The organism is Bacillus sp. TH19 (assembly GCF_016651075.1).
In the GTDB taxonomy this organism is placed as follows: domain Bacteria; phylum Bacillota; class Bacilli; order Bacillales; family Bacillaceae_G; genus Bacillus_A; species Bacillus_A mycoides.
In genome coordinates, this window is the sequence record NZ_JAEKEO010000007.1 from 353,187 (window position 1) to 410,857 (window position 57,671).

The following is a 57,671-nucleotide window of genomic DNA, read 5'->3' on the forward strand; positions in this document are numbered from 1 at the left end:
GGATGCGTGCGGCAGCGCAAATGATTTCTTATGAGATTCCACTTGTAATGAGTGTAATTGGCGTCGTTTTGTTAGCTGGTAGTCTTAACTTGAATGAAATTGTAGCGGCGCAGGAAAAGGTATGGTACATTTTCGCACAGCCAATCGGTTTCGTCATTTTCTTAATCGCGGCAGTTGCAGAGTTAAATAGGACACCGTTTGATTTACCCGAAGCGGAGTCAGAACTTGTTTCAGGATACCATACGGAATACTCAGGTTTTCGCTGGGCGTTTTTCATGCTTTCAGAGTATGTGTATTTCTTCGGGATGTCATCTTTAATTACAGTACTCTTTTTAGGAGGCTGGAATCCAGTTATGTTCCTTGGGTTTATTCCAGGAGCCGTATGGTTTGCTTTGAAATTCAGCGGTGTGGTCTTTCTATTGATTTGGTTCCGCGTTACGTTCCCGCGCATAAGAGGTGACCAGTTAATGGAGTTTGGCTGGAAAGTATTATTACCAATCGCACTTGCAAATATTTTCTTAACGGCATTGATTAAGGAGCTATTCTTCTAATCTATAAAGGGGGTGCCAGTAAGAGATGAAAGGACTATTTAAAGGGTTAAAATATACGCTTAGTAATTTGAGTAAGAAAAAGGTGACGTATGATTATCCAAATCAACCGTTGCCATTACCAGACCGATTTCGAGGTATTCAAAAGTTTTATCCAGAGAAATGTATTGTTTGTAATCAGTGTTCCAACATTTGTCCGACAGATTGCATTCAATTAACAGGAAAAAAACATCCTGATCCTACGAAAAAAGGGAAAATTATCGACACGTATGATATTAATTTTGAAATTTGTATTCTTTGCGATTTATGTACAGAAGTTTGCCCGACAGAGGCGATTGTAATGACAAATAACTTTGAACTTGCAGAGTATTCACGTGATGATTTATTTAAAAATTTGCAGTGGCTTGACGAGAACGACGAGAACATCAGGAAGGAGAATAAAGCATGAACGGCGAGTTTATAGCTTTCTTTATATTATCCTTGTCTGCGATTATCGGCGGCGTTCTTATGCTGAATTTAACGAAAGTAATGCATATGATGCTGGCCCTTGTGCTTACGTTCCTTAGCATTGCGGGTTTGTACTTTCTCTTATCAGCCGAATTTATCGGAGTGGCACAAATTTTACTTTACTCTGGTGCAATCACTATTATTATGATTTTTGGCATTATGTTAACGAAACATAACGCGGAAAATGAATCGCGCCTTACTCTTCGAAAATGGATTATCTTCTTTGCGGTTGTAGCATTTGGAGCAGTTATGTATTTCGCTGTTAATAGTATCGATTTTTCAAATCAAAGCACACAAGGAAGTTTACCTCTCCATGAAAATAACACACTTCAAATCGGTACACTTCTCTATTCAAAATATATTATTCCATTCGAATTAACCTCAGTTATTTTACTTGTAGCACTTGTAGGAGCGATTATCCTTGCGAAGAAGGATGAGGGAGAGGAGGATTCCCATGAGTAGCGTTCCGGCTTCTGCGTATTTAACACTTGCGATTATTTTGTTTTGCATCGGCTTATTTGGAGCTTTAACAAAGCGAAATACAGTAATTGTACTAGTTTGTATCGAATTGATGTTAAACGCCGCCAATTTAAATTTAGTAGCGTTTAGTAAATTAGGTTTGTTTCCGAATTTAACAGGACAAATTTTTTCGCTGTTTACGATGTCTGTAGCGGCAGCGGAGGCAGCGGTAGGTCTTGCAATTTTGATTGCTTTGTACCGTAATCGCCCGACAGTTCATGTAGATGAGATGGATACGCTCAAAGGATAGCATTGTGACCGAAAAGGGGGAAGGAAACAATGATCGATTATGCATGGCTCATACCGCTTTTCCCGCTTGTTTCGTTTTTGTTACTTATTGCGTTCGGGAAGAAAATTAGAGAGGGAAGTAGTGTACTAGGTATTTTCTTTACCTTTCTCTCCTTTATATCCGCGGTAGTGGTACTAATAGAACGATTTTCATCCGAGGCAGTGAAGCATAAGTGGGTATGGCTTAGGGTAGGAGATATAGATATATCATTTGGTTTTGAAGTTACCGCATTAGGGGCTTTAATGTTGTTTATCGTTACACTTGTAAGTTTTCTTGTACATGTGTACTCAAAAGGTTATATGAAAGGTGACACCAGATTACCAACCTTTTATGCATATTTAGGGCTCTTTACCTTTGCGATGCTTGGGCTAGTTATATCGACGAATTTATTACAGCTTTATATATTTTGGGAGTTAGTCGGCCTTGGTTCGTTTTTACTTATCGGTTTTTATTTCTTTAAAGAAGAAGCGAAGGCTGCTGCGAAAAAGGCTTTTATTATGACACGCATTGGGGATGTTGGGCTATTTGTTGGGATGATTTTAATTTTTTGGCACGCAGGTAGTTTTGAATATGACGCGATTTTTAAAGCGATTCATACGGGTGACCTCTCTCCTTCTATGATTACAATAACGGCGATATTAATTTTTATCGGTGCGATGGGGAAATCGGGTCAGTTCCCGCTTCATACATGGTTGCCAGATGCAATGGAAGGACCGACGCCTGTTTCGGCGCTTATTCACGCGGCAACGATGGTTGCAGCCGGCGTATATTTAGTAGCGACGATGTTCCCGCTATTTTCAGCAAGTGCGGTAGCGATGCAAACTGTGGCAATCGTTGGGGCTTTCACTGCAATCTTTGCGGCCTCTATCGGTCTAGTGCAAACTGATATTAAGAGGGTTCTTGCTTACTCTACAGTTAGTCAGCTCGGGTATATGATGCTTGCGCTAGGCTCGGCTGGTTATGTAGCTGGTATCTTTCACTTAACGACACACGCCTTTTTTAAAGCATTATTGTTCCTGGCAGCAGGAAGTGTAATTCATGCAGTCCATACGCAAAACATTAATAAAATGGGCGGTTTACAGAAAAAGATGAAAGTAACCGGTGCACTATTTTTAATAGGCACACTTGCAATTAGTGGTGTTCCTCTTCTTTCCGGATTTTTTAGTAAAGATGAAATTTTAGCGGCGGCTTGGATGAATGGCAATTACTTTCTATTCGTTTTAGCAGTAATTGCGGCATTTCTAACAGCATTTTATATGTTCCGTTTATATTTTCTTGTCTTTACGGGGGAAACGAAGACGAAGGAAGAGGTGCATGAATCACCTCGCACCATGACGTATCCGATGATTGTCCTTGGTGTTCTTGCGGTAGTGGCCGGTTATATAAATACACCGTGGTTCGGAACGTTTCTTGGGGATTGGCTTACGAAAGATATAGGATTCCAGGTGAAGGAAGTGCATGGACCTGTTTGGATTATGGTTGTTGCGACGCTCGTTTCATTTGCGGGAATTGCCCTCGCATATTTCATATATGGCAAGAAATCTATCTCTAGAGATTGGGCCGGCGGAGAAGGGACGTCTTTTTATAACCTTTTGAAAGAAAAATATTATGTGGATGAACTATACAATGCGACAGTGCTTCCTATTACGAAAGGAATCGCTCATGTGCTTCGCTTATTTGAAGTATACGTTGTAGAAGGAATCGCAGTTTTAATTGCTGGACTCGTTAAAGGTATGAGTGGACTAGGATCGCGGCTTCAAAACGGGAATGTACAAGTGTATGGAACTGTAACAGCAGTTTCGCTCGCAGTGCTCCTAATTATTTTGTTATATACGGGAGGGGATTTACGGTGAATGGATTGCTATTAACGTTCTTCATTTTTTCCCCGCTTTTAGGAATTCTCTTGCTTTTATTAACGCCGAAACGAGAATCGCGTACAGTGCAGGCGCTTGGTTTATTCGGAACGGCGCTTCCATTTGGAATTGCTATCGTCCTTGCTTGTACATACGCTTCAGGAAAGAGCTTATCGATATTTGATGAAAAAGTGAAATGGATTAAATTTGGGGATTTCACAGCAGTGGACAAAAGGTGGTTTTCAATTTATTACGAGCTCGGCATTGATGGTTTATCGCTTGTAATGATGGTGCTCACAGCCCTTCTAGCGATGCTTGCAGCTATTGCGGCATTTTCTGTCAAAAGAAATTTGAAAGCATTCTACATGCTGTTACTCATGTTAGAAATAGGTATGCTCGGTGTCTTCGCTGCTCAAAATTTAATGTTGTTCTTCATGTTCTTTGAGATTACGTTGCCACCAATGTTTTTATTAATTGGCAAGTGGGGGAAATTGTCGAGTGAAAAGGCTGCATATAGTTATTTAATATATAACGGTATTGGATCAGCTATTTTACTTATCGTTTTCTCGGTTTTATTTGCGAAAACAGGTACAACAAATATTGCGGAGCTTAAAGAAATATTAACGAGTGTAGGTGCTGGGGGAGGAATGGCCGTCTCAAGTAGCGTACAGTTCGGCTTGTTTCTTGCCATAATGATTGCTTTTGCGATTAAACTCCCTGTTTTCCCTTTGCATCGCTGGATGGTCAATGTACACATAGAAGCGCATCCTGCTGTAGTTATGCTTCACGCGGGGGTTTTGCTGAAGATTGGCGCGTACGGTATTGTTCGCTTCGGGAAAGGATTATTCCCAGAATATTTTCGTGATTTTGCAACGCTAATTGCGGTTTTAGGGGTAATTAATTTATTGTATGGGGCCTTTCTAGCCCTCATCCAAACGGACTTTAGAAAGGTACTTGCTTACTCTAGTATTTCGCATATGGGCATTGTATTAATGGGGCTTGCGGCGTTAAATGCACCAGGTACACAAGGGGCATTGTTCCAAGTTGTGTCTCACGGTTTAATTGCGGCCTTACTCTTCTTCTTGCTTGGCATTATTGAAGAGCGTTTCGGGACTTCGGATATTACAGCACTTGGTGGACTTGCAAAAAGTGTTCCGGTGCTTAGCGGTTTCTTCCTAGCGGGCGGTATGGCATCGCTTGGAATGCCAGGGATGTCCGGATTTATTAGCGAATTCCTTGCCTTTCTCGGTTTATTCCAAGGGAAACCTGTTATCGCCGCCGTCGGTGTAATTGGAATTATTTTAACCGCTGTATACGTATTAAGAGCGACACTTCAAGTGATATTTGGTAAGAAAGAATGGGAAGCGAAATTTGATATACACGGATGGGAGTACGTTCCTGTTATAGTGCTTATCGTTTGTATTATTGCAATTGGGGTAATGCCAGAACTACTAGGGGATCCACTTCAAACTACATTGAAAACATTGGGGGTGAAGTAGGATGGATATGAACACGTTACTTAGCTTATCATGGCATCTCATGGTACCAGAATTCATTATTCTCGGGGCAGCCATCCTTCTTTCCATATGTGATTTGTTTTTTAAGCTGAACCATAGGTACGTTGCGATTGGTGCAATTGCCGCTGCCTTGTTAGCGATAGTGTCATTAATGACGCTATATAGCGAACCGGCAGGAGATATTTTAAATGGATCGTTTGTACTAGATGGATTTTCAAAAGGATTTAAAACGTTGTTATTAGGCGGAGCAGCTCTCGTTTTATGTATGGCAATAAGCGATGACAAGAAGGAGCCTATTCAAGATAAAGGAGAATATTATTATTTGTTTTTAATGGCGCTTCTTGGAGCGATGTTCATGGCTTCTAGCGTTGATTTCATCACATTGTTCGTTGGTTTAGAGTTGCTTTCGCTCTCTTCCTATATTTTAGTAGGAATCCGAAAAAGAAACCGTGCATCGAATGAGGCTGCAATGAAATATGTCATTAACGGAGGAATTGGAACAGCAATTACACTCTTTGGAATGAGTTATTTATACGGTATTACAGGGTCGACCAACATAGTGGAAATGCAAAAGGTATTTACGCAAGGATTGGCTGGGGGCATTCAGTTATTGTTAGCTCTCGCATTTCTACTTTTGCTCGTTGGACTCTCATTCAAAATTGCAACAGTGCCATTTCATATGTGGGCACCAGATGTGTATGAGGGAGCGGCTACACCTGTCACTGCTTTTCTCGGAACGATTTCTAAAATTGCTGGTTTTCTACTCATTACGCGTTTGTTTCTTATGGTGTTTGCAGGTGTGGCAATCCAAGGAGACGCACAATCTTTGTACGGGCGTATGAGTATATACATTGCGGTACTAGCTAGTATTACGATGATTGTTGGGAACGTAGTAGCATTAAAGCAATACAACGTAAAACGTCTATTTGCCTATTCAGGTATCGCGCATGCTGGGTATTTGCTAGTCCCTCTTGTAGCACTATCGCAGTTTACGATGGATAGTATGTGGTTTTATATGCTTGCATATATGCTTATGAATATAGGAGCATTTGCAATCATCCACGGATTAATCTTACAAAATGATAAGGAAAATATGACGATTTTTACAGGGTTATATAAGAGATCCCCCTTTACAGCTATAGTGATGACGGTCTTTATTTTATCGTTAGCTGGAATACCGGGGACAGCAGGTTTCATCGGAAAAATTAACATTTTTTTAGGGGCACTTCATGTTGAACCTGCTCATTACGTATTAGCTTCTATTATGATGGGGACGACGGTTATTTCATTCATATATTATTTCCAAATATTACAGCAAATGTTTTTCCGCAAGGGAGAGACAGAAGAAAAGCTCCGATTACCGTTAAATATAAAGATTGTCATGAGTCTTTGCGCAATTTCAATTGTAATACTAGGGATTATGCCGATGATTGGTTACAATTTCTTCTATGAATATTTTCCATTAATGAAAGATTTCTTCTTCTTAGGGAACGTGGTACAATAGTAAAAATAAAAGGTGTAGAGTCCGTACTCTACGCTTTTTATTTTGGAGTAACAGCAAATGAAAACACCTATAGGTATATGTTTTTTAACAGAAAATTACGATGTAAAATGTAAGATGCTTATTTGCGTGTGAAAAAGTGTGGCTTCTACTTATTTATGGTATCGTTTTTTACATTTTGCGTAAGTAGTAGTCAAGCAAAAAAAGGGGTCGATTTTTTGGCACATCTTTTAGGGCAACAAGCACTGATTGCCATTGTTTCGCATTTATTGTTTATTACCATTACGTGGTGGGCCTTACAAGGTATTCACATTGAGCGCTTAATGAAGTCTGGGAAAGTGATGCAGACGAGAGTGTTACTTATCCTAATTACAATTGCAATTGGGACATCTGTAAGTAACTTTTTCCTTGATTATTTAGGCTATTCAAAGAGTTTAACGTATTTAGTAAAGTAAGTGTATAGAACCTCATATCTCCGTTAACAATGGGGATAGGGGGGATGAAATTGAAGTTTAAAGCGATTCTTATTGTTGCCTTAAGTGTTGTTTTATTTTTGGTTGGATATAAAGAGATGAAACCTATAAGCGATGAACAGAAAATGGAGAGCATGATTGCAGCTTTAGAGAAAAATGATGCAAAAGTAGAGCGGTGGTCATGGTTAGCGCGAGAAACGAAAACGATTTCTAATATACATACGTTTCAAAAATTGTTAAACGATGTGAAGGAAGAGGCAAACATTGAAAGTTGGGAATTAGAACAATCTCCAGATGGATATAAAGCTACATCCTATAAAAAATCTTCTTCACATGAAGAACGAATAGTAGTAACTTGGAGTAAGGAAACTACTAAAGAAAACACTTTTATTATTTTTGAAGTAAGCGGGGCGAAATGGGACCCAAAGTATGTTCAGAGAATGAATAAAATTTTTAGCGAAAAACCTATAATTTACACTTGTGTTCAGGGTGTACTGAATGATAAGATTGAAGGTGTTTTGCAAAATAAAACCAATCAGGTTTTGAAAGATCTTTCAGCAAGAGCGATCGAGCAGATAGAAGAAAGAGCATTTGTATCAGTCTCCGCATATAATAAAAAGTGGAATGACGCTCTTTCAACAAATAGAGAGAAAATAAATGTGCAAATAGCAATACGTTCTACAAACAACAAAGATACAATTGTGGTTGGCACACCGATCATAACTTCTGAGTATTGAGTGAATAGATACTGAAAAAAGGACACGGAGGGGAATAATTTGGAAAAGATCATCGTCCGTGGCGGAAAGCGGTTAAGCGGCACAGTGCGTGTTGAGGGCGCAAAAAATGCTGTATTACCTATAATCGCTGCAGCCCTATTAGCGAGTGACGGAAAGAATGTACTATCTGAAGTACCAGTATTATCTGATGTATACACAATTAACGAGGTATTACGTCATTTAAATGCTGAAGTCGTATTTGAAAATAACCAAGTAACAATCGATTCTTCTAAAGAATTAAACATTGAAGCACCATTTGAGTATGTACGTAAGATGCGTGCATCTGTTCAAGTAATGGGACCATTATTAGCACGTAACGGTCGTGCTCGTATTGCACTTCCTGGTGGATGTGCAATTGGTTCACGTCCAATTGACCAACATTTAAAAGGCTTCGAAGCAATGGGAGCGAAAGTAAAAGTTGGTAACGGATTTGTTGAGGCACACGTAGAGGGCGAACTAAAAGGAGCTAAAATTTATTTAGACTTCCCAAGCGTAGGCGCGACAGAAAACATTATGTCTGCAGCTACATTAGCAAAAGGGACAACAGTCCTTGAAAACGCAGCGAAAGAGCCAGAAATCGTTGACTTAGCTAACTTCTTAAATGCAATGGGAGCGAAAGTACGCGGAGCTGGAACTGGAACGATTCGTATTGAAGGCGTTGAAAAATTATATGGTGCAAACCACCCTATTATTCCTGACCGTATTGAAGCAGGAACATTCATGGTTGCAGCGGCAATTACAGGTGGAGACATCTTAATTGAAAATGCTGTGCCTGAACATTTACGCTCAATTACAGCGAAAATGGAAGAAATGGGTGTTAAAATTATTGAGGAAAATGAAGGTGTACGTGTTATCGGCCCAGATAAGTTAAAAGCGGTTGATATTAAAACTATGCCTCATCCAGGTTTCCCAACAGACATGCAATCACAAATGATGGCATTATTACTACATGCTGATGGAACAAGTATGATTACAGAAACGGTATTCGAAAACCGCTTTATGCACGTTGAAGAATTCCGTCGTATGAATGCTGATATTAAAATCGAAGGTCGTTCTGTAATTATGAACGGTCCAAGTAGCTTGCAAGGAGCTGAAGTTGGCGCAACTGATTTACGTGCTGCAGCAGCATTAATCTTAGCTGGTTTAGTATCAGAAGGTTATACTCGTGTAACAGAGTTAAAACATCTTGACCGTGGTTATGTAGATTTCCATAAGAAATTAGCTGCATTAGGTGCAACTATTGAACGTGTAAACGAAAAAGTAGAAGAAGTGAAAGAACAAGAAGTTTCTGATCTTCACGCTTAATTGAAGTAGTCTCTATGTCTTTTGACATAGGGGCTATTTTTTTTGGGTTATTACTGTTATAGTCAATAAATTCCATACTTATGCACGTCTCAGTGAAAATATTTAGAAAATTTTTGTTTTATTCCACTATTTGCGGTCAGTAAAACCCCACTGATTATAGTTTCACTTTATATCGATACCCCCAAGTATGTTCTAAAAGATCCCGTATTTCCATAAGAATGAAAGGAATCCAACTTTATATTGGGGGAATAGGATGAAATTTTCAAAGCCACTTTTCATTACAGTAGCGCTCTTAATAGCGCTCGTTATCATTGTACCTGCTGCTCTTGTTATTCCGTTTGCGAAAGCAAAAGTAGGGGAAGAAGCAGCTTCTAAAACTCCTCCAGCGATAGAAAGTATACCAGCTCCAGGGAAAGTGGATACAGCGGTTCAAGTTGCTGTATATCGTGATCAGCAGAAGAAGGTAGAAACATTACCTATGGAGGAGTATGTGGCCGGTGTAGTAGCTTCTGAGATGAATGCCAGCTTTGAAATAGAGGCGCTAAAGGCGCAGGCATTAGCAGCAAGAACATTTGTAGTGCAGCGTATGCTAAGCGGTGGTAAGAAAAACAATGCGGACGTGACAGATACAGTGAAAGATCAAGTGTACAAAAGCAAAGAGGAATTGAAGAAACAATGGGGTAATAACTATGAAAATAATTTAAAGAAAATTGAGGAAGCCGTTTCGAAAACCGCAGGACAAGTTTTAACGTATGATGGAAAACCAATTTCAGCATCCTTCTTCTCAACGAGTAACGGACGAACAGAAAATGCAGCTGATTATTGGGGAAATGATTATCCGTACTTGAAAAGCGTAGATAGTCCGTGGGATCAAGCCTCTCCAAAATTTACGAGTGAGCAAAAATTCACAGTAGATGATTTTCAAAAACGTCTCGGTGTGAAAGTACTAGCAAACGGAAAGGTTGGTAATATTAAAGACCTTACGGAAGGAAAGCGAGTAAAGGATGTAGAGTTCCAAGGGAAAACATTAACAGGAAAACAAGTTCGTGAAAAGTTAGATTTACGCTCCTCAGACTTTACGTGGAAACAAGAAGGGGATAACATCACCGTTACAACGAAAGGATTCGGTCACGGCGTCGGTATGAGCCAGTACGGTGCGAATGGTATGGCAGCGGAAGGTAAGAAATATACAGAGATAGTCGCTCATTACTATAAAGGCATTGAAATAAAGACGATGAATGATTATGAAGGAAAATTGATGGTGAAGAAGTAGGTGTCAGGGGTTTCCTGATACCTACTTCTTTTTTGTTTAAAATATCATAATTTTCCATTAATTGTTTGGTATAATAGGATAAAAACATTTGGGGGAGACGAAATGGCGCTACTGGAGTTGAAACAGTTAGGGAAGACGAACCAGTTACCGGCAATTGAGCTAGAGGTTGAGAAGGGACAATGTGTTGTTTTGCAGTGTAATAACCATACAGCTAAAGTGTTGCACCGCATCATTATCGGTGAAGAAGCAGCTTCGACTGGGAATGTACTATTTGAAGGCAAAGCGATTGGAAAGAAGAATTATTCCCGCATTGGTTTTTGTTTTTTGAAAGATGAAGCATACGATCGTTTGAAGGTGAGGGAGTACTTCAAGTTTATATTAGGGCTTTATGAATCTAACATGAGTATGGAAGAAGTAGTACAATATGTCGGTCTCCTAGATAAGTTGAACGTTAAAATAGAAAAACTATCATTTTCAGAGAAACGCCGTCTTCATCTTGGGCGAGTTATGATTCATAATCCGGATTTAGTTATTTTAGAAGAGCCAGAGCAAAATGTCGATACAGAGAGTACGATCATTATTCGAAAAGCGATTATGAAAATGAAAGAGCAAGGGAAGGCAATCTTTATTACGTCCTCCTTTTTATCAGATGCCCTTTCGCTGACAGAAGATGTGTACATATTAAACAACGATGGTGTGAAAAAGATAGAAATAGAGCAAGAGGAAGTTGAAGAAGTCGATGAAGAAAAAGTAGTTCAAATGATTCCGCAAATGAAACTGGAAAGAATACCAGCGAAAGTGAACGATAAAATCATTTTACTGGATCCGATGGAGATCCATTTCATTGAAACGCAAAATGGAGTGACACATATTCATGTGCGCGAAGGTGACTTCGTATGCGCATTAACATTAAGTGAACTAGAAACGAGATTAACAGGATTCGGATTCTTTAGATGTCATCGCTCGTACCTCGTTAATTTACAAAGAGTACGAGAAGTCATTACGTGGACACGTAATAGCTTTAGTTTAATTTTGGATGACGAAAGAAAAAGTTCAATCCCGCTTTCAAAAGGACGAATGGATGAGTTAAAAGGTGTAATTGGGCTATAAAAATGCTCCAATAAGCTCAAAATACGATTCATTCACCAGTAAAAATACTCCTTTTACCGGTATTTTACTGCGCCTACCCTTTGTTTTTCATATGATTGAGTCAAGAAAAGCGAAACAAACAAACGAAAAGCGCTAAAGCGACTTTCATCTATAAAAAGAAAAACAAAGGGGATGACGAAATGACATTGGCAATTGAAATGAAAGATGTAATGAAAAGTTTCGATGGAAAAACGGCCCTTCGAAATGTAAATATTGAGGTGAAGCAAGGAGAAATCTTTGGATTCCTCGGACCGAGTGGATCTGGGAAAACAACAACAGTAAAGATTTTAACTTCTCAATTGCTTCATAGCGTTGGAACTGTAAGAGTGTTAGGTAAAGACATTACAGGTCCAAGTAGTATCGATTACAAGCGAATTGGTATTTTAACAGACAACAGCGGCCTATACGAAAGACTTAGCATCTATGATAACTTACTACTATTTTGTGACTTATACGATTGTAAAAAAGAACGAATCGATGAAGTGCTAGCACAAGTGAACTTATTGGATGATAAAAAAACACAAGTGAAAAAATTATCAAAAGGAATGAAGCAGCGCGTCACATTAGCGAGAGCAATCCTTCATAAACCAGATATCCTCTTCTTAGACGAACCAACATCTGCACTCGATCCAGTTAACGTACAAAACATTCATAAAATCTTAAAAGACTTAAATAAAGAAGGAACGACGATTTTCTTAACGACTCATAATATGGACGAAGCAGAAACACTGTGTAACCGCATCGCCTTTCTATGCGGCGGAGAAATTGTAGCGCTTGATACACCAGAAAACCTTCGCTTACAATACGCGAAAGATCAAATACAAGTCGTATTAAAAGATAAGCAAAAAGAAGTCGTGCAAAAAGACGAATTAGGTGCAAAACGTATTTCAGAATGGATGAAAAAGGGCGAATTACTATCGATTCATTCACACGAACCAACGCTAGGCGATATCTTTATTGAAGTTACTGGGAGGGGATTATAATGACATTTTCAATGAGACGATTTTCAGCTATTTTTCGGAAAGAGTTACAGGATTTTAAAACGAATTCACAAACTTTAATTATGATGGCAATGCCGGTTTTCTTTGCAATACTATTTAGTCGCGCAGATAACTTTAGAGAAGTTGGGGCAGGTACATTAACTGCGATGGCGTTAGTTATGGTCGGAGGTTTTGTACAGGCAATGCTCATCGCTGAAGAAAAGGAAAAAAATACGCTTCGTGTTCTTATGCTATCACCAGCATCAGCAATTGAAGTATTAATTGGTAAAAGTTCATTAACAGGTCTGATTACAGTTGCAATTTGTTTTATTAATCTACTTATTTTAGGTAAATTAGAAGGTAATTTTGCATTATTATTACTCATCTTTGTTCTTGGAATGCTAATATTTAATCTCATTGGCACTTGTATCGGATTATTGGCTCAAAATGTGCCACAAACCTCAACAATTGGATTGCCAATATTAATGACATTTCTTTTGGGTGATTTAATTGGAATGTTTGTGAAGAATGAGGTTGTTACAAAGATAATTGATTATTTACCAACTCGTCATATCGGTCTTGCCGTTAGCAGTATTATAAAAGGTGAAGGTTTTAGTGCAATTGCTAGTAATTTATTGAATATAACTATTTGGTTAGTCGCAGTACTTGTTATTACGCTCTTCATTTATAGAAAGAAACAAATGGACTAAAAACTGAGCTGAAACGCTCAGTTTTTTCCTTTTTCTATCATTTCCTCGGAAATTTTGTAATTCCTATACATATTTTTACAGATTTTGTCGAAAAGTAATTAGTTATAGGTTGTATAGGATGAGTGAATATTGTTCAAAATGATTGCTGAGGTGATGATGGAATGCGAGGAAGAAATAGTAAAAAGTCGCAAAAAGTAGTACATTTATTTCAAAAAAGATGGGTGTTTCCGGCACTATACATTGCTTGTGCAGCGGTAATCTTAATGGTTGCGCTATGGTTCCAGGGAGCTAATCCAAAGAAAGCTCCGAACCAAGATCAAGCAACACCGTATACACAAACGGAAGATCCGGCAGTACCAGTAACAAAATCTTCAGAAGTAGTGAAAATGCCAACTGCAGCAAATGCAGAAGTAGTAGTACAGAAGAAATTCTATGAAGATGCAGCATCAGAGGCGGAACAAGAAAAAGCACTTGTCTTTTATAACAACACATATTCCCCGAATAAAGGAATTGACATTGTTGCGAAAAACGGAAAAGAATTTGATGTTACAGCTGCTTTAAGTGGTACAGTAACGAAAGCTGAAAAAGATTCACTTCTTGGTTATGTTGTAACAGTAGATAGTGGAAATGGTGTAGCAGCATCTTATCAAAGCTTAGGCAGTGTGAAAGTAGAAAAAGGTGCAAGAGTCGCGCAAGGTGAAGTGTTAGGAAAATCAGGTCTAAATGCAATGAATAAAGATGCAGGTTCTTACGTTCACTTTGAAGTACGTAAAGACAATGTGGCTGTGAACCCTGAGCGTTATTTAAATAAATCAGTAGCAGAAATTAAAGCTGATGCAGGTGCTGCAAAGGCGACAAATGCTTCTGGTAAAAAAGCTGATGACAAATCTCAAAAAGAAGAAAAGTCAACAAGCACGAAACCAGAAGATAAGTCTCAAAAAGAAGAGAAATCAACAAGCGGCTCGACTAGTGATAAAGAGACGAACGGCAAACAAGATGAGAAATCTCAAAAAGAAGAGAAATCGACAAGCGGTTCGACTAGTGATAAAGAGACGAACGGCAAACAAGATGACAAATCTCAAAAAGAAGAAAAATCAACGAATGGTTCTACAGAATCATCTAACGGTTCTTCTTCACAAGAATAATAAAGTGAAAAAATCAGTTCTCATTAGGAGAGCTGATTTTTTTATTTTCATATAAAAATAATCAATTTCGAGAAAAAAGTTGCAATAACAAGGAAAAATGACGAGATTCTCGAATATATATTACAAAAGGGAGGGGATACTGTGTCATTTTTATCTGTTCTGTCGATTGCTATCATTTTATTGTTTGTTTTATTCGCTTTATATTATTATATTGCCGGTAAGAAAGAAGTCCCCCACCATCAGTTGTTAGAAGAAGAATATGAAAGAGAAGAGTGACACCTTTTATAAAGAGGTGTCACTTTTTTTCGCCATAATTGTCATCGTTAACGTATTTCTCACAAAAAAACGTAATTTTTCTTAACTTAGTCCGCAAAAATAGTGAACATGTAGCATATATCAGTAGTGCGGGCAATACAATGGTATAAACCAATGCAAAGAGAGTGTTTGAGGTGAGAAATCGTGAATCATTTCATTATAAATCCAAGAATGTTTAACGCTTACAAACAGCACTCACATTTACTTCATAGTCGTATGCAGCGAGTCTCATTTCACACTTCTCACATCCAATTTAGGGAGGCGAGTGGTGTGCACGATTACATCAAAGAGAGAACTATCAAGATTGGCAAGTATATCGTGGAGACAAGAAAGACAGTGCGTGTAATCGCAAAGGAGTTTGGGGTATCAAAGAGTACAGTCCATAAAGATTTAACAGAACGTTTGCCAGAAATTAATCCAGAGCTGGCAAATGAAGTGAAAGAAATTCTTGATTATCATAAGTCTATTCGTCATTTAAGAGGTGGAGAAGCAACAAAGCAAAAGTACCGAAAAGAAGATACAGAAAACCCTGTGCGCCAATAAATCTAAAATAGCAAACATTCCTTGTGAATTCGGTAATATTTTTCAGAAGAATTCTTTTTGCGAATATTACGTTTCTGTTAAATTTATGATAAAATCAGAAATTAGGTGTAAAAGAATTCGGGTGTAACCTGATTTTGAATATCGAGGAGGAAATGACGGGAATGTTTGCGAGAGATATCGGAATTGACCTAGGTACGGCTAACGTATTAATTCATGTTAAAGGTAAGGGTATTGTATTAAATGAGCCATCTGTTGTGGCAATTGATCGTAATAGTGGAAAAGTATTAGCAGTAGGTGAAGAAGCAAGAAGTATGGTGGGACGTACACCTGGTAATATTGTAGCAATTCGTCCGCTTAAAGATGGTGTAATCGCAGATTTCGAAATTACAGAAGCAATGTTAAAGTATTTCATTAACAAATTGGACGTGAAGAGCTTCTTTTCAAAACCTCGCATTTTAATTTGCTGTCCAACAAATATCACATCTGTAGAACAAAAAGCAATTCGTGAGGCTGCTGAACGTTCAGGTGGTAAAACAGTATTTTTAGAAGAAGAACCAAAAGTAGCCGCAGTTGGTGCTGGTATGGAAATCTTCCAGCCAAGCGGAAACATGGTTGTTGATATTGGTGGAGGTACAACAGATATTGCCGTACTTTCTATGGGTGATATTGTTACCTCTTCCTCTATCAAAATGGCTGGCGATAAGTTTGATATGGAAATCTTAAACTACGTTAAACGTAAGTATAAGCTATTAATTGGAGAACGTACTTCAGAAAATATTAAAATTAAAGTTGGTACAGTATTCCCAGGTGCACGTAGTGAAGAGCTTGAAATTCGCGGACGTGACATGGTAACAGGTTTACCACGTACAATTACAGTATGCTCTGAAGAGATTACAGAAGCACTAAAAGAAGACGCAGCTATCATTGTACAAGCTGCAAAAGGCGTACTAGAGCGCACACCACCAGAACTATCTGCGGACATTATCGACCGCGGTGTTATTCTAACAGGCGGTGGAGCTTTATTACACGGTATCGACATGCTTCTAGCAGAAGAATTAAAGGTACCAGTATTAATCGCTGAAAACCCAATGCAATGTGTTGCTATTGGTACAGGTATTATGTTAGAGAATATCGATAAATTACCACGTCGTGCATTGAAATAAAGTGAGAAAGAGCTAAGGGAAAACCTTAGTTCTTTTTTTTTGATTTTTTTAATTCTAATTTTTTACGAAAACGGAAGAAAAATAGAGGAAAATAAAGAAATAAGGTGATATATCCATATATATGGTTAAATTTAATGTTTTCTTATTTGAAAACGTATGTAATATAATGATTCGGAATACGACATTAAGGCAAAGAATGTTTAAATACATATTGCCTTTCCCTAATTTGGGCACACACTCTTTTCTACCTCCGTGTCAGTTGCTGAGAAGTGCAACTATTTTAATGGAATAGAGTGTGTGCATTTTTTTATAATAGAGAGTAAAGTTTTACTTTATAATGACAAATAATAAACAAAATGGGATAATAACAATATGTCCAAGTGGTAAGACCAATATTACAAAAGGGGCGATTGTTACATGCTAAATATAGAACAAATTAAAGAAATCATTCCTCACCGCTATCCATTTTTACTTGTTGATAAAATATTAGAAGTAGATGAAGGAAAAAGAGCGGTTGGAATTAAAAATGTATCTGCAAACGAGGAGTTCTTTAATGGACACTTCCCAGATTATGCCGTTATGCCTGGTGTACTTATTGTAGAAGCATTAGCACAAGTTGGGGCAGTTGCTGTATTAAAGAAAGAAGAAAACCGCGGGAGACTTGCTTTCTTCGCAGGCATCGACAACTGTCGCTTCAAAAAACAAGTACGCCCAGGTGATCAACTTCGTTTAGAAGTAGAAATGACACGCGTACGTGGACCAATTGGAAAAGGAAAAGCAATCGCAACAGTAGATGGTGAAGTTGCATGCGAAGCTGAAATTACATTTGCAATTGGTGATAAGAAAGAATAGATAGTAATTAAAAAATCCTTCTGTAATATGCAGAAGGATTTTTTTAATTACTATATTTTTTGCTTGAAATATTAAAATGCAGAGTAATCAGAATTTTAATTGTAAATGAATGGAAGTTTGTATATAATGACGCTATAAATATCTTGGAATCAAGATAAATGATAGTGCGACAAAAATAGAGATGTCGTTGTCACATTATAGAGGTTATGAGATAGGACAAAGGTAATTATGATTCGTTATGATGAACTGTAGAGGAAAGTAATGGGGAAATTTAACGGTAGAAGTAAATGAAAAATAGGCGTAGCATATCGAGCATAAAAGAGAAAAAGGGAAAAGGTCGCATTTTGAAAAAGGAGACTAGAACATGTTCGGAAGACAGAAAAGAAAACCATTACGACAATTAATTACACATAAAGAGCCTAAATCACGTATTACAGAACAATACCGTAATATCCGTACAAACATTGAATTTACATCTGTAGATAACCATATTCGTTCTATTATTGTCACTTCAGCAGATCCAGGAGACGGGAAAACAACGACTATTTCTAATCTAGCAGTTGTTTTCGGTCAACAAGGGAAAAAAGTATTGTTAATTGGGGCGGACTTACGTAAGCCGACATTACAAAACTTATTTGCGGTTCACAATCCAAATGGTTTAACAAATTTATTATCAGGACAGGCTTCGTTTATGCAATGTATTCAAAAAACAGATATAGATAATGTATATGTCATGCCAGCAGGCCCAATTCCGCCAAACCCTGCAGAACTACTAGGATACCGTAAAATGGACGAAATGCTTTTAGAGGCATATAAGATGTTCGACGTCATTCTAATCGATACGCCTCCTGTGCTGGCGGTTACAGACGCGCAAATACTTGCAAACAAATGCGATGGAGTTGTATTAGTAGCTCGTAGTGAAAAAACAGAAAAAGATAAACTGATAAAGGCGAAACAAATATTAGATAAAGCATCTGGAAAACTACTTGGCGTCGTTTTAAATGATAAAAAAGAAGAACAAGAACAATATGGATATTATTAGAAAATAATGTGTAAAATAGTAATTTTTAAAGCTGGTAAGTGTTTTTACCAGTTTTTTTGAATTATTTTAAAATTATATATTGAATTATACAAAAAAAAGATATAATAGGAATTTTGTAAAATTGATGGAATGTGTTGTCATATTTAAGATTATTTTGTAAGATTATATATGTTTTTAAATAACAAAAGAACATAGATATGACTAAAATAAAAAAATGTAAGATTATATGTTATAATTTTTCTTATGTGCAAATTTTAGAAAGTTGGAGGGACTTATGGAAGAAACAATTAGTTTAAAAGAGTTATTTTATATTTTAAAAAAACGTTTAGCAATGATCCTCGTAATCGCCTTTGGTGCAGCTATTGTAAGTGCTATCATTAGCTTCTTCTTCATGACACCAATCTACCAATCTTCAACGCAAATTCTTGTTAACCAGAAAAAGCAAGAGGGTGCAATGATTCAAGCTGGTGAAATTCAAACAAATATTCAATTAACGAATACATATAAGGTCATTATTAAAAGTCCAGTAGTCTTAGACCAAGTGAATGAAAAATTACATTTAAATATGACTGCACAAGCTTTAACAGGAAAGATTAATGTTGCAAACGAAAAAGATTCACAGGTCATTTCTGTTACAGCTGAGGATAAAGATCCAAAAGTAGCTCGTGATATTGCAAATGCAACTGCGGATGTATTTAAAGGTGAAGTTGCTAAAATTATGAATGTCGATAACGTAACTGTATTGTCAAAAGCAGAAGTTGCGGAAAATCAATCTCCAATTAAACCACGCCCGATGTTAAACGTAGCAATTGCTTTCGTTGTTGGATTAATGGCCTCAGTTGGTCTTGCATTCTTACTAGAATACTTAGATAACACAGTGAAAAAAGAAGAAGATGTAGAAAGCTTACTTGGCTTACCGGTGTTAGGTATTGTAGCACGTATGGATGAAAAAACAGCAAGCGTGAAATCACATGCTCCATCATCAAGAAAAGTGAGGGGACAAACAATTGGCTCTTAATAGTTTATTTAAAAAGAAACAAAATCATCGTCAACGTCGTCAATTAATTGCTCATCAACAACCGAAATCACCAATTTCAGAACAATATCGTAATATTCGAACGAATATCGAATTTGCATCTGTTGATACGAATTTACATTCGTTAATGGTAACGTCTGCTAACCCAAGTGAAGGGAAAACGACGACAACAGCGAATATGGCAGTTGTTTTCGCTCAACAAGGAAAGAAAGTATTATTAATTGATGCAGATATGCGTAAACCAGCGATGCATCAAATGTTCCAAGTTGATAATATTTTCGGATTAACGAATGTATTAACACATAGTGAACGTTTAGAGAAGTGTGTACAAGCGACATTAGTTGATGATTTACACTTTTTAGCGTGTGGTCCAATCCCACCAAATCCGGCGGAATTGTTAGGTTCGAAATCGATGAAAGAACTTCTTGGGCAAGCGTATAGTATGTACGATTTAGTTATTTTTGATTTACCGCCAATTTTAGCTGTAACAGATGCGCAAATTATGGCGAATGTATGTGATGCATCCATTCTTGTCGTTCGTAGTGAATCGACAGAAAAGGAAACAGCGGTAAAAGCAAAAGGATTATTAGAATCTGCAAAAGGTAAATTGTTAGGTGTTGTTCTAAACGATCGTGAACGTGAACAAGGCTTATATTATTACTACGGTGCGAACTAATTAAAAAGTGAGATATGGCAAAAACATATCTCCTTTTTTCCTTTGGATATGAGATAACTCATATCCAAAGGAAAAAAGATTTTTATATGAGAGAGGGAGGATGAAACAAATGATTGATTTACATTGTCACATTTTACCTGGCATCGATGATGGTGCACAAACAGTAACAGATAGTCTGGCCATGGCACAAAAGGCTGTCCAAGAAGGAATACATACAATCGTCGCAACACCACACCATCAAAACGGGAAATATACAAATGAACGTACTTCAATTATTCATCAAGTAAAACAACTAAATGATGAACTACAACAAAATGAAATTCCATTGAAGATTTTACCAGGGCAAGAGGTCAGGTTATATGGTGATTTATTAGAAGACTATGAAGCTGGTAAAATTGTTACTTTAAACGAAACAGATAAATACATATTAATTGAATTTCCATCTAATCACGTACCTCGCTATGCAGAACAACTATTATATGAACTACGCGTTAAAGGGATGATCCCAATTATTGTTCATCCAGAACGCAATGCCGAGTTAATCGAGCGGCCAGATAAGTTATACAGCCTTGTAAGTAAGGGTGCATTAACACAAGTAACGGCAGGTAGCTTGCTAGGGAATTTCGGCAAAAAGATAAAAAAATTCTCACTACAACTCGTTGAACATAATTTAACGCACATGATCGCATCAGATGCGCACAACACAACATCAAGAGGGTTCCATTTAGCGGAAAGCTATGAATTAATTGGAAAAGAATTCGGAATGAACGTTATGAGCGATTTGAAGGAAAATCCATATTTATTAATTAGTGGAAAAGCAATTTATAAAGAATATCCAGAACAAATTCGTCGTAAGAAATTATTTGGTATTTTTTAATTGAAGAGCTTTGGTGATGTCTCCTAACCGTTATCAACGGGGGCACTCGGTTGTGCTGTGGGTAGAAATTTTTATTTCGAACCTACCTTAGACGCTTGTCGTCGGGAGTATGGCGTGAGGTTGGGTTGGATGCCCATAAATTTATTTCTATTAGAAACTCTACCTATGGAGTTATAACTATGACTCTATAGGTAGGGTTTTTGTTATTTATACATATAAATTATTGGATGCAGGGGGACTAGATTTGAAAAAAGTAAGAAAAGCGATTATTCCAGCTGCTGGTCTTGGGACAAGATTTTTACCAGCGACGAAGGCAATGCCGAAAGAAATGTTACCAATCGTCGATAAACCGACAATTCAATACATAGTAGAAGAAGCGATAGAATCAGGAATTGAAGATATTATTATTGTTACTGGAAAAGGAAAGCGTGCAATTGAAGATCATTTCGATCACTCTTTTGAATTAGAACAAAACCTTTTAGAAAAAGGGAAGCATGAAGTACTTGAAAAGGTGCAAGCTGCTTCAAAAATTAACATTCACTACATAAGACAAAAAGAACCAAAAGGTTTAGGTCATGCGGTATGGTGTGCACGTAAATTTATTGGAAACGAGCCATTTGCGGTATTACTTGGGGATGATATTGTCCAAGCAGAAACACCATGTTTACGTCAATTGATGGATCAATACGAAGGGACACAATCATCGGTTATTGGTGTGCAAACAGTGCCAGAAAATGAAACGCATCGTTACGGGATTATTGACCCAGTTGAGCAACATAATCGTCGTTATCAAGTGCGTCAATTTGTAGAAAAGCCAGCTCAAGGTACAGCACCATCAAATTTAGCTATTATGGGGCGCTACGTATTAACGCCAGAGATTTTTATGTTTCTTGAGGATCAACAAACAGGTGCTGGTGGAGAGATTCAGTTGACGGATGCAATCCAACGATTGAATGAAATTCAACGAGTGTTTGCGTATGATTTTGAAGGAACTCGTTATGATGTTGGAGAGAAGTTCGGTTTTATTAAGACGACGATTGAGATGGCGCTTCAGCATGAAGAATTGAAAGATGAATTGATACGATATATGAACGATCTTGTTAAAAAAGAAAATGTACACATATAAAGTGAGGTGAAAGGGCATTGGCCTTAACGAAAGTATCAAGTGAAAATGTAAAAAAACAACGATTACTTGCCGCGAAAGAGGTAAATCAAAGGTGGGCGTATTTATTTACAAAGAGATTAATGGATATATTTGGTGCGTTGTGTGGTCTTATTTTTCTTTCCCCTATTTTTATTATTGTATCCATACTTATTAAGCTGGAAGATCCGAAAGGTCCTATCTTTTTTAAACAGACTCGTGTTGGAAAAGCTGAAAAAGAATTCGGAATGTATAAATTCCGTTCAATGGTAACAGATGCGGAAGAAAAGTTGAAAGATTTATTGGATCATAATGAAGTATCAGGTGCTATGTTTAAAATGAAAGATGACCCACGCATTACAAAAATCGGAAAGTTCATTCGTAAAACAAGTATTGACGAATTGCCACAATTATTAAATGTTTTAAAAGGTGATATGAGTTTGGTTGGACCACGTCCACCGCTACCGAGAGAGGTCAAAGAATATACTTCTTACGATAAACAAAGGTTACTTGTTACACCAGGGTGTACAGGAATTTGGCAGGTTACAGAGAGAAATAGTGTTGGTTTTGCAGAAATGGTTGAATTAGATTTAACGTATATTAAAAAATGCAGTATTTGGCTTGATTTTAAGCTTATTCTGAAGACGATATTAGTGTTATTTGGATCAAAAGATGCTTTTTAATACGACTCAATATACACCTTAGGTGATAAACTAAATTAATTTAAAAAGTTATGGCGTGTGCTCTAACTTGTATTCAAAAACAAAATGATTGCAAGGGAGATATAATAATATGAATATAGCGGTAGTAGGAACTGGATATGTAGGTCTAGTAACAGGCGTGGGTTTATCAGAAATAGGACATAATGTTACTTGCATAGATACAGATGAGAAAAAAGTAAAGAAAATGCAAAGTGGACAATCACCAATTTATGAACCAGGACTAGATGAATTAATGCTAAAGAATATTGAAGTTGGCCGTTTAAACTTTACTACAAATCATTTAAAAGCGTTTAAAGAAGCAAAGGTTATTTACATTGCAGTAGGTACTCCGGAAAATGAGGATGGTACAGCAAATTTAACTTATGTTAATGAAGTTATAGAACAAATTGCTCAAAATATAAAACAAGATGTTACTGTGGTAACGAAAAGTACCGTACCTGTAGGGACTAACCATTATATTAAGAGAAAATTAAGAGGGCTATTAACGGGAAATATTAAAGTTGAAGTGGTATCAAATCCAGAGTTTCTTCGAGAAGGATCTGCTGTTTACGATATCTTTAATGGCGACCGTATTGTAATTGGTACGGATTGCGAAGGGGCATTAGAAGTAATGCGTGAGGTTAATAAACCTTTTGGTATTTCTATATATGAAACTGACATTTGTAGTGCAGAAATGATTAAGTATGCGTCTAATGCCTTTTTAGCTACAAAAATTAGCTTCATTAATGAAATTGCTAATGTATGTGAAAAAGTGGGTGCTGATGTAGAGCAGGTAGCGTTAGGAATGGGTCTAGATAGTCGAGTGGGTAATCAATTTTTAAAAGCAGGTATTGGTTATGGGGGCTCATGCTTCCCTAAAGATACAAAGGCGCTTAAAAAAATTGCAGAAAATGTAGATTATGATTTTAGTTTATTAAGTTCAGTTATCGAATTTAATAATAAGCAACAAAGAAAACTACTTGATCAAGCAATTAAGGAATTTGGAACGTTGCAAGGCAAAACCATAGGTGTTTTGGGACTAGCTTTTAAGCCTAATACTGATGATATTCGAGAGGCCGCTTCGCTAGTTATTATACCAGAGCTTATAGAGATGGGGGCTCATGTAAAAGCTTATGATCCAATAGCGATCAATAATGCAAAAAAAGTATTACCCGGTACAGTAGAATATGTGCATGAAGTGCTTGAAGCAATTAAAGATACAGAGATTGTATTTATCTTAACAGAATGGGATGAAATTAAATCTATACCATTAGAAAAATTTGAGAGCGAAATGAAAGACCCGAATGTGTATGATGGTAGAAATTGCTTTGGGATAGAAAATGTAAAAAATAGTAATGTGAATTACTATTCAGTAGGAAGAGCTGTTGTTAAGAGAAATAAAGTGAGTATCTAATTTAAATAATGAGAATTTTTTATTGTTTATGTTAGAGAAATGAAAGAGGGATAATATTGAAAATATGTTTTGCTGCCTCATCCGGGGGCATCTAGAACAATTAATGATGTTACATCCGATGATGAAGGAACATGATAGTTTTATTTTGACCGAAAAAACAAATTATCAATTCAATTCAAAAGGTATAAAGCATTATGATGTGGTTCAAATCAACAGAAGGGAATTTTCCTTCTTTTTTAAATTCATTATTTTATTTTTTCAAACCTTAATTATTTTATTAAAAGAAAAACCAGATGTTGTTATCTCCACTGGTGCATTGGCAACAGTACCAATATGCCTATTGGCGAAATTATTTCGGAAAAAGTTAATATTTATTGAATCTTTTTCTAAAATAACTTCACCTACTATTACTGGTAAATTAATGTATAAACATGCAGATTTATTTTTAGTTCAGTGGGAGGATATGAAAAAGTTTTATCCAAACGCAACGTATGGAGGCGGCATATATTGATTTTCGTTACAGTAGGGTCTCAAAAGTTTCAATTTGATAGATTACTAAAAGAAATTGATCGTTTAGTTGAAGAACAAAAAGTAAAACCAGATGAAGTTTTTGCTCAAATCGGCTATTCAACGTATGAACCACGCCTGTATTCATACAAGAAATTTTTAAATAAAGAAGAATTCTTAAATTTAATGAAAAAAAGTGAAATAATTATTACCCATGGAGGAACAGGATCTATTATTAATGGGGTAAAGCAAGAAAAGAAAGTGATTGGTATTCCTCGTACTGTTAAGTATGGTGAACATGTAGATAATCATCAATTCGAAATAATAGAGCAGTTCACAAATTCTAACTTAATATACGGAATCTCAGATATTGAAGAATTAGAACATTCATTAGAGACTGTAAAAAATATGCAATTTAAAAAATATCAATCTAATACTAATAATATTATTAATATATTAGATGCATTTTTAAAGAAGACCATATAACTTGTACAATTAGAAACTAAAAATATTAGAAATAGGTGAGTTAATGAATGTTATCATGATTGGATCTCATATACGTGTAACGGGTGGGATTACTAGAGTGGTAAAAAATTATATGCAAGCTGGCCTTAGTGAGAAAACTAAATTAGAATATTTTCCAACTTATTATGGTAGCAATCATTTTGTAAATATATTTTACTTTATGATTCAGTATGTAAAACTATTTTTTAAACTTAATGTATTAAAGCATCAATATGACATAGCTCATATCCATATGTCCTACAGAGGGAGTTTTATTCGCAAAAGTAAAATTATACAGATTTTGCATAAAAATAATATCCCAATTGTATTGCATATGCATGGATCTCAATTTAAAGATTTCTATAATGAAAGCTCAGATAAGCGAAAGAAAGATATTGTGGATACGCTGAACAAAGTAACTGTCATACTAGCTTTAGGAGAGCAGTGGAAAGAATATTATGAATCAATTTGTAAAGCAAAAGTTGTTTCTTTAGATAACGCAGTATTTCCAAAAGAATCTATTAATGATTTTAATGATCGAGTATATATCACAACAATGGGGGTACTTTCTCAAAGAAAAGGTACCTATGATTTGATTGAAGTTGGTGCTAAATTAAAGGGGAAAATAGATAATAAATATAAAATTGTTTTAGCTGGTGATGGTGAAATTGAAAAGGTAAAAAAGAGGATTAATGAATTAGATTTAGGTGATTTGTTCATTGTTCCGGGTTGGATATCAGATGAAGCTAAGATAGAAGAAATTTATCGTAAAAGCATTATTTATGTACTGCCTTCCTATAATGAGGGGATGCCAATGTCAATATTAGAAGCAATGAGCTATGGGTTACCTGTTATATCTACTGAAGTTGGCTCCATTGCTTCTGTTGTAGAAGCAGATAATGGATTTGTTATTAAGCCTGGAGATATAACAGAATTAGGGGATAAAATCACTTGTTTATTAAATAATCAGTTGATTATGGAATTAATGGGTAGAAATAATACGAAAAAAATATGTGAAAAATATAATGTGTATAATTCATTGGAGGATGTTTATTTATTATATGAGAAAATATTAAAAAATAGAAATAAATCACCTTTTAATTAATGATTTTTAGTGTTTATATCTTTATTGTGAATTTTAAGGACATATATAATAAAGGGATAGACATAAGGAGCATTATTATGGTTTTACGTGAAATTAAAATTACTGAAAAAAATTTAAGCGAATGTAATAGATAGGAATAGAGTGATGAATAAAATAATTGTAGGTAGCATATTCTTTTTTTCTTTTTTTCTTATTATGGGAAATAAATTCAATAATATATATGTATATCCATCTAGTTTGATATGTTTTATTTATATTATGTATACCTTATTTAATTTATTAAAGGTAAAACACATAAAGATTGATATAACTAAACAAGAATTAACAATGATAGTACTACTTATAGTATATATGTTATTTACATTAGTGACAGGGTTATATATGGGGATTGAAAACAAATCTATATATAAAGTATATCTTAATAACTTATATATTATAACATTCATATTTATCCTTATTTTTTTTAAGTGGACAGATGATTTTTCTATTAGATTTTCTAGAATCTTTAGCTATGCATTAATCCTTATGGGATTAATGGGAATTTTCTTGTATATAAAAGGAATCTATGGAATCAATATTACTTTTACTTCACCATTTTTTATTGTTTATGATGAGAATGCCATGATGCATTATTTTAATGAAGTTAGATTACAATCAATATTCTCACAAAAAACAAAGTATGCTTTTTATTGTTTGACAGGAATGTTCTTGTTAAGAATTAATCCATATTTAGATGTAAGAATATGTTGGATTGGAATAATAATACTGGCTATTAATGTTGTACTTACAAATTCAATGATGTCTCTTGTGGCAATGGCCGCACTACTAGTTACGTTTATTAATTATAAAAAAATTAACAAGTATTTTAGATACCTTATCGCTTTTTCTACAGTTTTTGGAGCGTCTATATGTAGTTTACTAGTGTTAAATTATACTTCAAATATACGAGACTTGAGTAGTTGGGGGTCAAGAAAATATATTTGGGAAGGTGCACTAGAGCTTTTAAAACAAAATCCTAATGGAGTAATAGATAATTGGTATTTATATAGAATAAATACATATTTTCAAGGGGCACATAATGTGTTTTTAAATGAATTTCTCGATTATGGAATTATAGGTGGTAGCATCTTCCTTCTTATATACTTTCTCTTTTTCTATAACTTATTTAAAATTGATAAGAGAACAATAGGATTCTTTTTAGCTACGACAATATTATTTATGGTTGATAATATTTATTATTGGGAAATAATACCTGTTTTTTGGTTCTCTTATTTAATAATCAAAATTTTCTTGAATAGTAATGAGAAATTACTTGTTATGAAATATAATAGGGAATAATTAAAAAACTAAATATGATAAGTTTTTTAGTAAAAGGTAGCAAATAATTATTTGCTACCTTTTATAGTGGAATTAAAAAGATGCAGGAAATTATAAGAGGTAAATAAATATGAAAAAACTTTTACTTGTTCCAAAAAGTCAATATGGATATAATACGGATTATTTGAAAATGGTTGCTTATTTAGCTGAACAGAATATAAAAATCGATATATATTGCTTTGATAACGGAAGTCCAAAAATAGATACTCCAAATAATGTTGATTTAATATATGTATCACGTAGTAAAAATAAATTTATTAATTATGTTAAATACAATTTCGGGGTAATTAAGCATATTATGAAAAAAAGAAAAGAATATAATTGGATTATTGTAAGTGGGACAATTGAATATTGTGGTCATATTCCAATGCTAATGAAAAAAATAACACCTGTAACTAAATGGATAATGGATATTCGAACATGCGCTGTGTTTGCTAGTGAAAAGAAAAGACATTTTTATGATAATGCCATGAAGTGGTCTACAAAATTTTTTGACCATGTTACAGTTATTTCTGATTTATTAGCAAAGAAATTACAAATACTAAAGTATACGTTATTACCTTTAGGAGCGGACCGTATTATCGATATAAGTCAAAAAGGATTTGATAAAGGGGAAATTAGATTCTTGTATGTGGGGACATTTGAGAATAGAAATTTTGAAAATGTTATTAAAGCGTATGATATTTTTTGTTCAAGAGTAGGTAGCGGTATGCAGACTCGGTTTGATATAGTTGGTTTTGCATATACGGAAACATATCAGCAAGAGGTTATAAACGCAATTAACAATGCAGAAAATAAAGAGAAGATACAATATCATGGTAGAAAAAATCATGATGAAATAATAAATCTTTTTAAAGAGGCTTCGGTAGGATTCTCTTATGTGCCGATTACGGATTATTATGATGTACAGCCTCCTACTAAAACATATGAATATATTATCAATGGAATAATATGTATAGGAACTAATACAAAAGCTAATGCAGAAATTATTAATGATAGGAATGGAATACTGATTAACGAAGACATAAATAGCATCGTTGAAGGGATAGAAAAGGTTTCTAAAGAAATTTTTAAGTATGATGCTTTACAGTTGTCAAAAACAGTGGAAAATCATGAGTGGGATAAAATAGAATTTCAATTCCATGAGTTTTTAAAAGAGATAGATTTTAAAATATAGACCTTAAAAATAGCATTCCACAGAAGGGAAAATCTCTTCAAGAATTTATTATGGCTTGTATAGGAATTTTAAAAAGATAAAATAGAGCTTAATTCTATAATGGTGGTTGGAAACAATGAAAAATATATTATTTGTAATCCCTTATCTAGGTGGAGGGGGAGCGGAGAGAGTACTAATAGATTTAATGAATGTATTAAGTCAGCAAAAAAAATTCAGGATGACACTTTTTACAATTGGTAGTGGTATATTAGATGATCAATTAGATAAAGAAATACGACATGTGAAATTATTTAATGTAGATCTAGCTAAACAAGATGTAGTATCAAAAATAAAAATAAGATTAATTCTTAAATCACTTAAGATTTTAAGTCCATCTAAAATGAGGAAATTGCTTAATATCTTCTTAAAAGAAACTTTCGATATTGAAGTAGCTTTCTTAGAAGGATTTCCTATAAAATTTGTATCACAAAGTTCTTCAATGAAGATAGGCTGGATTCATACAGATTTAAAGAAATTTAATTATTGTAAGTCTTATTTTAAAAGTAAAGTTGAGGAACTGGATACTTATTCTAGGATGGATAAAGTAATATTTGTATCTGAAACATCTAAGGCAGGCTATCTAGAGTATTTTGAGGGGATTAATAATCAAGACAACCTCTATGCTCTGAAAAACATACTAAATACGGATAGGGTTATATCTTTATCTAAAGAAAAAATTGAATTGGATTTCAAGTATATTTGTAGTGTAGGTAGATTGAGTGCTGAAAAAGGATTCGATCGTTTAATTGAAAGTTATTATAAACTAAAAGAAGAGGGTAAGATAGGGAACCTCAAACTAATGATAATAGGAAGCGGAAAAAGCGAGAACGAGTTAAAAGAACTTGTTAGGAGATTAAAATTAGAGGAATCCATTATATTTGTACCATTTAATAAAAATCCATATAAGTATATTAAGAATAGTGAGTTTGTTGTTTCGTCTTCCAGAGTGGAGGGGTATCCTACTGTTGTTCTAGAAGCATTGCTTCTGAAAAAAATGGTTATTGCTACTGATACAGGGGCTTCTATCATTTTAAATAACGGGGAGTTTGGACTAGTGGTTCCAAATAATGCAGAAGGGGTAAAAAAAGGAATCCAAGAAATAATAGATGAGAATTCTGTATATGCCAAGAAAGCATTAGCAGGGGAAAAAATGGTGTTGAATGAGAATCAGAAAAAACTAGAAGAAATTATAGAGGTAATTAGCAGTTATAAAATTTAGTAGTGGTTACTGCAAATAGATTAAAATAAAACTTCATATGAGGAGTCTAATATGATTTCAAAAATAAAGCGAAAAATTAAAAGGAAATTAGGTTTTGGAAGTAGATATGAGGAAACTTTAGAAGGTCTTAAAAAAACAGGATTAAAAATAGGGGAGAATTTTGCATTTAATGATGGATGTATAATAGACCCTAGTCATTGCTGGAAAATAAGCATAGGAGATAATGTTACACTAGCTCCAAATGTTCATATTTTAGCACATGATGCAAGTACTAAATTCTATTTAGATTATACTAAAGTTGGGCTTGTTAAAATTGGTAGTGAAGTATTTATAGGAGCAGGTTCTATTATACTTCCTAACGTTGAAATAGGGGACAATGTCATAATAGGTGCTGGAAGTGTGGTTAATAAAAGTATCCCAGCTGATACAGTGGTTGCTGGAAATCCCGCTAAGGTAATTGGCAGAACAAGTGAATATATTGCTAAGCAGCAGGAAAGAATGGACGAGAGCCATTTATTTGATGAAAGCTATACTTTAGGTGGCAATATTACAGAAGAGAAAAAAGAAGAAATGAGAAACATACTACAAAATGGTATGGGGTTTTTAAAATAAAGATTTATTTAGTATGATCGAATTATAGGGGGAAAATCCTTGAAAAAGATTTTGTTTGTTATTGGACAACTGGGCGCAGGCGGAGCAGAAAGAGTCCTTATAGATATTGCGAATAATTTGTCAGATAATAAAGGATATTCTATTACGGTTTTTACTTTTTGTAAAAATAAATTAGATAACCAACTTTCGAGAAGGGTAAAACATGTTAGTTTATTTAATATAAACGCAAAATCGAGAAAAATTAGTGATAGGATTTTAAATCGCTTTATTGTAACTAATTTGTTTAAGTTGCTTGAAAAAATTAGTGCAGATTATATAAGAAAAATTATGAGTATCCGTTTAAAGGGAACATATGATATTGAAATAGGATTTGTCGAAGGACTACCAATAAAAATTATATCTTCTTCAAAGCATATTGAATCATCAAAACATATTGGTTGGATTCATACGGATTTAAGTAGGTACAATCATGCTCAAAACTTTTTTGAGAATTATTCGGAAGAAACAGCGATATATGATAATGTACAAAGTATGGTTTTCGTATCAGAACAATCAAAAATAGGATATAAAGACTACTTTAAGAAAAGTCATAAAAATAATTTTGTTATTCCGAATTTTATAGATTGTGATCGTATTAGGAAGCTAGCTGAAAAGGAATTTGAATTGAATTTTAAATATATTTGTTCTGCGGGAAGACTAGTGAAAGAAAAAGGTTTTGATAGATTAATCAGAGCATATGCCTCTTTAAGGGGGAAGGGACAGTTAAAGGATATAAAATTATTAATTCTTGGTAGTGGTGTTGAGGAGAATGCATTAAAAAATTTAGTTATTGAGTTAAATATTGAGGACGATGTTGTATTTATTCCTTTTACAGAAAATCCATATAAATATGTTAAAAATAGTGAATTTTTCATATCATCGTCGAGAGTCGAAGGATATTCATTAGTTGTAGCAGAAGCAATTCTTCTAGAGGTCCCAGTGCTTTCAACAAGAACAGGGACTGTTAGTATTCTTGGTGAAAGTGAGTATGGCTTAATTGTGGATAATACAATAGATGGTATTGTTGAGGGGATGGAAAATTTTATCATTGACATTCAAGAGTTTAAATCTAAAGCAATTAAGGGAAGTAAAAAAGTTGCAGAGATTAACCGTGAGAATTTGGAGAAGATAATTTCTTTAATGAAAAAATAAGTGCAGAAAATATTAAATTTGAGAGATGTGTCATAGATAATGAGTAGCTTAACTAGGAATACAATGTATAGTTTTTTAAATCAAATAGTATTACTAATTATACCATTTATAACCTTTCCTTATATTTCGAGGGTTTTAGGGCCAGGACATTATGGAAGTATTAACTATGCGACTAGCATAGTTACTATTTTTGCTGTATTTGCGGGAACAGGATTAGTAGGACATGCAACACGTGAAATCGCTATAGTTAAAGATGATAATGAAAAACTAGGTACTAAATTTCAAGAGTTGTTCATTATACAATTGATATTAACAATTTGTATGGTATGCTTATATTTAATTTTTTTACTTAATAGTTCAGAAGTAAATAGTGAATTTTTCATTTTCTTTATTACTGGATTAACACTGTTAACAAATTTATTTACCTTCCAATGGTTTTTTGTAGGAGTAGAAAAATTCAAATATATTACAACTCGTGATGTTGTCGTTAAAATTATTTTTGTTATTTGTGTGTTTACATTTGTTACAGAAAAGGACGATTATCTTATATATGTTTTGTTGAACTTTGGTAGCTTTATGCTGACGGCCTTATTAAATGGTTGGTATTTGTTGAAATTTATTGAAATAAAAAAGAGAAAGTTATCATTTACTGTACATTTTAAGCCTGTCTTTTTGGCATTAATAATTTCACTTGTTAGTACGGTTACGTTACAATTAAATTCTATTCTGTTAGGGAGTATTGCGGCGAAAGAAAAGTTGGGTCTTTACAATGTAGGTATAAAGATGACTACAATGTTAGTAGCGATTGTTTCAAATGCTTTTGCTGTACTTTTACCAAGACTTAGTTATTTGAATAATAATAATGATCACAGCTCACAACAAAAAATCCTAAATAAAACGGGTCATTTTTTAGGAATTGTTTCAATACCAGCATGTATTGGCTTTATTTTATACTCTAATATCATAATAAAAATTCTTTTTGGTACAGAGTATTTGGGTGCAATTGTGGTATCGCAAATTACTTCTCTATGTTTAATAATAATGCCATTAGTAGCAATTTATGCATACTATTTGTATTCTACTGGTAGAGAACGTATATCTATATATGTGATGATAATAGCATTAGTAATTAATGTGGTAGCTAATATTATTTTAACTACAAAATATCTTATTGTAGGTGCAGCCATTACGTTTGTATTAACTGAACTATCTAAGTTAGTAGCTTATTCTTTATGGTTGAGGAAAACAGGTATGAAATTCAATCTGTTTTCAATAAATTACCTTTCATATTGTCTGATAACTATTATAACAATAGTATTGCCTTATGTGATATGTAGACCCGAAGGCATCTTTCCAACTATATTTATTATGATAGGTAGTATCATTTTTTATTTTATTTTTTTAGGTCTAGTAAAAGACAAATATTTTATGGAGATGTTTCAGATAATCAAAAGTATGTTGGTACGTAGAAGAAGTCAATAATATTTGATATTATAGGGTTGACGAATTCGATAAGTTATTGATAAGTTTGAATGGAAATAAACTATAAGAATATAAAGAAGGCATAGATTATGAAAAAGAAAATATTATTCTGGATTTTAGGTATCATTGGTGTTCTTGTTGTTGCTGGCGGAGTATATGCTTATACTATCTATTCTAATGTATCTAGCACATTAGATATGGTACATAAACCATTAGATCGTGATAAGTCTGAAAAACGTGATCAAAAAGTGGATGTTGCAGATCAAAAGCCTATTTCTATTTTATTAATGGGAACAGATCAAAGGGAAAGTGAAACATCTAGGTCGGATTCATTAATGTTATTCACATTAAATCCACAAAAAAAATCAATGAAGATTACCAGTATTCCTCGTGATACTTATACGGAAATCATTGGTAAAGGAAAAAAAGATAAAATTAATCATGCCTATGCTTTTGGTGGTATTGATATGGCTGTAAAAACAGTAGAGAATTTTCTTAATGTACCAGTCGATCATTACATTGAAGTAAATATGGCTGGATTTAAAGATATTGTAGATGCTGTTGGAGGTGTTGATGTAAATAATGATTTGGACTTTACATCAAGGGAGACTCACTTTGCTAAAGGAAATATCCATTTAGATGGTGAAGCAGCATTAAAGTATACTCGTATGCGTTACGAAGATCCACGCGGTGACTTCGGCCGTCAAATGCGTCAACGTCAAGTTATTCAAGCGGTAATTAAAAAAGGTGCAAGTGTATCGTCTCTAGCAAGCTATGGTGACGTACTAAAAGCAATTGAGAAAAACGTAAAAACAAGTTTAACTCAAGATCAAATGTTTGATATTCAAAAGAACTATAAAGATTGCATGCAAAACAGTGAAGAAATTCAAATCCCAGGTGACGGCCATAAAGCCGCTGATGGTATTTGGTACTACTATGTTCCAGATGCAGCAAAGCAAGATTTAACGAACAAGTTAAAAGCACATCTTGAATTAACGAAGTAATGTTTATCGAACCCAACCCCTTTGGAAGGAGTTGGGTTTATTTTTGCATAAATTTATATTAGTATTATATATTGTGAGATTAATAGATGAGGTGAATCGATGAATAAGAAAGCAGTAGTTGTCCTATTTATTTTTGTATTGTTTATTGCTTCGGTTGTGAGCGGTAAACTATATTGGAATAAGAAGATTGCGAATGCAACAGGACAAACGAGTGAAGTAACGAAAACAAAGGCTGAAGTGAAAGATAGCGGAGCGAAGAAGGAAGAGAAAAAAGAAGAGAAAAAACAAGATGCAAAGTCATCTTTTAATGAAGCATACGCGAAGAACTTACCTGATGCAGTGAAAGAGAAGTTAAAGAAAGCTGCTCAGGATAAGAAGGCAGTAAATCTTGTTATTGTTGGTGATGAAGCTTCTTCATCTGAAAAAGATGCTTGGGTAGCTAAGTTCACTGCTAATTTAGAGGCTTCTTACGGTAAAGGTTTATGGAATGTGACGGTAAAGGAATATAAGGGTGAAAGTACAGAGGAATTAATCGCGAATAAACGCGATAAAGAGATTGCGAAAGACAATCCAGATGTGATTTTGTTTGAGCCACCATTTATTACTGATAACGGAAAAAATGGTAATGGAAATTCTGTTGCGAATACACAGAAGTTTGTTCAGGCACTTTCTACTAGCGCAAAAGGCGCTACAATTATGATTCAACCATCAAACCCAGTGTATGGTGCGAAGAATTATCCGAAAGCGATTGAAGCATTAAAACAATTTGCGACGCAAAATGGTTATACATATGTTGATCATTGGGGAGCATGGCCTGATGCAACAACGAAAGCAATTTTACCGTACTTACAAGAGGAGTTCGGTTTCCCAAGTGCTAAAGGGCATGAAGTTTGGGCACAATATGTAACGGATTATTTTGTAGCTAAGTAATGATATATAAAAGGTATACGAGCAATCGTATACCTTTTATAATAAGAAAGTGAGTAAGTAAGAAATCCTAATATATGTAGGAGGAAGACAATGAATTCAATTCTAATCTGTGGCGGAGCGGGCTATATCGGTTCTCACGCTGTTAAAAAATTAGTAGACGAAGGTTTATCTGTAGTTGTAGTAGATAACTTACAAACTGGTCATGAAGATGCGATTACGAAAGGTGCGAAGTTTTATAATGGTGACCTTCGTGATAAGGAATTTTTAAGAGATGTTTTTAAACAAGAAAATATCGAGGCGGTTATGCATTTTGCAGCTGATTCTTTAGTTGGAGTTAGTATGGAGAAGCCTCTTCAATATTATAATAACAATGTGTATGGTGCACTTTGCCTGCTAGAAGTAATGGATGAGTTTAAAGTAGATAAGTTTATTTTCTCTTCTACTGCGGCGACTTATGGTGAGGTAGATGTAGACCTTATTACTGAGGAAACGAAGACAAATCCGACGAATACATACGGAGAGACGAAGTTAGCAATCGAAAAGATGCTTCATTGGTATAGCCAAGCCTCTAATTTACGCTATAAGATTTTCAGATACTTTAATGTGGCTGGTGCAACTCCAAGTGGTATTATTGGGGAAGATCACCGTCCAGAGACACATTTAATCCCTCTTGTTTTACAAGTGGCGTTAGGTCAGCGTGAGAAGATTATGATGTTCGGTGATGATTATAATACACCAGATGGTACTTGTATCCGTGATTATATTCATGTTGAAGATTTAGTGGCGGCTCATTTCTTAGGACTTAAAGACCTACAAAATGGTGGGGAAAGTGATTTCTACAACTTAGGAAATGGTAATGGCTTTAGTGTAAAAGAAATTGTTGATGCAGTTCGTGAAGTTACGAATCATGAGATTCCAGCTGAGATGGCACCACGCCGTGCGGGAGATCCAGCACGCTTAGTAGCGTCTTCTCAAAAGGCGAAAGAGAAGTTAGGATGGAATCCTGAGTATGTAAATGTGAAGACAATTATCGAGCACGCGTGGGATTGGCATCAGAAGAAACCTAATGGGTATGAGAAATAAGTTTAATAAATGAGAGAGGGTATCGTCGACAAAATATGTTCGACAATACCCTCTCTTTTTTTGTTTTATTTTTGCTATACTAAACTGTACTATAATACAGGATGGAAGGAGGAGAATGATGAAAATACTTGTAGTAGATGATGAATCGAGTATTCGTAATTTGATTCGGATGCAGTTAGAGATGGAAGGGTATGAAGTATTGACGGCGGCTGATGGAAGAGAAGCTTTAGAGAGATGGAATGAGCAGCCGGATGTACTTATTTTAGATGTGATGCTTCCTGATACGGATGGGTATGAGTTGTTACGTTTATTCAGGGAGAAGGAGCGTGATATTCCGGTGCTTATGCTGACAGCGAAGAGTCAGATGAATGATAAGTTACTTGGTCTTCAGCTTGGAGCTGATGATTATGTGACGAAGCCTTTTAATTATGCGGAGCTCATTCTTCGGGTGAAGAATATGGCGCGGCGCGTGAAGAAGAAGGAGGTTCCTTTAAATCATGAGGTGATTGGGGCTGGTGATTTACTTATTTGTCCAAAGGAACGAAAGCTTCATGTGAGTGGACAGGAGATTCAGTTAACGTACCGAGAATTTAATTTATGTCAGTTGTTTGTTTCGAATCCGCAGCGTGTATTCATGAGAGATGAGCTATTAGAGAAGGTATGGGGGTTTGAGTATATCGGAAATACGAGAGCGGTTGATATTATGGTGCAAAGGCTTCGAAAGAAACTCGGCGCGAGCGGGGAGTATATTAAGACAATTTATGGTGTGGGATATAAGCTTGATTGCTAAAAGGTGATGATATGTCTTTAAAACGAAATATGGTGTTTGGAATAGTTGGGTTGTTGATTCCAATTCTTGTTCTTTTGTATGCGGTTGTTTATATTGCACTGGAGAAGAATGTGTATCATAATGCGGCAGATTCCTTAGAAAAGTTAAGTGTGGAAGCGCAAATCTATACGATGAATTATTTAGAGAAGGAAGCAGAAGTTGAGACGCTAGGGCCTAATTCGCTTTTAATTGCTTCGTATTTAGCAAAGCGAATGGATGTCCGAGTGCAGATGATTGGGAAGAATGGAGATGTTGTTGCAGATACACAAAAAGGAGCGTTACTTCATCGGAATATTGACATTGAGAGTTCTTTGAAGGGAAAGAAATCTTATGTTTTCGAGGAGGGAGACCCAGCTCCAATTCTTTTGTTTTCAAGTCCGGTTTATTATGGAAACGATGTCATTGGAAGTATTCGTTTTATAAATGAGTTAACGGATGAGAAGGAAGTTTTAACAAATGTAAGTTGGACGTTTTTAATGACGTCGCTTTGTTTAGTAGCTGCTGGTATTTTCTTTGCGATTCGTTTGGCGAAGTCTCTTCATAAACCAATTGATCAGTTAAGGCAAATGGCATATCGGCTTGCGAATGGAGATTATGAAAGTAAGATTGAGCTGAATGAGTATGTGGAAATTGCGCAGCTTTCAGCGTCCTTTAATGCGATGGCTAATGGGATTGAACTGCATATTAAGCAGCTGAAGGAAGAGAAAGAGAAACAGAAAGATTTCTTGGACCGCATTACGCATGAGCTGAAAACACCGCTTACGGCAATTATCGGTTATGTGGATTTAATTCCGAAGTTACAGTCGAAGGAGGATGTGCAGGAGAGCCTCCGTTATGTGTCTGTAGAAAGTGAGCGTCTATTATCACTTGTAGAGGAATTACTTAAGTCTTCAAAGTACGGGAAGAGTACGTTTGAAGTATCACCTACAGTCGTGAATATTAAAGAATTGGCAGAAGAAGCGGTTTCGATTGTGAAACTCAGGTTGCAGCAGTTTGAAATTGAAGTTATGAATGAGTTAACAGAAGTACACGTCGTTGCGGATTTTGATAAGACGAAGCAAATTTTCTTGAATGTGCTTGATAATGCGATTAAATATAGTGATGCTACGCAAGTTCGTATGAATGTAATTATAAATGAGCAGGAAGCGAAAGTTTTTGTTCATGATGATGGTATTGGTATGGATGAAGGTGTGCTTGCAGAATGGAATGAGTCTCCGGAAGGTAAGGTGCTTCCTTCAAGTTACGGGAATGGCTATGGCTTATACATTTGTCAGGAGATTATGAAGAAGCAAGGCGGAAGTATGCGAATTGAGAGTAGTGAAGAGATGGGGACTACAATATGCATTACATTTTTACTTCCGAGACGGATGGAAGACATAAAAAACTTGAAAGCGGTTAAATGATACATTTATGAAACAATTATGCGGTATTTTCGAAACAACGTTTTTTTATCTTGGAGGTAGGCAGAAATGAAAAGGCTATCATTTCAAATTCTTATGTTTGTCTTTTGTATGATCGTTTCTCTTATTTTGTTTTATGTTATTGAGAAGCAAATATATAATCGAATCACAATTGTGGATGACAAACAAGCCGTTTTACAAAGAGTGAATGAATCCCTTCCTACTGAAGTGAAAGTAAGGCATGAGAAGTGGGGAGAAATTGTTGTAACGGATGAAGTTCGTTTGCATACGATTGTTTCATTCTTTGACCGAATTCGAATAGAACCGAGAGAAGCGAGGAATCAAGAACAAGTATTTACTGGAGAAGTAACGTACTTGAATGGACATAAACGTACTTTTGCAGTAGGTGACTTGTTCCAGTACGAGGCTAATGTATACGGAAAGAATGGCACGGATCCGATGATCTCAGCATTTCAAACGTATTTGTTAAGTCTGTATTATACACCAGAGCGCATTAGTAATTTCTTTGCGGAGGCAAAGGAAGTTGTAGTGAGGCAAGGGGATGTAATACGTACTATAGATCTTACGCAAATATTTGATTCTATTCGATACGCAAAGCAAATTACAGATTACGGAGAAATTCAGAAATTATTACAATCACAGAATGAGCCGATTGCTTATATTACTGCCTATAAAACAGGCAAACGTGTAAAGAATGAGCGGGAGGATATTCTAACTATTTCTGTGTATCCATCGTACTTTGTTGTGCAATATCTCGGTGATAATAACGGGAATGTCATGTATATGAAGGGCTCCCTAGCAGAATTCCTTGTAAAGGAGAGTGTGTCATGAGAAAGATAGCCTTTTTCTTCTTTTTGCTAGTAATCGGAGGAGCGATGTCTAGTTGCTCTCGAGATACAACCTCTATTAAATATAATAAAAGTGGTCTCCCTATTTTGGATGATCGTCATCTCGTTGCGTATGTAGCGGCCCGCGAGGAAGTTGGTGAAGCTTTGCTTTCGTCATTTTGTAAACAACGCGGGTGTACATATGAATTTATTCGTCTATCGACAGAAGAACTTCTTCGGAGAGTAGAAGAGGAAGCTGGAAATCCGAAGGCGGATATTATTATTGGCGGTACAGTAGATGCGCATCAAATGATGAAGCAAAAGAACCTTTCTATTCCTGTTACGACCCAGCATGCGAATCGTATTTCAAAGACTGTTAAAGATAAAGATGGTTATTGGTACGGTTATGAAGTGGAGAAACTGGCAATTGCGATTAATAAAGAGCGGTGGAATGAAGAAATAGCGCCGCTCGGTCTTCCCTATCCATCAAGGTGGCAAGATTTATTAGATCCGGTATATACGGGTAAGATTGCAATGCCTGATCCAAATGTTTCCGGCACAGCATATACTTTGTTTCAAGCACTTATTGATACTTTAGGTGAAGAAGAAGCGAAAGAGTATGTTAAGAATCTTGCAAGGCAAGTTGGTGAAGTAACGGTGAATGGTTATATGCCCGCAGAACTGGTTGCGAGCGGTGAATATATGATAGGCATCAATTTTGCGGGAGATCAGAGAATGCTTCAGAAACAAGGCTTTCCTATTGTAAGTAATGAACCTGAGCAAACAGGCTTATCTGTTAATGCGATTTCGAAACTGAAGCGTGCACCGAGTGGTTTTATAGCGGACTTATTTATTGATTATTGTTTATCAGAAGAAGCGGGGCACATTTTAGAAAAAGTTTCGTTTGGCGTACCAACGATGTTTGCGAAGAATCAGAAAGAGATAGAAGGTCAGCCGGTTAGAAGGACGAACAAAAATATATCAAATAGTGGAATAATCGAGATATGGAATAGACAGCGTCTCTCTCAGCAGTGAGAAAAGGAGACGAAAGAATATGTTTAAATGGCTTAAGCCAGCACCTGCAATTGAGAGATTACCAGCGGATATGATCGCTAAAGTATATACATTACTGCGTATTCGTGTACTAATTGGAATTTCAGTTGGATATGCTGCTTATTATTTAGTGCGCAGTAACTTTACGTTATCAAGTACGTATTTAGTACAAGAATATGGTTTTAGTACAGCTCAAATTGGATTACTAGGTTCAGTAATGGCAATTGTTTATGGATTTAGTAAGTTCTTTATGGGGAATTTATCAGATAAAGCTTTCGCCCAGCGCTTTATCGCAGTCGGATTATTTTTATCAGGGCTTGTAAATATTTGCTTCGGGTTTGCAAATTCATTTGGGATGATTGTTACATTACTTGTCCTGAACGGTATTGTACAAGGTATGGGAGCACCACCTTGTAGTATTGTTATGACGAAATGGTTCTCGAAGAAAGAACGTGGTACGAAAACAGGTATTTGGAATATTTCACATAACGTTGGCGGAATGCTAGTGCCGCCCCTTGTCGGAATTGGTGTAGGTATTTTCGGTGAAAACCATTGGCAAGGCGGCGTATTTATTTTCCCAGCAATTATCGCAATGGTAATTTCAGTTCTTGTTTGGATTAATGCGAAGGATACACCAGAATCTGAAGGTCTTCCTCCAATTGATGAGTATCGTAATGACTATGAAAATCTTGAAAAAGCAGATAATGCTAACAAGATGTCACCAAAAGAAATTTTAATGAAATATGTAGTGAAAAATAAGTTCGTTTGGTATTTATGTATTGCGAATGCATTTGTCTACTTAATTCGTTTCGGTGTTATTAACTGGGTTCCGCTTTATTTAACGACAGTTAAAGGTTTTTCAAAAACAGAAGCGCATGCTGCATACGCGATTTTTGAAGGTATGGCAATTCCAAGTTCATTAATCGTTGGTCTTTTAAGTGATAAGTTATTTAAAGGAAAACGTATGCCGTTATGTATTATGAGTATGGCCGGAGTTGTTATTGGTACGGTTGTATATTGGCAAGCATCTAGCGTACTTGTTGTAAGTATTGCAGTTTCTATTATCGGTTGTTTAATTTACGTACCACAGTTTTTAATCGGTTTAAGTGCGATGGAATTAGTACCGAAATTTGCAGTAGGTACAACAGTTGGTATGTGTGGTCTGTTCGGTTATGTAGGTGGAAGTCTTGTAGCAAACGCAGCAATTGGTGTTATTGTTGATCGTTCTGGCTGGGATGGCTGCTTCATCTTACTATTAGCAGGCGGTATTTTATCAACAGTATTCTTATTTATCGTTCAACGTGGACATGAGAGAAAAGGTCCTAAAGTGGCGTAATAGTTTATTCAGAAAAGCGATCCAATCATTATTTTGGATCGCTTTTTTTATATAAGGAAACCTTTCCTTAAAACTATCTTAAAAGATAGAATGTCATATTTCTAATCATTGGTATTTTTGTTACAATATAAATGATTGTGTAAAACTTTGTAAAATGAGTGTAACAATGTAAGTGGGGTTATAAATTTCAGAAAGTTTTATACAATTGAATATCTATTAAACTATTAAGATATAAAAGGAGAGAGAATATGTTACCTAATACGGTTCGTACTCCAAACAAGAAGAAGAAATGGATTATTATCGGAGTTATTGCACTAATTGTTATTGTAGCAGCAGTTAATATTTTTGTTATGCAAGGTAAGAAGAAAGGTACGGCTAATACAGATGCTGTAAGTTTTGAGAAAGTGACAGAGCGAAAGCTTAATAATACGAAGTTAATTTCTGGTCAAGTGAAGCCAGGAAATATTGAAAGTTTCTATGCGGATCCGACTAAAGGAAAAGTGAAAGATATTGCAGTGAAAGAAGGACAAGAGGTAGAAAAAGGAACGAAACTATTCTCTTATGATAATGAAGAAATTAATCTTCAAATGAAGCAAGCTGATCTTGATCAGAAGATGGCTGATATGCGTTACGATCAAGGGAAAAAGAAGATTGATTCATTGAAGAAAGAAATTAAGAAGGTAAAAGATAGTGGGGCTGGGAAAGAAGTAACAGACCCGATGGAAGAGCAAGTAAGTGAGTTAGAAATGGCACAAAAGACAACTGACCTTGAGAAAGAAAAAGGGAAGTTACAAAAAGAAGAGTTAAGTAAAAAACAGAAAGAACTTACGATTTATAGTAATTTTACTGGTGTTGTACAGAAGTTAGATAAGGATGCAGCGCAAAGTTCATCTCAGGCATTAGGTGGTCAAGGGAAAGCATTTTTACAAGTTGCTTCTAAAGACCCGTTCCAGGTTCAAGGGACTTTAACAGAGCTTCAAAAGTCACAAATTCAAAAAGATCAAACGTTCACTGTAACTGCGAAAGCAAATAATAAGAAGAAGTGGACAGGTAAGATTACGGAAGTAAGTGAATTCCCAACGAGTGCAGAGATGGCTCAAGCTGCTGGTGAGGGAACTCAAAATATGTCTCAATATACATATAAAGCAAGTCTTGATAGCCAAGATGGTTTATCTCCAGGTTATCACGTTTCTCTGCAAGTAAATTTAGAGAATAAGACGATGATTGCTGTTCCAAGTAAGAGCATTGTAGAAAAAGGCGAAGATGCATTTGTTTATATCGAAGACAAAGGAAAACTTCGTAAGCAAAATGTGAAAAAAGGCGCGAATGATGGAGATTGGACAGAGGTTGTTGAAGGCGTAACAGTGGGGCAAAAGGTGGTTAAAAATCCTTCCGACAACGTGTATGACGGAATGGAAGTGAAAGAGAAATGATTACGTTAAATAATATTGCTAAAACATATTATCAAGGAAAATTGGCAGTGCCGATTTTACATGGTATTAGTTTAACAATTCAAAGCGGTGAGTTCGTTTCTATTATGGGACCGTCTGGTTCTGGTAAATCAACGCTTATGAATATTATCGGTTGTTTAGATCGTCCAACAGAAGGTGAATATATGTTGAATGATGTGAATATCTTAACAGCAGACGAGTCAAAACTAGCTTTAATTCGTAATGAATATATCGGCTTTGTGTTCCAGCACTTTAATTTGCTGCCGCGTCTTTCCGCAGTGGAAAACGTTGAACTTCCGCTCATCTATGGTGGGGTGAAGAAAGCAGAGCGTCGTCAAAGAGCCCTTGAAGCGCTTGGAAAAGTTGGATTATCAGATAGAGTCCATCATTTACCTAGTGAGTTATCAGGTGGACAGAAGCAACGTGTAGCGATTGCGAGATCGATTGCAAATAATCCAACGTTTATTATGGCCGATGAGCCGACAGGTGCACTTGATACGAAGTCTGGTGCACAAGTTATGGATATTTTCACGAAGCTAAATGCAGAAGGTACGACGATTGTTATGGTTACGCATGAAGAAGAGGTAGCAGCGTATTCTTCCCGCCGCATTGTACTGCGAGATGGGAAAGTTACAGAAGATAGAAGGTGTGCAGTATGAGTTTACTAGATAGTATGAAAATTGCCTTATCGTCTATTTTAGCTCATAAACTACGCTCAGCTTTGACGATGCTAGGGATTATTATCGGTGTAGGCTCTATTATTACCGTCGTTGCGATTGGGCAAGGCGGGGAAGCTGCACTGAAATCCCAATTTGTTGGATCAGGTAATCAAACGGTACCGATTCATTATAGTGCCGATATGAATGATCCTTTTGGTATGGCGATGGTAGAAGCACCGAAGATAACTGAAGAAGATATTTTTGAAATTAAAAAAATTCCAGATATCGCACATGTTGTAACAACAAATTCAAGTATGGAACCAATTGATATTGAAGATAAAATAGAAATGGTGAATATTACTGGATTAGACAGTGAGTATTTTTCAGTAAATAAAGTAAAGTTGTTAAAGGGACGTTCTTTACAAGAATCAGATGTGGATCAAGGTAATAATGTTGTCATGATTAGTAAACAAATGGAAGATAAGGTATTTAAGGATGCCAATCCAGTCGGTAAAATTATTGAAATGAAGGGGCAACCGATGCAAATTATCGGTGTCTACAAATCAGATAACGAGTTTATGGGAATGGGACCGTCAGAAGCACTAGTTCCGATTTCATTATGGCCGACACTGTATGGAAAAGATGAAATTCAAAATATTTCTGTTCAAGCGAAAAATGTAGATAATTTAGAAAAAGCAGGTAAAAAAGCTGCTGATGTCTTAAACAGTCGTAAACCGACTGATGCAACTGGTAAATACGAAGTTATGAATTTAAAAGAACTTCAAGAAGGTATTTCAAAGATGACCGGTATTATGACAATGATTATTGGTGGTATCGCTGGTATTTCATTAGTCGTTGGTGGTATTGGTGTTATGAACATTATGCTCGTATCTGTAACGGAGCGTACGCGTGAAATTGGAGTACGTAAAGCACTTGGAGCGACGCGTAGTAAAATTTTATTACAGTTTTTAATTGAAGCAGTTATGTTAACGCTTCTAGGTGGTTTAATCGGAATTGGTCTTGGGTATGGCGGGGCATATATCGTTTCCACATTTGCGAAGTGGCCACCGCTCGTTTCATGGGAAGTTGTCGTTGGGGGCGTATTGTTCTCTATGACACTAGGTATTATCTTCGGATTAATTCCAGCGAACAAAGCTGCGAAATTAGATCCAATTGAAGCACTTCGTTATGAGTAAATTGTTAGTGTAGTAGAGAAGGGGTTCTCTACTACACATTACCGTTCTAGTGGGCGGTTCGTAGCCTCAAAATGAGGATGTGAACCGCCCGTTAGAACGGGTTATATAAATAGAAGGAGGCGTTATAATGGAAGCGAATTTGAATACGCAAAAGGTTGAAGGAGAGAAGCCGTCATTGTTTGGAATGATTACTTCTCCTGGCTTACAGTTTGAGAGAATGAAGACGAGTAATGCGGTATGGGGTGCATTTTGGATACTTGTTTTATTAGGTGGACTTGTTGCAGGCCTTGCTGCTTATGTGTACTCCCTAACCCCTGAGGCGATTAAGATGAATAAGGATTTGGGTGTTAGCGTTACACCTATAATGTCGTTTGGTACGGGTGCAGTATTTGGTGCTATTGGTATGGCGATTAGTTTCTTTATTAGTGCAGCAGTGTATAAAATATTTATGATGTTAATGAGCAATGATACTTCTTATAAGAAATTATTAACAATCAGTGTGTACTCAAGCATTATTTCATTACTTGGTTTATTAATAAACACAGTTTTAGCACTTGTTTTAGGCGGGTCAGGACAAGAAATGTATACTGGTTTAGGACCGATTTTCGCTTCAAGTGGTGGTGTTGCAAAAGGTATTGCAAATAATATTGAAGTGTTCACAATTTGGGGATTTGTTATTACATGGTTAGGTCTTCAAATTACGGCTGGTTTAAGTAAAAAGAAAGCAACAATTCTTATGGTTGTCTTCTTTATCTTAACTATTGGATTTGGTGCGGTAAAAGGTATGTTCCAATAATAAAATAAAAAAGGTGACTCTTCCTAGAGTCACCTTTTTTATTTTTACTCCTATTTCAAATACCTCAAATAGAATTTCAAATACGGCCTAGTGTAATTTCAAATTACGGCAGCAGTATTTGAAATTACCCACAATGAAATTTCTTTTCTCATTTTATATTGTAGAGGTACCGCGGAATACTGAAGAGGTATACCTTTTAGAAACGGGCACTGTGTGAAGCCAGCGACTTTTGCAGATACGGTTGTTTTGTATGAAGGTATGATTGTAAATCAAATAAAGAGGTTAAATATTTACCAGGATTATGAAGAGTATTATCAATGTGGTTTAATTGGTCTTTGGCATGCTTATGAAAGGTATGAGGAGGAGAAAGGTAGTTTCCCTGCTTATGCTGTCGTAACAGTACGTGGTTATATATTGGAGAGGTTGAAGAAAGAATGCGTAGTGCAAGAGCGCTATGTATGCACGGACGAGTATGAGGAACGATTTGAGTGTGAAGATGCTGGAACGAGGGCGAAGGATTTTATGAGTGTGTTAGATGAGAGGGAGAAGCATATTATTTCAGAGCGATTTTTTACAGGGAAAAATATGGGAGAGATAGCTTCTGAAATGGGGATGACGTACTATCAAGTGAGATGGGTATATCGACAAGCACTTGAGAAAATGAGAGATAGTGTAAGGGGATAAGAATAATAAGTAGAATGGAAGGCAAAGGAAATATTGCGTTCCATTCTATTTACTTTAAGGCAGTAAATGTGGCAAGAGGTTTTTTGAGTGTAATGAATCTTGCATGTTCATTCGGGATAATACATGTCCAGATTTGAAAAATTGTTGCTGTAACTTATGAGAACCTATTTGTATTGTTATGGTAGCTCCGTTAAAAAAATGAATGTTAGCTTTGTTAGTTTTTTTGGAAAACTCTATCTCATCTATATGGTTATAGAACAACCAAATGCAGCTTGGAGAAGAAGGAGATTCTGTTGGGAAAACGCAAATATATTCTTTGTGATTAATCGGAATTGGAACATTTTGTTTGAGCTTAAAGTTTATTTGGACTGCATGACGTCTACCTTGATAAGTAGAATGAACATGTGTTAGACAAGATTTCTTTATAAGTTGGATAGCTGTTTGGCAAGAGTACAGAGGGTTTCCGCTACTGTCGATAATTTTTGTCCGGTAATAAGGGTGTTTGCAAGGTTCGAGCATCATTGTAGAACTAGAAATAAAAATATCATTTTCATTATTCATGATTCTAAAATCCTCCCTTATAAGAATTGTTATTCTGAATATAATTATATACGAATTATGTAAAATTATTATTAATCTTCTGTTGTGTATTGTAAATTTTTACTGTTCGTTTACAATCAATAGATGATAGTCTTTCTAATTTGCATCGCTTGTACATATATATGAAAATAGAAAAGAGTAGGCGGTGATATAGCATGAAGAAAAAGTATATTATTATGGCTCTAGCTGTTGTTCTCTTGGTTTATTTAGCAAACAGTAATCCGGGTAAGGGAGAATATACGGATTGGGCAGCAAAACAATTTATGAAGCGTAATGATGTGAGTAAGAAGCTAGAAGAGGTTGAGAAAGAAAACAAAGAGGGTATACTTGGCGACTTAGCATCGGCGGGAAAGAAATTAGCAAATAAGTATGTTGAACCACAAGTTGGATTATTAATTGAGCATTATACAAAGCGAAATGATTATATTTTCTTCTCAACATATACGACAGAGTTTGATTTAGGCGGAGAGAATTATAAGTATGTTTGTGTTGGTTTTTCAAACATCTTTATTCCAATTGAAATGCCGAAGAAAAAAGACGAATCTGCAAAATAATGCAGATTCGTCTTTTTGATTTACGGAGTGATTTGAACTTCAGATACGTTTTTTTCTATGAGGCGAGCCCCTTTTTTACGAGTATTTTCACTAATTGATGAAAATACAGATGAAGAAAGAATGGTATCCATTACTTGATTTACGACTAGTTCATTTACTGGTGTGATGGGATTTTCGATAGAAAAGGCAACTGTTTTTCCATCTTCTTTCACGAAAATTAACTCTAGTACTTGCATGCTTTATTCCCTCCTTTTTAATTATAGATTAGAAAGATCTGACGTGCTTACAAGTTGTACAGCGTGAAGTGATGATTGTTGTAGTGAAGCAAGAGCACGTGCTACTTCATGTACTTTTCCTAAATCTGCATTTGTTTTCACACGTTTGAATTGTTTGTTCTTAAAAACTGTTTTACCGTTTTTGTCTAATCCTCCGTTTAATACAAGGCGTAAAGTTAAATCCATTACGATTGTTTCAACTGCCATGTTTATCACCCCCTTTCACTTTATAAATAGGGTGTAAATGTCATGTTTTGGCGTGAAATTTTTTCTTTTTTTTGGTACTCTTAAAAGACTAAGAGAGGGGTTTTCGGAAGAATGAATCGTAAATGGTTATTTTGGATTCCTGTATTACTATGGATGGGGATTATTTTCTATTCTTCAGCACAGCCATATAAAAAACAGGATATGCGCTCGGATATTGAGCAATATGTAAATGCTGAGTTTGTGAAAGAGCATTTTTCATGGGTATCTATCGATTATGGGGGAGGTACACCTGTTAGTATCGCAAATAAAGGTGTAGGTGGATTTGTTGAGTTTTTCCTTCGTAAAGGTGCTCATTTTATGGTGTTCTTTATGCTCGGTTCATTGACGTATTATGCTTTTCATCGATCGGGTTATTCGAGAAAAAGGTGCTTTGCATACGCCCTCCTTTTCGTTGCGGGGTATGCAACATTTGATGAAATTCATCAATGGTTTACGGGAGACCGTACACCGATGTGGCAAGATTCATTGCTTGATACGTGCGGCGGGTTAACAGGAATTATAATAAGCAATTGGTTTTGGCATAGAAAAAGGAGCTAATCTCAGTTAGAGATTTGCTCCTTTTTCATTTATCCCGCTATTTGTGGGAATAGAAACATCCATCTTATCCCGCATTAACTGCCCGTAAAAGCCTTCACTTTATACGCCAAGTAATTCTTTTAGTTCGTCGGTTGATAGTTCGGTCATCCAACTATCGCTTGTAATGACGGCGTTGTTTAATGATTGTTTTCGTTCTAACATTTCATCAATCTTCTCTTCAAGTGTTCCCGTTGTAATAAGCTTATGAACGTGAACGAAGCGTTTTTGACCGATGCGATAAGCACGGTCTGTTGCTTGGTTTTCTACAGCTGGATTCCACCAACGGTCATAGTGAATGACATGGTTGGCGGCAGTTAAGTTTAATCCTGTTCCGCCGGCCTTTAACGATAAGATGAAGATGTCATACGTTCCGTTTTGGAACTGCTCAATCATCTTGTCACGCTCTTTCTTCGGTACGCTCCCGTTTAAGAAGAGGACGCGCTGACCGAATGTTTCTTCTAACATACTTTTTAGCATGTTCCCCATGCCAATGTACTGAGTGAAGATTAAGCAACTTTCATTTTGGTCTTTTATATTTTCGATGAGCTCCATTACCGTTTTTGTTTTCATAGAGCGCTCGACGATATTTTGTGGTTCTTCTTCTTTCAAATAAAGGGCTGGGTGATTACAAATTTGTTTTAGCTTGTTCAGCATAAGTAATATAAATCCGCGTCTTTCAATTCCGCTTAATCCTTCTACATTTTGTAATGTATCTTGAACAAGTTGTTCATATAAGGAAGCTTGTTCGCCAGTTAGTGGACAATAAGCTTTCTGTTCTTGTTTATCTGGTAAGTTTAATGCGACCGTTTGATCTTTCTTCGTACGACGCAGTAAAAACGGCGAGATAAACCGCTGAACTTGCTGGATTTTTCCTTCATCGCGGTCCTTTTCAATCGGTGTGACGAAGCGGCGCTGGAATTGTCCTAAGCTTCCGAGATACCCATGATTGATAAAGTCGAAAATAGACCAAAGCTCAGCAAGTCGGTTTTCCATCGGTGTACCGGTTAAAGCAATTTTGTGATTTGCTTGTAGGTTTCTTACTGCTTTCGACTGTTTCGTATGTGGGTTTTTTATATTTTGCGCTTCGTCTAAAATAACAGCATCCCAGCATAACGTACTAAGTTCTTCTTCATCAAGCTGAGCTAATGCATAAGAAGTTAATATAACATCTGCTGATTGAAGAAAATCTTTAAATGACCCATCCTTAGATCGGTTACTTCCATAGTGTAATTGAACACGTAAGCTTGGTGCGAAACGCTCAAATTCTTTTTGCCAATTTCCAAGGACTGATGTTGGTGCCACAATTAATGCAGGACCTGTTTGGAGATTGTTTTCTTTAGCGTATAGTAAGTAAGTTATCGTTTGAATACTTTTTCCGAGTCCCATATCATCGGCTAATAATGCTCCAAATCCAAGCTTTCGTAAGTATAGCAACCACTCAACACCGTGTTGTTGATACGGGCGGAGTGTTGCTTGTAGCGAAGATGGTACATCTACTTTTGGAATATCTCCAATGTGCAGAAGTTTTTGGAAAAGCTCTTCGTAATATCCATCTAGCTCGATTTCAATATCGGTAAACGGACTATCGTCTTCTACAATTTCTGTTTCTGCCGTATTAGATAAATGTTGCTGCAACACATCTTTCATTTCAAGTCCATATTTATCGGCACGGTGCATTAGTTTTTTTACTTCTTCAATAAAGGCAGGATCAAGTCTCATCCATTGACCATTTAAATTGAAAAGACGTTTGTTTTGTTCAACGAGTTCGAAAAATTCGCTTTCTGATAAATCAATTCCGTCCGTTGAAATGCGCCAGTCGAAATTAACGAGCGTATTCATGCCGAAGAAAGACTGTGTTTGTGCTGTACTTTGCTTCAGCTGTACACGTAACCTCGGTTTTGTTGCTTTTAAATTTTGCCACCATGATGGTAGTAAAATTGTAATACCTGCTGCCAGTAATTCATTACTTGCTTCGGTTAAGAAGTTCCAAGCTTCCGTTTCAAAGAGTTCTTCTCGGAACTTGTCGTCCTCTTTTAGCCACGGTACGAGCTTACTGAATCCTTCTTGTGTTTCAAGGATACGTTCTTCGTAATCGTGCCATCGTTTTGGTAAGGAATCGATACTTTCATATACATATATGCGATGTGCACCACGTTTTGGTGTAACGATTGTTTCAAGCTTCCACATTTCAAGTTCTTCTTGCGGTTCTTGTAGTCTTAAGCCGACTGTAAATGGAAGATCATCTTCAATGTAACCAATTTTTCGAAGCCAATCCTCTTCATGTAGTGCTGCTTCCAATTGCCTTTTCGTAAAGTCGTAATGTTCGTATAGTCTCTTTGCATCTTCCCATCCGTCATTTGAGCGAGCATCTTGCAAAATACTTTCGTTCACAGCGGCAGAGAAAAGAGATGCTAACATGTCATCTTCAATTGAAGTATTCTGAACTTTCCAAGATGGCTGCTGAGACCAATGCTTCATGTCAGGTGCGAAGCTGCCGCTGACGAAAGCGTCCCATAATTCACTTGCGTCTTTTGTAAGTGCCGTAATAGGACCGTTCATTTGCATATTTGCAAATGAATTCATCGGTTTATTTGCGATGTATTCAAATGCCTGTGCATTCGTTAACATAACGCCTTGTTTTCCCTCATACGTTGCTTCTTTTAAAAACGTTCCGTAGAAAGAAGTAGAGTGCCATGCGAATGCATTTTTTTTCCAAGTTGCTACGGATAAGAGCGTACCGCTATCATCTTCTCCCCAAAGGAACCAACCTTGACTAACGTGCTGGAGCCTAATTGTTACTTCAGTTTGTATGATCATCGATTAATTTTCCTCTCCGTAATTCCTCTTGTAGTGCACGCAGACGTGAATGTAAGTTAGCGATATGAATAATGAAAGCATCCCATTCATCAGTTCGCTTCAGTCGTTTATAAAGCATACGTAATTTCTTTAAGTAACGAACGGCACGTTTATATGATTTGCGATTTCGCTCTTCAATTGCTTCCATTGCGGCATGGTGATAAAGAGGAAGTGCTGCTTCGGGCGCTTCTTTTTCAATATCTTTCAATGGTTCTTTCAAAAGTTCGATTACTTCGAATCCATATAAGAGCTGAAGTTCTGTCCATGCATGGTATTGTTTCTTCGCAAGTACATATTGTTCATAATTTGTGAAACTATACGGTAATAGTTCTTGTAAAATCATTTCTAATCCCGCTTGTTCATTCGTATGTGTTGCATATGTCTCATACATCATCACAAATAATCGAACGATATCTTGTATGAAGACGGTGTTTTCTTGTTCCGTTATCGTTTCTTTTACTTGTTTATAAGTAAAGGAAAGCCAATCTTTCCCGCGGTCCCACTCCATCGCACTTAATAACTCTTCTAACCAATAGAAGTAAAGGCTCACAACAGAAGAAGGCTGTTTTTCCAGTAATTCCATTGCCGATACATCTTCACCGTTTAAAAAGAGCAGGTGAGAAGATGCTAATGCTTTGGAAAGTGGATTGATTTTAGTATCGATTCGTTTTTTTTCTTCTTGTAGCTGCTCCTCTGTTCTTAACAGTTCACCCCATACGTGACGATAAATGAAGAATCGCTCTTGTGTATAGGCATCGGTAGAGAAGAATGATTCATGTATGAGCCGCGCTGTTTCTTCTAAAATCGGTTTGGATTCTTCTGGAATCGCCTCTGTTTTTAGGTCCCTAACGGTAGATTCAACTTTATCAACGAATAGGCGAACGACGTTAACTGGTTGGTGATAAGAATATAGTTTGTTTGCTTCAAATTCTTGAATTTCTTCTAATAATTTTTGAAAGCAATAAAGTGCCGCGTGCAACTTAAATAATTCATGAATAGCAACGATGCGCGGAGCTTTCCGTTCTAATTTTGTATAGAAGTCTGTAAAAAGACTCATAAGAAAATACATTTGTTTATAAGTGAGCCGCGCTTGTTCTTTTTTAAATGATTCATATTCATTTTCAAAGTATGTTTGCCAACTTTTATAATCCATTTCTTCAAAAGCTGATGATTGCAATACTTGTCGTGCAGTTCGAATAGGAGGAAGAGAAGGTTTTGTATTATTTTTGAATAAAGTTAATACATCTCCTACTTGCCCAAAACTAGAAGCTGCAGATAGTAACACAGCAAGCATATGCTGACATTGCGTTGGCGCGAAGCAATCGCAATAGCTTTCAGTGACATTACGAATCGGAATGTGAACACTATATACACTGCCTTCAGCATTTACAGTTCCGGATAGCGTATAGCCATCAAAGTCAACGTTATAGACAACACCACTACGATATAGTTGCCGAGCTGTAGCGACATGCTCTTGATCAGCAACTTGCTGTGGATCAAGCCCTTGAACGAACTCATTCGCAATCATCATAATTTCATCTTTCGTAATTGAGTCTTGCAGCATAATATTCCTCCGTACACAGATTTCTTTCCTTTACCATTATAAACAAAAAATGCTCAAAACAGAAAAAATGAAATTCTAATTACACAATTAGAAAATCATGGTAATATATATAATGTTAATTTTGTATATTACTATGTAATTAAAAGGAGAGAATTTGTTTGTCAGATTTACAATCGAAGTTTGGTAATGGCATGAATAAGTTGCAAGAGGGAATTGAGCAAGGCAAGATGAAGTTGCAAGTAGCACAGGAAATGGCGCAATTAAAGAAGATTACACAAGAGAAGTTACAAGAAAAAACTGAAATTTTACTTGAACTTGGTCAAACGGTATATATGCAACTTCGTGATGATGAAGTTCGAATAGATTTGTTGAAAGCTATTGTAGCACCAGTGCAAGAGCTTGATGTTGCTATTTATAACACGCGCAGACAAATTTCTAATTTACAGAGACAAGAACAAAAAGGACAGTGTAGTTGCGGTGGTCCATTATCATTAAATGATAAATTTTGCGGGCAGTGCGGTAAAGAAAATGAGTTACTCCTTCAATCAAAAAATATTGAAAAAGAAGCATGTTCTTCATGTGGTGAACAAATTGCAACGGAAGCTACATTCTGTCCAGCATGTGGTATGAAGCAAAGTAAGGAGTGAGGAACATGTATTGTAAAATTTGCGGTTTAGAACAGCCTGAGGCAGTAAACTATTGTACACATGACGGCTCAAGTACGGATAGTATAGATAGCCATGTTATGTTAGTCCCGCAATCTTCGAAGTATTGCCGAACATGTGGACAGGAAAGTAAAGAATATGCTACATATTGTGAGAAATGCGGTGATTCTTTATTAGGAGTCGCCCAAAAAGAATCGAACATGAAATTACCAAATGCAGGAGCGCAATTACATGTAAATGCATCAGGAAGTATGCTGAAAAAAGGATTATTCGGTGGTGCTTTTGCAATTGTATGTATGTTCATTGCAGGCTTCATTGGCAGTTTAATAATAGATTCTGCTATAAATGATGTAGTGGAGACAGCGGTTAGAAATACGGATGGTATGTTGAATATGAATACCATTAATCAATCATTTATTGGTATAGCACCATTAATTTTAATGTGTCATTTAATAGGTATTGAGATTAGCGGGAGCGGGGCATACACGATGTCATTCCTTCTTCATATGCCATTATTCATCTTGGTAACTATTCCGGCACTTATATTAGGTGGAAGTGGATTTTTTGTTGAAAGAAAAAAACCTTCAATTAGTTGGCGAGAGAAGTTCATGACATCATGTGTAATTGGCATGATATACGGTATTTTCTTATGTATTGTAAGCTTTATGGCAAGTTCTTCTACATCTATTTCTTATTTCTATCAAACGATGACTATTGATGTTGTATATTCTCATGTTGTTAGTTTATTGTTTGGTATTATATTTGGCCTATTATTCAGCTTTATTGGTATGAGTATTGAAGCAGGACCGCATCGTATGCTTTCTTCTACTAGTCAGTTTGTCCCGTATGTAACGTCTATTTATTATAGTATAGTGACTGTTTTGAAAGGACTACTTATTACATTTGGTATTATACTTATTACGATTTTATTTAGTAGTTCAAAATCAATGGGTCCAATTGATTTTCCAGAGAAGGCGTATAAAGTATTACTTTCTTTAGAAGCAACACCTTTCATGTGGAATATGGCCCACCTTTCTCCAACTGAAATTGAGTGGGGAAATATGGAGAGAGAAATGCATAGATATTCAGTCGAAAAAGGGCCACTGCATGTATCGTATATGTCAGGCATATCAATACAGGGTACGTCTTTAAAAGACCTGGAAATCGCTAATGGTGCTAGTGCTGATCGTATAAAAGATATTGATGATTTTAATTCGTATTTACATTGGTGGGGATTATTAATTCTTCTACCATGTATTCTACTAGTTAGGGCTGGAATGAAATTGGCTCAATATCGTATGCGAAATATGTACGTAACTATAGCAGTGTTTAGTGCTGTTTATACAGTGATGATGCTTTGTATAAATGGATTAGCAAAAATTCATATTACAGCTTCAGGAAGTAAGGAAATTATGAAGGAGTTCGCTGGAATTTCTGGACCGATATTATCTATTCAAAGTAACACGCTATATTTAATAGTAGGTAGTTTTCTTATTTCTTACGTATTAACATTCGCGGGTATGAAATTAGTGAAAAAATAAGGGGGAGAAATACTTGAAGTTTTGTGGAACATGCAATAAACAAGTTGCGGATCATTTGAACTTTTGTCCTGATTGCGGAAGTAAAGTAGAAGAAATTGCTGATCAAACAGCTTCTTCTCACTCAGAAATGCGTAGAGAAACAAAGTCAGTGAAAAGTAAGAAGAACATGTTTTTACTTATAGGTTTTGTCATTGTTTTTGCTATTTTGTTTGGCGCATATAAATTCGGTGCGAGCAAGTTTTCGAAGGAAAAGCAAGTAAATGCAATGATTGAAGCATTCCAAAATAAAGATGTGAATGCAATCGATGAGATTTTGAAAGTAGACGATCCAACCTTAAAGGTTAAGACAGAAGATATTAAGGCGTATATCCGTTATTTAAAAGAGAATCCTTCTTATAATAAAGAACTGTTATCATATTTGCAAAGAGAGACAGTAGATCAAAAGTTAGCAAGTGATAAAGCATCTTTTAAAGATGGGAAAATTATAGAAGACGGGAAAGAATGGTTCTTGTATCCGAAGTATAAGTTCAGCATGAAGTCGTATTACATGAATGTTAGCACAACTGCAAAGAATGCTGAAATATATGTGAATGATAAAAAAGAAACAGAGCTTTCTAGTGATAAAACTTCGAAAGAATTAGGTCCATACTTCCCGGGTGCCTATGTTGTAAAGGCAAAGGCGAAGACGGAACTTGCTGAATTAGAGACAGAAAAAGAAGTGGATTTAGCAGATGAAAAGAATGGGACAGTAGAAGTGAATTTATCACTTGAAGGAAATTATGTAACCATTTCATCTGATGAAAATGATGCAACTGTATTTGTTAATGGCAAGAAACGTGGAAAGTTAAATTACGGAAGTTATAAACTTGGTCCTGTACCAACGGATGAAACGGTAGAAGTACATTTAGAGAAAAACGCTGAATTTGGTGTGATGAAATCTGAAAGTATTAAAGTTGGAGATCAAAGTACATATTACTTAAAGTTCCCAAAAGAAGCTTCTAGTTCAGCGGTTGGAGATTTTGTACAAAATCATATTTATAATAACGTGCGTGCAATTGCATTAAATGATTTTAGTTTAATTGAAAATGATTATGATAAGAGCGGGAAATCGTATAAGGAAGACCGTGATTACTTACAATATCTACACAAAAAAGGAATTACAGAAGATTTATTGACAATGAATATTCGCAATGTAGAACGTCAAAGTGCAACGAAATATAAAGTAACGACATATGAAGAATATCATATTCGTTACGGTGACGGCTCTGTAAAATTCAAGAGCTTTAATAATGACCATATCGTTACTGTTAATGGAAATGGAAAGATATTGTACCATTCTCTTGGAGCGAATAATACGCTGAAATCAGATGAAGTATCTGGTCCGACTCGTTAATATAAGAAAGAGGCTGTTCAATTTTGAACAGCCTCTTTCTTTAGGTAGCTTGCCGTTATTGTCAATCTTTGTCGGTAAATCGATATTCCATGTTGAACCGTTGATATAATTTTCTCTACTCGTGTTCATGAAGGGAAAGTAAAAAGGATATCACCTAGTTGGGAAATTCTACTAGGTGATATCCTTTTTTGCAATTAGAAGCGGGCTTCCTTTAATATCGCTTGTACATATGGATCATTTAATATTTGCTTTATGAGCGGTAGCATTTCTTGCTCGAATGGAATATCAATAGGGAATGGTTTTTGAGAGCCTGGTTTTATTCCGTATTGTACGAGTTTGTAATGTGTATTTTCTTCAGACTTGAGCACAATTAATTTATAGCGATTGTCATCGCTTGTTAGTGAGAAGTCAATTGCGATTGCATCATATGTTACATCATCTTTATATATGTACGGTTTTGGTGTACCGACCCAGTCTACTTTTGCTTGTACATTCATGGACGTAACCTCCTTATAGCTATTATAAAAAAATAAAAGCCAGCTCTCAACAAAGAGAACCGGCTTTAGCAGTCATTGGCTATTTTAAAATTTTCA

The 57,671-nt window shown here is 35.8% G+C and carries 60 protein-coding genes (2 of these 60 cut by a window edge); 53 read left to right on the forward strand and 7 right to left on the reverse strand.

Features of this window, described 5'->3' with window-relative positions; all coding sequences use genetic code 11:
• The 48 genes from nuoH to JFU54_RS05705 all read left to right on the forward strand — a co-directional run.
• A protein-coding gene (nuoH, locus tag JFU54_RS05470; RefSeq protein ID WP_201063871.1) for an NADH-quinone oxidoreductase subunit NuoH crosses the window boundary here: on the forward strand, positions 1 to 551 show its 3' portion. It extends 451 nt beyond the left edge of the window; 551 of the gene's 1,002 nt are visible here — the last part of the coding sequence; the start codon falls outside the window, past its left edge; it ends in the stop codon at positions 549 to 551.
• A gap of 25 nt (positions 552 to 576) precedes the next feature.
• Positions 577 to 996, forward strand: coding sequence for an NADH-quinone oxidoreductase subunit NuoI (gene nuoI, locus JFU54_RS05475; RefSeq protein WP_002016193.1), 420 nt, complete (start codon positions 577 to 579; stop codon positions 994 to 996).
• Positions 993 to 1,517 carry an NADH-quinone oxidoreductase subunit J gene (locus JFU54_RS05480; protein WP_002198777.1) on the forward strand — a complete coding sequence of 175 codons (525 nt, stop codon included), beginning with the start codon at positions 993 to 995 and terminating at the stop codon, positions 1,515 to 1,517. The genes nuoI and JFU54_RS05480 overlap by 4 nt, the downstream gene beginning before the upstream one ends.
• Entirely contained in the window at positions 1,510 to 1,824 is a 315-nt protein-coding gene (gene nuoK / locus JFU54_RS05485; protein WP_000100081.1) for an NADH-quinone oxidoreductase subunit NuoK, read from the forward strand. The genes JFU54_RS05480 and nuoK overlap by 8 nt, the downstream gene beginning before the upstream one ends.
• Before the next feature lie 29 nt (positions 1,825 to 1,853).
• Entirely contained in the window at positions 1,854 to 3,716 is a 1,863-nt protein-coding gene (gene nuoL, locus JFU54_RS05490) for an NADH-quinone oxidoreductase subunit L (protein WP_201063873.1), read from the forward strand.
• Complete coding sequence (locus JFU54_RS05495; RefSeq protein WP_201063875.1) at positions 3,713 to 5,215, forward strand: NADH-quinone oxidoreductase subunit M; 1,503 nt, start codon at positions 3,713 to 3,715, stop codon at positions 5,213 to 5,215. The genes nuoL and JFU54_RS05495 overlap by 4 nt, the downstream gene beginning before the upstream one ends.
• A 7-nt stretch (positions 5,216 to 5,222) precedes the next feature.
• Positions 5,223 to 6,737 (forward strand): NADH-quinone oxidoreductase subunit NuoN, encoded by a 1,515-nt coding sequence (gene nuoN / locus JFU54_RS05500; RefSeq protein ID WP_374100958.1) that lies wholly within the window; start codon positions 5,223 to 5,225, stop codon positions 6,735 to 6,737.
• Between the two features lie 215 nt (positions 6,738 to 6,952).
• Positions 6,953 to 7,189 (forward strand): DUF1146 family protein, encoded by a 237-nt coding sequence (locus JFU54_RS05505; RefSeq protein WP_002016201.1) that lies wholly within the window; start codon positions 6,953 to 6,955, stop codon positions 7,187 to 7,189.
• A gap of 50 nt (positions 7,190 to 7,239) precedes the next feature.
• Positions 7,240 to 7,944 carry a YwmB family TATA-box binding protein gene (locus JFU54_RS05510; protein ID WP_002167335.1) on the forward strand — a complete coding sequence of 235 codons (705 nt, stop codon included), beginning with the start codon at positions 7,240 to 7,242 and terminating at the stop codon, positions 7,942 to 7,944.
• 39 nt (positions 7,945 to 7,983) lie between these two features.
• Positions 7,984 to 9,288, forward strand: a complete 1,305-nt coding sequence (gene murA, locus JFU54_RS05515; RefSeq protein ID WP_002068497.1) for a UDP-N-acetylglucosamine 1-carboxyvinyltransferase — start codon at positions 7,984 to 7,986, stop codon at positions 9,286 to 9,288.
• 253 nt (positions 9,289 to 9,541) lie between these two features.
• The gene (gene spoIID / locus JFU54_RS05520; RefSeq protein WP_201063887.1) at positions 9,542 to 10,561 is read left to right on the forward strand and encodes a stage II sporulation protein D; all 1,020 of its coding nucleotides are present in this window, start codon (positions 9,542 to 9,544) and stop codon (positions 10,559 to 10,561) included.
• 102 nt (positions 10,562 to 10,663) lie between these two features.
• Entirely contained in the window at positions 10,664 to 11,671 is a 1,008-nt protein-coding gene (locus JFU54_RS05525; RefSeq protein WP_201063889.1) for a LytTR family transcriptional regulator DNA-binding domain-containing protein, read from the forward strand.
• 179 nt (positions 11,672 to 11,850) lie between these two features.
• Positions 11,851 to 12,693 (forward strand): ABC transporter ATP-binding protein, encoded by an 843-nt coding sequence (locus tag JFU54_RS05530; RefSeq protein ID WP_000170829.1) that lies wholly within the window; start codon positions 11,851 to 11,853, stop codon positions 12,691 to 12,693.
• Positions 12,693 to 13,400, forward strand: a complete 708-nt coding sequence (locus tag JFU54_RS05535) for an ABC transporter permease (protein WP_201063891.1) — start codon at positions 12,693 to 12,695, stop codon at positions 13,398 to 13,400. Before JFU54_RS05530 ends, JFU54_RS05535 begins: the two co-directional genes overlap by 1 nt.
• Positions 13,401 to 13,561: 161 nt before the next feature.
• Entirely contained in the window at positions 13,562 to 14,545 is a 984-nt protein-coding gene (spoIIQ, locus tag JFU54_RS05540; RefSeq protein WP_201063892.1) for a stage II sporulation protein SpoIIQ, read from the forward strand.
• 141 nt (positions 14,546 to 14,686) lie between these two features.
• A complete protein-coding gene (locus tag JFU54_RS05545) occupies positions 14,687 to 14,821 on the forward strand; it encodes a hypothetical protein (protein ID WP_002016211.1) in 135 nt (44 codons plus the stop codon).
• A 309-nt stretch (positions 14,822 to 15,130) separates the two neighbouring features.
• Entirely contained in the window at positions 15,131 to 15,403 is a 273-nt protein-coding gene (spoIIID, locus tag JFU54_RS05550; RefSeq protein ID WP_002089714.1) for a sporulation transcriptional regulator SpoIIID, read from the forward strand.
• Between the two features lie 161 nt (positions 15,404 to 15,564).
• The gene (gene mreB, locus JFU54_RS05555; protein ID WP_002130035.1) at positions 15,565 to 16,566 is read left to right on the forward strand and encodes a rod shape-determining protein; all 1,002 of its coding nucleotides are present in this window, start codon (positions 15,565 to 15,567) and stop codon (positions 16,564 to 16,566) included.
• Positions 16,567 to 16,983: 417 nt separating this feature from the next.
• Positions 16,984 to 17,418, forward strand: coding sequence for a 3-hydroxyacyl-ACP dehydratase FabZ (fabZ, locus tag JFU54_RS05560; RefSeq protein WP_000931959.1), 435 nt, complete (start codon positions 16,984 to 16,986; stop codon positions 17,416 to 17,418).
• Between the two features lie 364 nt (positions 17,419 to 17,782).
• On the forward strand, positions 17,783 to 18,460 hold the full coding sequence (locus JFU54_RS05565; RefSeq protein ID WP_201063894.1) for a CpsD/CapB family tyrosine-protein kinase: 678 nt from the start codon (positions 17,783 to 17,785) through the stop codon (positions 18,458 to 18,460).
• 274 nt (positions 18,461 to 18,734) lie between these two features.
• Complete coding sequence (locus JFU54_RS05570; RefSeq protein WP_201063896.1) at positions 18,735 to 19,478, forward strand: YveK family protein; 744 nt, start codon at positions 18,735 to 18,737, stop codon at positions 19,476 to 19,478.
• On the forward strand, positions 19,468 to 20,172 hold the full coding sequence (locus JFU54_RS05575; protein WP_201063897.1) for a CpsD/CapB family tyrosine-protein kinase: 705 nt from the start codon (positions 19,468 to 19,470) through the stop codon (positions 20,170 to 20,172). The genes JFU54_RS05570 and JFU54_RS05575 overlap by 11 nt, the downstream gene beginning before the upstream one ends.
• A gap of 109 nt (positions 20,173 to 20,281) precedes the next feature.
• Positions 20,282 to 21,049, forward strand: coding sequence for a tyrosine-protein phosphatase (locus JFU54_RS05580; protein WP_201063900.1), 768 nt, complete (start codon positions 20,282 to 20,284; stop codon positions 21,047 to 21,049).
• 244 nt (positions 21,050 to 21,293) lie between these two features.
• Entirely contained in the window at positions 21,294 to 22,175 is an 882-nt protein-coding gene (gene bpsC, locus JFU54_RS05585; RefSeq protein WP_201063902.1) for a UTP--glucose-1-phosphate uridylyltransferase BpsC, read from the forward strand.
• 17 nt (positions 22,176 to 22,192) lie between these two features.
• On the forward strand, positions 22,193 to 22,873 hold the full coding sequence (locus JFU54_RS05590; protein ID WP_201063904.1) for a sugar transferase: 681 nt from the start codon (positions 22,193 to 22,195) through the stop codon (positions 22,871 to 22,873).
• Positions 22,874 to 22,982: 109 nt separating this feature from the next.
• A complete protein-coding gene (locus JFU54_RS05595; protein ID WP_201063906.1) occupies positions 22,983 to 24,305 on the forward strand; it encodes a UDP-glucose dehydrogenase family protein in 1,323 nt (440 codons plus the stop codon).
• Between the two features lie 118 nt (positions 24,306 to 24,423).
• Positions 24,424 to 24,816 (forward strand): PssD/Cps14F family polysaccharide biosynthesis glycosyltransferase, encoded by a 393-nt coding sequence (gene pssD / locus JFU54_RS05600; protein WP_242489420.1) that lies wholly within the window; start codon positions 24,424 to 24,426, stop codon positions 24,814 to 24,816.
• Complete coding sequence (gene pssE, locus JFU54_RS05605) at positions 24,813 to 25,298, forward strand: PssE/Cps14G family polysaccharide biosynthesis glycosyltransferase (RefSeq protein ID WP_201063907.1); 486 nt, start codon at positions 24,813 to 24,815, stop codon at positions 25,296 to 25,298. Before pssD ends, pssE begins: the two co-directional genes overlap by 4 nt.
• A gap of 43 nt (positions 25,299 to 25,341) precedes the next feature.
• Positions 25,342 to 26,421, forward strand: coding sequence for a glycosyltransferase family 4 protein (locus JFU54_RS05610; RefSeq protein ID WP_201063908.1), 1,080 nt, complete (start codon positions 25,342 to 25,344; stop codon positions 26,419 to 26,421).
• Between the two features lie 144 nt (positions 26,422 to 26,565).
• Positions 26,566 to 27,759 carry an O-antigen ligase family protein gene (locus tag JFU54_RS05615; protein ID WP_207192599.1) on the forward strand — a complete coding sequence of 398 codons (1,194 nt, stop codon included), beginning with the start codon at positions 26,566 to 26,568 and terminating at the stop codon, positions 27,757 to 27,759.
• A 109-nt stretch (positions 27,760 to 27,868) separates the two neighbouring features.
• Complete coding sequence (locus JFU54_RS05620) at positions 27,869 to 28,975, forward strand: glycosyltransferase (protein WP_201063909.1); 1,107 nt, start codon at positions 27,869 to 27,871, stop codon at positions 28,973 to 28,975.
• 115 nt (positions 28,976 to 29,090) lie between these two features.
• Positions 29,091 to 30,233 (forward strand): glycosyltransferase, encoded by a 1,143-nt coding sequence (locus JFU54_RS05625; protein ID WP_201063910.1) that lies wholly within the window; start codon positions 29,091 to 29,093, stop codon positions 30,231 to 30,233.
• 51 nt (positions 30,234 to 30,284) lie between these two features.
• Positions 30,285 to 30,845 carry an acyltransferase gene (locus JFU54_RS05630; protein WP_201063911.1) on the forward strand — a complete coding sequence of 187 codons (561 nt, stop codon included), beginning with the start codon at positions 30,285 to 30,287 and terminating at the stop codon, positions 30,843 to 30,845.
• 39 nt (positions 30,846 to 30,884) lie between these two features.
• Positions 30,885 to 32,036 carry a glycosyltransferase gene (locus JFU54_RS05635; RefSeq protein WP_201063912.1) on the forward strand — a complete coding sequence of 384 codons (1,152 nt, stop codon included), beginning with the start codon at positions 30,885 to 30,887 and terminating at the stop codon, positions 32,034 to 32,036.
• Between the two features lie 39 nt (positions 32,037 to 32,075).
• Entirely contained in the window at positions 32,076 to 33,518 is a 1,443-nt protein-coding gene (locus tag JFU54_RS05640) for a flippase (RefSeq protein WP_201063914.1), read from the forward strand.
• Between the two features lie 89 nt (positions 33,519 to 33,607).
• Positions 33,608 to 34,522: a polyisoprenyl-teichoic acid--peptidoglycan teichoic acid transferase TagU gene (gene tagU / locus JFU54_RS05645; RefSeq protein WP_201063915.1), complete on the forward strand. Its 915-nt coding sequence runs from the start codon at positions 33,608 to 33,610 to the stop codon at positions 34,520 to 34,522.
• A gap of 99 nt (positions 34,523 to 34,621) precedes the next feature.
• Positions 34,622 to 35,452 (forward strand): SGNH/GDSL hydrolase family protein, encoded by an 831-nt coding sequence (locus JFU54_RS05650; RefSeq protein ID WP_201063917.1) that lies wholly within the window; start codon positions 34,622 to 34,624, stop codon positions 35,450 to 35,452.
• A gap of 90 nt (positions 35,453 to 35,542) precedes the next feature.
• Positions 35,543 to 36,535, forward strand: a complete 993-nt coding sequence (galE, locus tag JFU54_RS05655) for a UDP-glucose 4-epimerase GalE (RefSeq protein WP_201063919.1) — start codon at positions 35,543 to 35,545, stop codon at positions 36,533 to 36,535.
• A 118-nt stretch (positions 36,536 to 36,653) separates the two neighbouring features.
• On the forward strand, positions 36,654 to 37,325 hold the full coding sequence (locus JFU54_RS05660) for a response regulator transcription factor (RefSeq protein ID WP_002166430.1): 672 nt from the start codon (positions 36,654 to 36,656) through the stop codon (positions 37,323 to 37,325).
• Between the two features lie 11 nt (positions 37,326 to 37,336).
• Positions 37,337 to 38,767: a HAMP domain-containing sensor histidine kinase gene (locus JFU54_RS05665; protein WP_201038742.1), complete on the forward strand. Its 1,431-nt coding sequence runs from the start codon at positions 37,337 to 37,339 to the stop codon at positions 38,765 to 38,767.
• A gap of 66 nt (positions 38,768 to 38,833) precedes the next feature.
• Positions 38,834 to 39,616, forward strand: a complete 783-nt coding sequence (locus JFU54_RS05670; protein WP_002089688.1) for a DUF3919 family protein — start codon at positions 38,834 to 38,836, stop codon at positions 39,614 to 39,616.
• Positions 39,613 to 40,647, forward strand: a complete 1,035-nt coding sequence (locus JFU54_RS05675; protein ID WP_033716010.1) for an ABC transporter substrate-binding protein — start codon at positions 39,613 to 39,615, stop codon at positions 40,645 to 40,647. The genes JFU54_RS05670 and JFU54_RS05675 overlap by 4 nt, the downstream gene beginning before the upstream one ends.
• Positions 40,648 to 40,666: 19 nt before the next feature.
• Entirely contained in the window at positions 40,667 to 42,001 is a 1,335-nt protein-coding gene (pgtP, locus tag JFU54_RS05680; protein ID WP_002016239.1) for an MFS transporter, read from the forward strand.
• Positions 42,002 to 42,249: 248 nt separating this feature from the next.
• On the forward strand, positions 42,250 to 43,434 hold the full coding sequence (locus tag JFU54_RS05685; protein WP_201063921.1) for an efflux RND transporter periplasmic adaptor subunit: 1,185 nt from the start codon (positions 42,250 to 42,252) through the stop codon (positions 43,432 to 43,434).
• On the forward strand, positions 43,431 to 44,111 hold the full coding sequence (locus JFU54_RS05690) for an ABC transporter ATP-binding protein (protein WP_002130002.1): 681 nt from the start codon (positions 43,431 to 43,433) through the stop codon (positions 44,109 to 44,111). Before JFU54_RS05685 ends, JFU54_RS05690 begins: the two co-directional genes overlap by 4 nt.
• Positions 44,108 to 45,307 carry an ABC transporter permease gene (locus JFU54_RS05695; protein WP_201038746.1) on the forward strand — a complete coding sequence of 400 codons (1,200 nt, stop codon included), beginning with the start codon at positions 44,108 to 44,110 and terminating at the stop codon, positions 45,305 to 45,307. The genes JFU54_RS05690 and JFU54_RS05695 overlap by 4 nt, the downstream gene beginning before the upstream one ends.
• A gap of 127 nt (positions 45,308 to 45,434) precedes the next feature.
• The gene (gene yknW / locus JFU54_RS05700) at positions 45,435 to 46,103 is read left to right on the forward strand and encodes a YknW family membrane protein (RefSeq protein WP_098635171.1); all 669 of its coding nucleotides are present in this window, start codon (positions 45,435 to 45,437) and stop codon (positions 46,101 to 46,103) included.
• A gap of 213 nt (positions 46,104 to 46,316) precedes the next feature.
• Positions 46,317 to 46,787, forward strand: a complete 471-nt coding sequence (locus JFU54_RS05705; RefSeq protein WP_002089676.1) for a sigma-70 family RNA polymerase sigma factor — start codon at positions 46,317 to 46,319, stop codon at positions 46,785 to 46,787.
• A 54-nt stretch (positions 46,788 to 46,841) separates the two neighbouring features.
• Here JFU54_RS05705 and JFU54_RS05710 read toward each other — a convergent pair whose 3' ends face one another.
• On the reverse strand, positions 46,842 to 47,348 hold the full coding sequence (locus JFU54_RS05710; RefSeq protein WP_201038748.1) for a competence protein ComK: 507 nt from the start codon (positions 47,346 to 47,348) through the stop codon (positions 46,842 to 46,844).
• A 194-nt stretch (positions 47,349 to 47,542) separates the two neighbouring features.
• On the opposite strand from JFU54_RS05710, the gene JFU54_RS05715 reads away from it, so the two are divergent.
• On the forward strand, positions 47,543 to 47,941 hold the full coding sequence (locus tag JFU54_RS05715; protein ID WP_002034805.1) for a DUF4359 domain-containing protein: 399 nt from the start codon (positions 47,543 to 47,545) through the stop codon (positions 47,939 to 47,941).
• 20 nt (positions 47,942 to 47,961) lie between these two features.
• Here the strand turns inward: JFU54_RS05715 and JFU54_RS05720 are convergent, their stop codons facing one another.
• Together JFU54_RS05720 and JFU54_RS05725 are read right to left on the reverse strand one after the other, a co-directional pair.
• The gene (locus JFU54_RS05720) at positions 47,962 to 48,177 is read right to left on the reverse strand and encodes a DUF2922 domain-containing protein (protein WP_002034804.1); all 216 of its coding nucleotides are present in this window, start codon (positions 48,175 to 48,177) and stop codon (positions 47,962 to 47,964) included.
• A gap of 21 nt (positions 48,178 to 48,198) precedes the next feature.
• A complete protein-coding gene (locus JFU54_RS05725; RefSeq protein WP_002016256.1) occupies positions 48,199 to 48,423 on the reverse strand; it encodes a DUF1659 domain-containing protein in 225 nt (74 codons plus the stop codon).
• Between the two features lie 111 nt (positions 48,424 to 48,534).
• On the opposite strand from JFU54_RS05725, the gene JFU54_RS05730 reads away from it, so the two are divergent.
• Positions 48,535 to 49,020: a VanZ family protein gene (locus JFU54_RS05730; RefSeq protein ID WP_001080696.1), complete on the forward strand. Its 486-nt coding sequence runs from the start codon at positions 48,535 to 48,537 to the stop codon at positions 49,018 to 49,020.
• Between the two features lie 99 nt (positions 49,021 to 49,119).
• Here JFU54_RS05730 and JFU54_RS05735 read toward each other — a convergent pair whose 3' ends face one another.
• Together JFU54_RS05735 and JFU54_RS05740 are read right to left on the reverse strand one after the other, a co-directional pair.
• Positions 49,120 to 51,876, reverse strand: coding sequence for a DEAD/DEAH box helicase (locus JFU54_RS05735; RefSeq protein WP_201063923.1), 2,757 nt, complete (start codon positions 51,874 to 51,876; stop codon positions 49,120 to 49,122).
• On the reverse strand, positions 51,860 to 53,479 hold the full coding sequence (locus tag JFU54_RS05740; RefSeq protein WP_002129991.1) for an SWIM zinc finger family protein: 1,620 nt from the start codon (positions 53,477 to 53,479) through the stop codon (positions 51,860 to 51,862). Before JFU54_RS05740 ends, JFU54_RS05735 begins: the two co-directional genes overlap by 17 nt.
• Positions 53,480 to 53,637: 158 nt before the next feature.
• On the opposite strand from JFU54_RS05740, the gene JFU54_RS05745 reads away from it, so the two are divergent.
• Genes JFU54_RS05745 through JFU54_RS05755 form a run of 3 tightly spaced genes read left to right on the forward strand, consistent with a single transcriptional unit; the run spans position 53,638 to position 57,078 of the window.
• On the forward strand, positions 53,638 to 54,126 hold the full coding sequence (locus JFU54_RS05745; protein ID WP_002034798.1) for a zinc ribbon domain-containing protein: 489 nt from the start codon (positions 53,638 to 53,640) through the stop codon (positions 54,124 to 54,126).
• Positions 54,127 to 54,131: 5 nt separating this feature from the next.
• On the forward strand, positions 54,132 to 55,685 hold the full coding sequence (locus tag JFU54_RS05750; RefSeq protein ID WP_201063925.1) for a zinc ribbon domain-containing protein: 1,554 nt from the start codon (positions 54,132 to 54,134) through the stop codon (positions 55,683 to 55,685).
• Positions 55,686 to 55,698: 13 nt separating this feature from the next.
• Positions 55,699 to 57,078 (forward strand): zinc ribbon domain-containing protein, encoded by a 1,380-nt coding sequence (locus tag JFU54_RS05755; RefSeq protein ID WP_201063931.1) that lies wholly within the window; start codon positions 55,699 to 55,701, stop codon positions 57,076 to 57,078.
• A 194-nt stretch (positions 57,079 to 57,272) separates the two neighbouring features.
• Here JFU54_RS05755 and JFU54_RS05760 read toward each other — a convergent pair whose 3' ends face one another.
• Both JFU54_RS05760 and JFU54_RS05765 read right to left on the reverse strand, forming a co-directional pair.
• The gene (locus JFU54_RS05760) at positions 57,273 to 57,575 is read right to left on the reverse strand and encodes a DUF3910 family protein (protein ID WP_193652157.1); all 303 of its coding nucleotides are present in this window, start codon (positions 57,573 to 57,575) and stop codon (positions 57,273 to 57,275) included.
• Between the two features lie 79 nt (positions 57,576 to 57,654).
• Positions 57,655 to 57,671, reverse strand: the 3' end of a protein-coding gene (locus JFU54_RS05765; protein WP_088040447.1) for a cell wall-binding protein EntA. Its footprint extends 862 nt past the window's final position; only the last 17 of its 879 coding nucleotides appear in the window; the start codon falls outside the window, past its right edge; its stop codon occupies positions 57,655 to 57,657.

Bases quoted from the DNA above. Each gene is read 5' to 3' on its own strand.
- nuoI (WP_002016193.1), top strand. From the start codon at position 577: ATGAAAGGACTATTTAAAGGGTTAAAATATACGCTTAGTAATTTGAGT.
- JFU54_RS05480 (WP_002198777.1), top strand. From the start codon at position 993: ATGAACGGCGAGTTTATAGCTTTCTTTATATTATCCTTGTCTGCGATT.
- nuoK (WP_000100081.1), top strand. From the start codon at position 1,510: ATGAGTAGCGTTCCGGCTTCTGCGTATTTAACACTTGCGATTATTTTG.
- nuoL (WP_201063873.1), top strand. From the start codon at position 1,854: ATGATCGATTATGCATGGCTCATACCGCTTTTCCCGCTTGTTTCGTTT.
- nuoN (WP_374100958.1), top strand. From the start codon at position 5,223: ATGAACACGTTACTTAGCTTATCATGGCATCTCATGGTACCAGAATTC.
- spoIID (WP_201063887.1), top strand. From the start codon at position 9,542: ATGAAATTTTCAAAGCCACTTTTCATTACAGTAGCGCTCTTAATAGCG.
- JFU54_RS05525 (WP_201063889.1), top strand. From the start codon at position 10,664: ATGGCGCTACTGGAGTTGAAACAGTTAGGGAAGACGAACCAGTTACCG.
- JFU54_RS05530 (WP_000170829.1), top strand. From the start codon at position 11,851: ATGACATTGGCAATTGAAATGAAAGATGTAATGAAAAGTTTCGATGGA.
- JFU54_RS05535 (WP_201063891.1), top strand. From the start codon at position 12,693: ATGACATTTTCAATGAGACGATTTTCAGCTATTTTTCGGAAAGAGTTA.
- spoIIQ (WP_201063892.1), top strand. From the start codon at position 13,562: ATGCGAGGAAGAAATAGTAAAAAGTCGCAAAAAGTAGTACATTTATTT.
- mreB (WP_002130035.1), top strand. From the start codon at position 15,565: ATGTTTGCGAGAGATATCGGAATTGACCTAGGTACGGCTAACGTATTA.
- fabZ (WP_000931959.1), top strand. From the start codon at position 16,984: ATGCTAAATATAGAACAAATTAAAGAAATCATTCCTCACCGCTATCCA.
- JFU54_RS05565 (WP_201063894.1), top strand. From the start codon at position 17,783: ATGTTCGGAAGACAGAAAAGAAAACCATTACGACAATTAATTACACAT.
- JFU54_RS05570 (WP_201063896.1), top strand. From the start codon at position 18,735: ATGGAAGAAACAATTAGTTTAAAAGAGTTATTTTATATTTTAAAAAAA.
- JFU54_RS05580 (WP_201063900.1), top strand. From the start codon at position 20,282: ATGATTGATTTACATTGTCACATTTTACCTGGCATCGATGATGGTGCA.
- JFU54_RS05595 (WP_201063906.1), top strand. From the start codon at position 22,983: ATGAATATAGCGGTAGTAGGAACTGGATATGTAGGTCTAGTAACAGGC.
- pssD (WP_242489420.1), top strand. From the start codon at position 24,424: ATGATGAAGGAACATGATAGTTTTATTTTGACCGAAAAAACAAATTAT.
- JFU54_RS05610 (WP_201063908.1), top strand. From the start codon at position 25,342: ATGAATGTTATCATGATTGGATCTCATATACGTGTAACGGGTGGGATT.
- JFU54_RS05615 (WP_207192599.1), top strand. From the start codon at position 26,566: ATGAATAAAATAATTGTAGGTAGCATATTCTTTTTTTCTTTTTTTCTT.
- JFU54_RS05620 (WP_201063909.1), top strand. From the start codon at position 27,869: ATGAAAAAACTTTTACTTGTTCCAAAAAGTCAATATGGATATAATACG.
- JFU54_RS05625 (WP_201063910.1), top strand. From the start codon at position 29,091: ATGAAAAATATATTATTTGTAATCCCTTATCTAGGTGGAGGGGGAGCG.
- JFU54_RS05630 (WP_201063911.1), top strand. From the start codon at position 30,285: ATGATTTCAAAAATAAAGCGAAAAATTAAAAGGAAATTAGGTTTTGGA.
- JFU54_RS05640 (WP_201063914.1), top strand. From the start codon at position 32,076: ATGAGTAGCTTAACTAGGAATACAATGTATAGTTTTTTAAATCAAATA.
- tagU (WP_201063915.1), top strand. From the start codon at position 33,608: ATGAAAAAGAAAATATTATTCTGGATTTTAGGTATCATTGGTGTTCTT.
- JFU54_RS05650 (WP_201063917.1), top strand. From the start codon at position 34,622: ATGAATAAGAAAGCAGTAGTTGTCCTATTTATTTTTGTATTGTTTATT.
- galE (WP_201063919.1), top strand. From the start codon at position 35,543: ATGAATTCAATTCTAATCTGTGGCGGAGCGGGCTATATCGGTTCTCAC.
- JFU54_RS05660 (WP_002166430.1), top strand. From the start codon at position 36,654: ATGAAAATACTTGTAGTAGATGATGAATCGAGTATTCGTAATTTGATT.
- JFU54_RS05665 (WP_201038742.1), top strand. From the start codon at position 37,337: ATGTCTTTAAAACGAAATATGGTGTTTGGAATAGTTGGGTTGTTGATT.
- JFU54_RS05670 (WP_002089688.1), top strand. From the start codon at position 38,834: ATGAAAAGGCTATCATTTCAAATTCTTATGTTTGTCTTTTGTATGATC.
- JFU54_RS05675 (WP_033716010.1), top strand. From the start codon at position 39,613: ATGAGAAAGATAGCCTTTTTCTTCTTTTTGCTAGTAATCGGAGGAGCG.
- pgtP (WP_002016239.1), top strand. From the start codon at position 40,667: ATGTTTAAATGGCTTAAGCCAGCACCTGCAATTGAGAGATTACCAGCG.
- JFU54_RS05685 (WP_201063921.1), top strand. From the start codon at position 42,250: ATGTTACCTAATACGGTTCGTACTCCAAACAAGAAGAAGAAATGGATT.
- JFU54_RS05690 (WP_002130002.1), top strand. From the start codon at position 43,431: ATGATTACGTTAAATAATATTGCTAAAACATATTATCAAGGAAAATTG.
- JFU54_RS05695 (WP_201038746.1), top strand. From the start codon at position 44,108: ATGAGTTTACTAGATAGTATGAAAATTGCCTTATCGTCTATTTTAGCT.
- yknW (WP_098635171.1), top strand. From the start codon at position 45,435: ATGGAAGCGAATTTGAATACGCAAAAGGTTGAAGGAGAGAAGCCGTCA.
- JFU54_RS05710 (WP_201038748.1), bottom strand. From the start codon at position 47,348: ATGAATAATGAAAATGATATTTTTATTTCTAGTTCTACAATGATGCTC.
- JFU54_RS05715 (WP_002034805.1), top strand. From the start codon at position 47,543: ATGAAGAAAAAGTATATTATTATGGCTCTAGCTGTTGTTCTCTTGGTT.
- JFU54_RS05720 (WP_002034804.1), bottom strand. From the start codon at position 48,177: ATGCAAGTACTAGAGTTAATTTTCGTGAAAGAAGATGGAAAAACAGTT.
- JFU54_RS05725 (WP_002016256.1), bottom strand. From the start codon at position 48,423: ATGGCAGTTGAAACAATCGTAATGGATTTAACTTTACGCCTTGTATTA.
- JFU54_RS05730 (WP_001080696.1), top strand. From the start codon at position 48,535: ATGAATCGTAAATGGTTATTTTGGATTCCTGTATTACTATGGATGGGG.
- JFU54_RS05735 (WP_201063923.1), bottom strand. From the start codon at position 51,876: ATGATCATACAAACTGAAGTAACAATTAGGCTCCAGCACGTTAGTCAA.
- JFU54_RS05740 (WP_002129991.1), bottom strand. From the start codon at position 53,479: ATGCTGCAAGACTCAATTACGAAAGATGAAATTATGATGATTGCGAAT.
- JFU54_RS05750 (WP_201063925.1), top strand. From the start codon at position 54,132: ATGTATTGTAAAATTTGCGGTTTAGAACAGCCTGAGGCAGTAAACTAT.
- JFU54_RS05760 (WP_193652157.1), bottom strand. From the start codon at position 57,575: ATGAATGTACAAGCAAAAGTAGACTGGGTCGGTACACCAAAACCGTAC.